Consider the following 57,671-nt stretch of genomic DNA (forward strand, 5'->3'; position numbering starts at 1 on the left):
CAACTGCCGCGGAGGCGAACATGGTCCGGGTCACTCGCATCAGAGGTCGTCCTTTCGCCGCCGCCGCGAAGGCCGGCACCGCACCGGCACAGCGGAATCGCAGCAGCAACGTGATTACCCTCAACCCGACCCCGCCCCGCACCGCTGAAGGACACGGCAAGGGAACGAGCCCGTACTCCCTCCGAGTGCCTCCAGGACGAAAAGTAACCCGGTCGGCCGTACCCCTCATCAGCCAGACCGCCGTATGCGGGCATATGAGCGCGCCCGCCATCAGGGACATGCCGTAGACACACGTTCGATGACAGAGTTTCAGACTGTCTGTGGCCGACCCCGGCGTCCCTGTGTACGGTTTCAGTCGGGCCGAGCGGCATGGTGCGGGCCATGACGCATCCCGCCTCGCCGGTTTCATCGAGAACTCCGGAAAAGTGCGGAGAAAGGACAAAGGTGAAGGCGAACCGCCCACGCAGCATGCGTAATTGATGCATAAGGAAATGCTGTGTGCGTTCGTAGCCATACGAGGGCAGCGGCACATGCCTTGGTGCTCCAGTCGGACATCGAGTCCTGAGCTGGTCTCCCTCATGTTCGGGTCGTGGCAAGGATTGCTGAAGTCGGCGGCTGGGTACAGGAGTTGAAGTCGGTATCCGCGCGAATTGCGAGCCGTCTCGGCGCGCTGCCCGCGGAGCGCATCGATGAGGTCGTCAGGACTCAGGCGAGGGCGTCGAACCCCGCGTAGGCACGGCGGTAGTACACGAGCGGCTGTCCCGAGGGGTCGGAATCCCCGGCGACGATCAGCCCGATGACGATCTCGTGGTCGCCGGCAGGGACGACCTGGTACAGCTCGCAGACCGCGTGCGCCGTCGTGCCCGCGGCCAGGACTGGCAGCCCGCCCGGCCCGGGCCGCCAGTCGACGCCGGTGAACTTGTCACCGCCGGAGGTCGCGAACCGGTTGGAGATCGCGTCCGCGCCGGACGCCAGTACGTTGACGCAGAAGCTCCGCCGCTCCTTGATCTCCGCCAGCGTCTGCGAACCCTTCCCGATGCAGGTGAGTACGAGTGGCGGCTCGCACGACAGGCTGCACACGGCACCCGAGGTCATGCCGACCGGTGCTCCGTCCGCCGTCAGTGTGGTGACGACGGTAACGCCCGTCGGAAGTGCTGCGGCCAGCGAACGGAATTGGTCGGCTTCAATTCCGTAGCCCGCCAGATTGACCATGGGTGACATTGACATGCAGTCGGTGAACGCCGTGCTCATGCGGACTCCTCGAATGTCATGGCAGGGACGTATCGCCAGTTCAGCGAAGCAGGGAGCAGACGTCCGGCGCAATCGTCTGTGCAGAATCAGACACGGTTCAGGTTCGTGGTCGTTGTCCCCGAACAGCGCCGACGCCATCACCAGGTACACCACGGCATGCGGCGGGAGCTTCCCGTCCGGCCGCTCCGCCTGCCGGTGATGTGCCCGCATCGAGTCGTCGGCCTCATCGCGGTGGACCGCCCCGGCCGACGGCCCGATCGAGATCCACTCCGGCAATCACCTGACTTCGCCCGCAATCTGACTACTGGTCAGTAAAAGCGAACCACCCTGGCCGAGGCGCAGGCCCATCGATCGATTCCCGCTACGCGGCATCGGGGCCGAGACGCCTTTCGGTCGCCGCGAAGTGCAGGATTTCACAGGGAGATTCATTGACCCGTGCGGTCGCCATCGGATTGTATTCGGCGTCATTAGAGGCTCAGTCCCGTGCGGTGACGAGAAATCACTCCGCCGGGTATTCACCAGCGCAACTGTCAGTGCGGACCGTTGCGATCGGGGGCTGTCGAGGCCGCACCCGTCACTACCGCAACAGTGAAGGGAAGGTGCATCGTCAATGACAAGCCGAGCACAAACTGGTCGGCTGAGCCGACGGGCTCGATGTGTCTACGTCCTTGTGGCCGCCATCTCAGCGTCGGCCCTGGCGTCCTGCTCCGGTTCTCCCGGGGCGACGTCGGCCGCGCCCGGCGGCGGAACCCAGGCCGCGGCAGGTGGAGCCGCGTCGAAGATCACGATCGACGCGCCGCCGAACGCCTCCAGCGCCGCCGCGGCGTACGGCGCGGCGTCGGGGACGTTCGAACAGGCGGGCATCAAGGTCGCCATGCACACCCACCAGGGATCCCAGTCCACGATCGTCGGGCTGATGTCCGGCGCTTACCCGGTCGTGTGGGCGACCGTGCCCGACATTCTCGCCGCCCAGGCGAAGGGTGTGCCGATCTCGATCGTCGCCCTCGGTGACCAGGGGGCGCCGGGCCAGATCCGGGTACTCAGCCTGGCCGACTCGGGGATCACCAAGCCGGCCGACCTGGTCGGCAAGAAGGTCGCCATCCCGTCGCCGACCTCCGCCTGCGCCCTCGCCATCCCGAACCTGCTCAAGGCGGCCGGTGTCGACGCCAAGCAGGTCAAGCTCGTGACGGTGCCCCAGGTCGACCACGAGAGCACCCTGAAGAACAAGGTCACCGACGCGGTGTGCACGCCCGAGCCGTTCCAGAGCGAGATCAAGCAGCACCTCAAGACCAACGTGGTGCTGGACCTCTTCACCGGCGGCAACAAGAGCATGCTGATCGGGGCGTACGTCGCCACCAATACGTACACGCAGCACAACCCGAAGGCGGTCACCGCCTTCCGCGACGGTCTCACCGCCGCCAACCGGAAGGCGGACTCGGACCAGAGCGTCATCCGGGCACTGATCCCCCAATACAGTGGCGTCAGCGATGAACTGGCGAAGAGCATCACGCTGCCGACGTACATCCAGAACGTGACGGACACGGCTGCGCTGCAGTCCCTGGCCGATGCCATGACGGCCAACGGCCTGCTCACCGCCAAGATCGACGCCGGTAAGTCGTTCGCCGCGCCGGCCCCGTCCGGAAGCTGACCGGGTCATGTTCACCAAGAACCCGACCAGCCCGGGAACGGTAGGCCCGCCGGCCCGTACGGAAGTCGGCGAGGGCGGAACCGGTACGGCCCGGAGCACGGCCACGACTGCGGCGCCGCGGCGCCCCGGCCGGTTCGTCCGATCCGCACGGGCGGCGGCGCGCAGCGCCTTCGCCCGCGGGCTGGTCGGCCTTCTCACGATCTGTCTGGCCGACCAGTTGGTGAGCTGGAGCGGCCTCGTCGAACCGCGCTATCTGCCACCGGCCACCACGATCGTGGCCCAACTCGGCACGCTGCTCACCGCGTCGCAGTTCCTGTCCGACATCGGGCACACGCTCGCCTCGGCCGGGCTCGCGATGCTGGTGGCCACACCGATCGCGGTGATCTGCGGGTTGCTGCTGGGGCTGTTCCCCACGGCCATGCGGGCCACCCGGGTGGTGATCGACGTGCTGCGACCGCTGCCGGCGGTGGCGATCATCCCGCTGCTGACCCTCACGGTCGGGCTCGGGCAGACGAGTGTGGTCCTCGCGGTCGCCATCGCGGTCTTCTGGCCAATCCTGCTCAACACGGTGCACGGCGTACAGGACGTGGACGGGGTCGCTCTGCAGACAGCCGGACTGTTCGGGGCGAAGTGGCCGCGCCGGGTGTTCACCGTCGTCGTCCCGTCGGCGGCACCCGCCATCGGCGCCGGTGTGCGCATCGCGGTCAGCCTGGCCCTGGTGGTCACCGTCGCCGCCGAACTGATCATCGGTACGACCCAGGGGATCGGCGCGTTCATCCTCGACTCCAGCCGCGGTGGCTTCCACGCCGATCTCGTGTACGCCTCGGTGGCGGTCGCCGGACTGCTCGGCCTGGCCGTGAACTCCGCGGCCACCGCGCTCGAGCGGCGGGCGTTCCCGTGGCACGGACGAGAGGGGACGTCATGACCCTGACGACAGCGGGCCTGATCCGCCGGCCGGCCCGCCCGGTCCGTCTGCTGGCCAAACTGGGCAAGGGCGTCGTGGCGCGGTTCGGGGTGCTCGTCCTGCTGCTGCTCGTCTGGCAGTGGGCGACGAGCGGCGCCGGCAACCTGTTCTTCCCGCCGCCGACCGAGATCTTCCACCGGATCCTCGTCGACTGGTTCTCCGGCCCGGCCACGCACCTGTTCGTGACCGCGTCCTTCATGGCCGACGTCGCGCCGAGCATGGGCCGGATGCTGGCGGGCTGGCTGCTCGGGTCACTGATCGGCGTAGTGGTCGGGGTCCTCGCGGGCGCCGTACGGACTGCGCGGCAGATCCTCGACCCGCCGGCGCAGTTCCTGCGGGCGCTGCCCACCCCGGCGGTCGTACCGGTCTTCCTGCTGCTGTTCGGAGCGTCCACAGGTATGCGGGTGGCGCTGATCGCGTTCGGCTGCGTCTGGCCGGTCCTGCTCAACACGATGGCCGCGGCGGCCTCCGTCGATCCCCGGCTGCGGCTCAGCGCACGGGCCCTGCACCTGAGCCGATGGCGCCAGTTGGTGCAGGTGGTGCTGCCGTCGAGCGCGCCGGCCATCGCGGCCGGGATGCGCATCGGGCTCGCCCTCGCGCTGATCCTCATGGTGCTCTCCGAGTGGGTGGTGGCCACCAGCGGCCTCGGCTTCAGCCTCATCACCGCCCAGCAGCACTTCGACATGACGGGGATGTGGGCCGCCATGGTGCTGCTCGCCATCGCCGGCTACCTGATCAACACCGTCTTTCTCACCGTCGAGAGCCGGCTGCTGCGCTGGCACAAGGGGGTTCGAGGCAAGTGACCGACACGCAAACGACCCAGACGGCGGTGATCGACGTAAGCGGGCTGTCGCACACCTACGTCGCCAAGGGCATGACGCACCACGCGATCGCCGACGTGTCCTTCACGGTCTCCCCCGGGGAACTCGTGTCGATCGTCGGGCCGTCCGGCACCGGCAAGTCGACTCTCCTGCTCTGCGTCGCCGGCCTGCTCAAGCCCACCTCGGGCGAGATGAGCGTGCTGGGGGAGCCCGTGCGGGGAGTCCCCAATGATCTGGCGATCGTGTTCCAGGACTACAGCCGCTCGCTGTTCCCGTGGCTGCGAGTGGGCGCCAACATCGAGTTTCCGCTGAAGGCGACGCATGTGCCGCGCGCCGAACGCAGGGCGCGGGTCCAGGAGTCCCTGGAGGCGGTGGGCCTGGCCGACGCCTTCAACCGCTACCCCTGGCAGCTGTCCGGCGGCATGCAACAGCGGGTCGCCATCGCCCGCGCCCTGGCGTGCCGCCCCAAGGTCCTGCTCATGGACGAGCCGTTCGCCAGCGTCGACGCGCAGACCCGGGTCGACCTGGAGGACCTCACCCTGGCGGTGCGCGACCTGTTCGGTGTCACGGTCCTGTTCGTCACCCACGACATCGACGAGAGTGTCTACATCTCCGACCGGGTGATCGCGCTGACCCGCCCGCCCGCGACCGTCGCGGCCGACATCACGGTGGCGCTGCCGACGCCTCGCGACCAGATCGCCACCAGGGCCACGGCCGACTTCGTCAAGCTCCGCACGGAGGTGGCGAACCATCTGCGCCACCCCGATTCCCAAGATCCACTGCAACAAGGCCCCGCACCGTTCGATCCCGCATCCATCGGATCCAAGGAGTAGACCGTCATGCGCTTCTCGGTATACCTGAACGCCCAGTCCCCGGGGCCCGACCACGACCTCGACGTGATCGACGCGGTGACGGCGCAGGCGATCCTCGCCGACCGCAGCGGGTTCGCCGGAGTGTGTCTCACCGAGCACCACTTCACCGGCTACAACACCTACGGCAACCCGTTCACGTTCGGGGCGTACCTGGCGCCGCAGCTGACGAACGCGCACGTGGTGCTGTCGGTCGCGGTCCCGGCGCTGTGGAACCCGATGAACTTCGCCGAGGCGTGCAACACCCTCGACATCCTCACCCGGGGCCGGTGCATCATCGGCGTCGGTACGGGCGGGTCCCCGCAGGAGTACAAGGGTCTCGGCCGGGACCCGATGCAGCGCGGCGCGCTCATGGACGAGGTCATCCGGATCGCGGAGCAGGCCACGCGCAAGACTCTGGACGACCCGGACCTGGAGTACACCACGCCGCACTCCAAGGGCGTGCTGACCCGCCGGATCATGCCGACCTCGTACACCAAGCCGGGGCCGCGGTTCGGCCGCGCCGCGCTGTCCGACGAGGGCATCGTCTACACCGCCGAGCGCGGGTGGGCGCTGATGACCGCCCGCGAGGCCGTGCCCGAGACCGCCCGCAAGTGGCGGCTCTACCACGACACGCTGAACGCGTCCGGCCACGACGAGGAGACGCTCGCCTTCGCCCGGGAATGGTCGATGGTGCAGAAGATGGTCTACGTCGGCGAGACCGACGAGTCCGCGCTGGCCGACGTCGCCGGGCCGCTCGACTACCTCGCCGAGCAGTCGAAGAAGTCGTTCGGCGGCACCGCGAAGGCGGCCGGGTTCAAGAACAGCGTCGTCGGCGTCTCGGCCGTGGACCGGGACGGCTTCCTGGAGAAGGCCATGATCGTCGGCAGCCCCGAGACCGTGGCCCGCAAGATCAGCGAGTACGAGGACGCCGGCGTCGGCCACATGACGCTGGTCTTCCTCTACGGGCAGATGAGCCCGGCTCTCGGCGCCCGCTCGATGCGCCGCTTCATCGACGAGGTGATGCCCCGCTTCACCGACCCGGTGCAGACCGCCGAGCACGTCGCGTACTCCGCCACCACCAGCTGACCGACCCCACACCGCTCACGAAACCCGAGAAAGGGAACCTTGTGACCACCCTGCACAGCGTTACCGAGACCCCGCTCCAGCCCGGCGCCTGGACCATCGACGCGGCCCACTCGCTCGTCGAGTTCTCCGTACGGCACATGACCGTGGCCCGGGTGACCGGCCGGTTCGGTGCCGTCAACGGCGCCGTCGACGTCCCGGCCGACAACCCGCTCGGCGCGACCGTGCGCGCGGACATCGACGTCGCCTCGGTGAGCGCCGGTCACCCCAAGCGCGACGAGCTGATCCGCTCCGCGGACTTCCTCGACGTGGAGACCCACCCCGTCATCACCTTCACCGGCGGCCCGGCGGTGCCGACCGCCGACGGGCACTGGAACGTCCCGGGCGACCTCACCATCAAGGGCGTCACCCGGCCGGTGGTGCTCGACACCGTCTTCGGCGGGGTGATCTCGCACCGCGGCGCGATCCGGGCCGGCTTCTCGGCCGTCACCGAGATCAACCGCAAGGACTTCGGCGTCACCTGGAACGCCGCGCTCGACTCCGGCGGCGCGATCGTGTCGGACCTCGTCCGGATCACGCTGGAGATCGAACTCGTCCTCACCCAGTCCTGACCGACCGAGCGGAGACACGCATGGATCTCGGAATCGCCGGCTCCACGGCCGTCATCTCCGGCGGGAGCACCGGTATCGGCAAGGCCGCGGCCGCAGCGCTGCTCGCCGAGGGCGCGGGCGTCGTCCTGCTCGCCCGTACCAAGACCACCCTCGACAAGACAGTGGCCGAGCTGCGGGCGCTGGGGCACCCCGGACCGGTCGTCGGCATCCAGGCCGACGTCACCGACCGGGCGTCGGTCGAGGCGGCCGCCCGCCAGCTCGAGCTGGAGTTCGGCCGCGTGCAGATCCTCGTGATCGCCGCCGGGCACCGGATGCGCAGGCTCGACCGGCAGCTGTTCTGGGACGACGACGACTGGGCCGGCGACCTGGACGTGAAGACCGTCGGCATGCTCCGGATCATCCGGGCGCTGCATCCGCTGCTGGACAAGACCGGCGCGGGCCGGATCGTCAACATCGGGGGCGTCGCCGGCGAGACGGTCTGGGAAGGCGCCCTCACCCACGGCCTCAACAACGCGGCCATGCACCACGCCACCCGCTACCTGGCCCGCGACCTCGCGTCCGAGGGGATCACCGTGAACGCCGTGGTCCCCGGCCTGGTCGCCACCGAGTGGCGGGTCGGCTGGGCCGCCGCGGCGGCGGAGAAGGCGGGCAAGATGACCGAGGAGTTCCTCGACGCCTACCTCGCCAAGCTCGGGGTGCTGCTCGGCCGGTGGGCCGAGTCGGCCGAGGTCGCCGACGCGGTGGCCTTCCTGGCGTCCCGGCGGGCCGGCTACATCACGGGCACGTCGCTCATCGTGGACGGCGGGATCACCGTCAACGCGCTGTAGACCAGAAGGAAGCCACCATGATCGAACACATCGTTGTCGTGAAGGCGCGACCTGGCGCGGAGGAGGCGGTGACCGAGGCGCTCGTCGAGTTCGCCGAGGACATCGCCGTCCTGCCGGGCCTGATCGAACTGACCGTCGGCCCGAACTTCCACACGCGGTCCCTCGACGCCGGGGTCACGCACGGCATGCTGGTACGCCTGGCGGACGAGGACGCGCTGGACCGCTACCAGAAGCACCCCGTCCACGCCGCGTTGTTGCCCAAGCTGGACGAGACCTGCGTCGGCCGGACCGTCCTGGACTGGGTGGTCGAACGGGACCCGGCGGGGGCGGCGGCATGAGCGCGGTCCGCAGCCTGGTCGCCGCGGCGCTGCCGACGGACGTCGACGGGCGCAGCTACACCCCGCAGGAACAGGCCAACATCGACCTGATCCTGCGGCTGCGGTCGGTGCCGTTCGCCGAGCGCAGGACATTCATGCGCCCCGGCATGCGCCATCACCGCTGGGGATTCGCGTCCTTGGCGGACATCTCCGGCATGAAGGACGGCCGGGGATACGACGCCCACTCCATCTCCGACCGCGTCGACACGATCGAGGACGTCATCGCCAAGGACGACCGCGTATGGGCGGTGTGGACCCTGCGCGGCACCCACACCGGCCAGCTCTTCGGCATCCCGGCCACCCACCGGCGCCTGGAGGTCCTGGAGTGCGGCGTGTGGCGCATCGAGGACGGCCTGGTCGCCGAGGCCTGGTTCTTCGGTGACGAGCTGGCCTTGCTCCGCCAGCTCGGCGCTCCCATCACCGCGGAGCTGCTCGACATCCAGATCAACGGTCCGACCCCGTAGCGGCGCACTCCCTCGTGCCGGTCCCGCTGCCGAGGCCTGCCGAAAGTCCGCCTCCCACACACCCTCTCCCCCGCGGAGCGGTTCAAACGGCCGCACGGCTCCCCGTCAACGGGAGCCGTGCGGCCGTGGTTTGGGCGCTGATCCCGGAGCGGTTCGGTTCGCGTTCCCGATGACGGGGACCCCGCCGCCGTCGCCCCGGCGTGGTCTCCCGCAACCCTCAGTGTTCACACGGGTGTGACCTGCTCGAAGCGGCCCGGTTCGACCGGGCGCGGTCATGTGTTTGCCTTGTGGGTCAGTTTGTCGATGTCGAGGATGACCAGGCCGCGGAGCTCGAGGCGGACAATGCCTCGACTGGCGAGTTCGGACAGGGACTTGTTGACGCTCTCACGTGATGCCCCCACGTAGTGGGCGAGTTGCTCCTGGGTAAGGCCGTGGTCGACCCGGATGCCCTCGACGGTCGGGGTGCCGAACTTCGCGGCCAGATCGAGGAGCATGCGGGCGACGCGGTGCGGGATGTGGCCGTGCAGCAGGTTTTCCAGGGCGTCGTTGATACGCCGAACCCGGCGAGCGAGCAGTTGCAGGAAGTGCCATGCCGCGTCGGGCTCCTCCTTCAGCCAGCGGCGTACGGCCGACGCCGTGAGCTCGGCCAGTTCGAGCTCGGTCAGGGCGGTCGCCGTGGCTTTGCGCGGCGCCGGATCGAAGAGGGTGAGCTCGCCGAGAAGGTCGCCAGGACCCAGTACCGCGAGGAGATTGTCACGGTCCGCGCCGGCGGGGCGGGTCATCCCTATCTTGCCGCGGATGATCACATACATCGACGTGCCGGGATCGCCGACCCGGAATACGACCCCGCCGCGTTCGAGATGCCGCCGCTGCGCCACCTTCTCCAAGCTGAGGGCCGCATCCGGACGCAGCCCGGCGAAGAGCACCGTATTGGCCAGGATCTCGTCCACGCCTCCATGGTATGGATCGTCCACGATGCATACCAGAGTTGGACATGCGCTCTTGTGAGAGACAACAGACGGGCGTGCCCGCGCGAGAGCGGGCACGCCCGTCTCCGGCAATGATCCCGGCGGCAACGCGTGGCAGGCGGGTGGTGGGGAGACCCACGCCGACGTGTGCCGGTTCGCCCGTGAGCCGGGTCGATCAACCGTGCAGATCCGCACAAGCGGCCACGCCGGGATTGACACCCGGAACGAGGCCGCGGCGAGACAGCACCGGGGAAGGCCGAACCGGCCACCTGGGTCCTGGACAGCTCAGCTCCGTGTCACGTGCGTTGGCAGGAACGTACCCATGCGCCTCGGGGCCAACCGATCGCACCTCGCGCTTTTGACGTTCCGCCGTCGGGCGCACACGACTTGAGGGAGTCACGGCTGCGCGAGACAACCGAACAAGGGACATGCATGCAGGCCAGACCGCGCACGCTCGGCGTGGAACTCACTTTGTTCGCCTTAACCGTGACGGCGCTGTCCTCGGCGTGGGCGATCAGCGGCACGGCATCGTCGTGCGGCGGATCGCGGACACCACCATGTTCACCCCCAGGCCCGACGTGGTACTGGTGAGCGACTCGGGCGGCGAGGCAACGGTGAAGTACCGCGCCGGTCATGAGGTGCCCGTAGGGGGCCTCTCCGGATTTGACCGGACGAGCGTCGCGTCCGACGCGGACGCCGCCCGCCTGCGTTCGTGGATCGTCTCGTCCCCTCGTTCCTGACCGGCATCCGCAGCCCTCCCACGGCCGGTATCCGCAACACATCGCAGACGGCGGTGGGTTGCGGAACCCCGTGGCCGACGCGCACCCCGGCGGCGCCCGCGCTCGCCGAAGGAAAAGCCGTCGGTCTCCGAGAACTTTTCCGGCCCCGCTCTCCACTCATCAGTCGGGGTGGTGCTCCGCCGCCCGCAGGATCCCCACAGGAGTTGCGAGTTGTCCATACTGCACAGACTCATGCCCCGTCGAGGAAGACGGTCGCTGCTCGGCGCGGGGCTGGTGAGCACGGCCCTGCTCGCCGCGCTCGGCGCCCCGGCACCGGTCCAGGCGGCCGCCGCGCAGTCCGCTCCATCGTCGACGTCGTCTGCCCACCCGCTGCCGGGCAACGTCAAGCCGCTCTGCGGTCCGCCCAGGCCGCACGAGTTCACCTGCTTCGGTCTGCGACGCACCGACGTCGCGCGGAGCAAGGCGCTCAGGACCGCCGGAGAGAGCCCCGAAGGGTTCGCCCCGGCCGACCTCCGCAGCGCCTACGGGCTCCCCGCGGACGGCGGGGCCGGGCGCACCATCGCGGTCGTCGACGCCTTCGACAACCCGAACGCCGAAGCGGACCTGGCTGTCTACCGCACGCAGTACGGACTGCCCCGCTGCACCACCGCCAACGGCTGCTTCACCAAGGTCGACCAGCGTGGCGGCACCGACTACCCGAACCCCGACCCGGGCTGGGCCGGTGAGATCTCCCTTGACCTGGACATGATTTCCGCCGTCGCCCCGAAGGCCCGCATCCTGCTGGTCGAGGCCGACAGCGCGGGCATGGACGACCTCGGCTCCGCCGTGGACCAGGCCGTGGCCCTCGGCGCGGGATACGTCTCCAACTCCTACGGATCGAACTACGTGTTCTTCCCGGAGGACCCGGCCGAGACCGCTTCCGACGTCCACTACGACCACCCGGGTGTCGCGATCGTCGCCTCGTCGGGTGACTCCCGCTACGGCGTGGCCTTTCCCGCGGCCTCCCCGCACGTCACCGCGGTCGGCGGCACCACCCTCACCAAGACCCCCGACGTGCCGCGTGGCTGGTCGGAATCGGTGTGGAGCCACGACGGCGCCGGAACCGGCTCGGGATGCTCCCAGTACGAGCCCAAGCCCGCCTTCCAGCGGGACACCGGATGCCCCGGCCGTACCGTCGCCGACGTCTCCGCCGTGGCCGACCCGGCCACCGGCGTTGCCGTGTACGACAGTTACGGAGACACAGGCGGCTGGGGCGTGATCGGCGGAACCAGCGCGTCGGCCCCCATCATCACCGGGGTCTACGCGGACGCGGGCGCCCCGATCGCCGGAACCCACCCCAACGTCTACCCGTACGCCTCCGGCGGCGCGGGCCTGAACGACGTCACCGAGGGCAGCAACGGCAAGTGCGCACCGGCCTATCTGTGCACGGCCGGCCCCGGCTATGACGGACCCACGGGCCTCGGCACCCCCGACGGCCTCGGCGCGTTCCGGATGGGCCCCCATGGAACCCTCTTCGGAACCGTCACCGACAAGGCCTCCGGAGCACCCGTCGCCGCGGCGTCCGTGACGGCGGGCCTCTACACCGCGACCACCGACAGCGCGGGCCGCTACACCCTGCCGCTGCCCGCCGGCACCCACGAAGTCCGGGTCAGCGCCTACGGGTTCGCCTCAGGCAGCGCCGCGGACATCGAGGTCGCCGACGGCTCCACCGCGACGTGGAACGTCGCGCTGCGCAGACTCCCCACCCATCGGGTGTCGGGCACGGTCGCCGACGCCTCGGGGCACGGCTGGCCGCTCCACGCCCGGATCACCGTCGACGGCGTTCCGGGCGCCCCGGTGTGGTCCGACGCCTACACCGGCGCGTACCGCCTCGACCTGCCCGAGAACCACACCTACACCCTCCGCGTCACCGGCGACGACCCCCACTACCGTTCCCTCGTACGCCGGGTGACCGTGCGGAGCACGGACCAGACCGTCCGGCTCGGGCTGCCCGCCGACACCTGGGCCGTGGCGGACGATCCCGCGTACAAGCTGCGGGTGGACACCCTGAACACCCAGCCCTTCGACGCGACGGACAGCGCGCCGCCGGGCTGGAACGTCGTGGACCTCGCCGGCACCGGGCACGTCTGGTCGTTCGACGACCCGGGCCACCGGGGCAACAACACCGGGGGCTCCGGAGGGTTCGCCATCGCCGACAGCGACCACGCCGGTAACGACGTGGCCATGGACACCCTGCTGGTCAGCCCGGTCTACGACTTCGCCCGATCCGGCGACCCGGAACTGGCGTTCAGCACCGACTACGAGGGATCCGGCGACCAGACCGGCGACGTCGACGTCACGGCCGACGGCGGCAAGACCTGGAAGACCGTCTGGCACCAGGACCAGGTGTGGGCCAGCGGCCGGGTGGAGATCCCGCTCACCGACTACGCCGGCAAGAGCGCGGTCCAGGTGCGCTTCCACTTCACCGGACCGGGCCTGCTCTGGGAAGTCGACGATGTGACGGTGGCCGAGCGTGTCCTCACGCCCGTCCGGGGCGGGATGCTGAGCGGCGTCGTCACCGACGCCAACACCCGACGCGGGCTCGTCGGCGCCCAGGTCCGGTCCGGCTCCACACGGGGAACGGCGGCGATGAGCCTCGCAGGCGCCGGGGACCCCCGGGTCGGCGACGGCCTCTACCGCCTGTTCGTCCCCGGCGGCGGCAGCCACACCGTGACCGCCGGCAAGCCCTCGTACCGTACCGCGACCCGCACCCTGGCGGTCCCCACCGACCGGTTGACCCGGGCCCCGTTCACCCTGAAGGCGGGGCGGCCGGCGTTCGGCACCACACGGATCGACGCGACCACGAGGCCGGGAGGCGAGGTCACGCGCAAGGTCACCGTACGCAACACCGGGACCGCGCCCGCCACGCTCCGCTTCGGCGAGCGCACCGGCACCGGAGCGGCCCCCGCTCCCGGCACCGCCTGGCGCTCCCTGCCCGACCTTCCGGCCCCGGTCATGGACAACGCGCTGGACAGCCACGGGGGGAGGATCTACTCGGCCCTCGGCTCGCACGACGGCAACACCCCGACCGCCGACCTGTATGTCTACGACCCCGCGGCGGGCACCTGGAGCAAGGGGGTGAGCGCCCCCCAGCCCCGGCAGGCCACGGCGCACGGCTTCATCGGCGACCGTCTCTACACCGCGGGCGGATGGGCACCGGGTGAGAAGGTCAGCCGGACGACGCAGGTCTACAACACCGTGACGAAGACCTGGGCCAAGGGACCCGACATGCCCGCGGCACGCTTCGGAGCGGCGAGCGCCGTGGTCGACGGACGACTCTATGTCGTCGGCGGATGCACCAACACCAGCTGCGCGAGCACCGTGTACGTGTTCGACCCGGGCACCGGCAGGTGGTCCCGGGCGGCCGACTACCCGCAGACGATCGGCTGGGCGTCCTGCGGCGCCATCGAGGGCAAGGTGTACTGCGCCGGCGGCACCGACGACTACGTCGAAACAGACGCCGCCTACGTCTACGACCCCGCGTCCGACAGCTGGCAGCCGACCGCCTCCATGCCGGTGGGGCTGGCGACCGCGGCCTCCACCGCCGCCAACGGACGGCTCCTCGTCTCCGGCGGCTTCAAGCGGGTCGGCGTGAACCGGGTCCTCACCCCCGAGGGCTACGCCTACGACCCGGGCACCGACAGCTGGACCCGGCTGCCCGACGCCCCGACCGCGGTCTACCGCGGCGGCGCCACCCCGGGCATGTACCAGGTGGGCGGCAGCAACGAGGCCCGCTTCCCCGTCCCCGTGGCCACCGCACGGCAACTGCCGGGCTGGGACGAGACGGAGACGGACGTGGGCTGGCTGTCGGAGAACCCCGGGCACCTGACCCTGCGCCCGGGCGCGAGCGCGACGTTCACGGTGACCCTGGACGCCCTTGGCATCACACGGCCGGGCCTCCGTACGGCGTCGGTGATCCCACTCGGCGACACGCCGTACTGGGTGCCGCCGATCCCGGTCTCCCTGCGCATCGTGAAGCCACCGGCCCACTGACCGGGTGTAGTCTCCGGGCGCGAGAGGCGCCCGGAGACGCCCCCACGACGGGCTGAACATCCTACGGAAGGGGTGGCCCTCCCCGAGAGACGCCCCTTCCGGCCATGACCCAACGGGTGCGTCCGCCGCTCCTCCCGGCGAGCGGGCAGGCGGCGCACCGGGTCCGACAACAGGAAAGGCATCATGTTCAAGGCCCTGATCATCGGCGGATCCGTCGGAGGACTCGCAGCCGCCCACGAGATGCGGGCTGTCGGTGCCGAAGCCGCTGTGTACGAGCGCTCCGCGGGCAGGATGGAGGCCCGCGGCGCCGGTATCGTCATGCAGCCCGAGGTGGAGGCCCTGCTCGTCCGCCTCGGGATGTCCGCGCAGTCGGTGAGTGTGGGGTTGCACGAGCGCCAGCAGCTCCACATCCACGGCCGAGCCACACGCTATGCGGCGCCCCAGCTCATGACCTCCTGGGACACCCTCTACCGGGCGCTGCGGGACCCCCTGGCCGAGGTCTGCTACCGCCTCGACAGCGCCCTGAGCCGGGTCCGGGTGGAAGACGGCGAGGTCACGGCCGAGTTCGCCGACGGGTACACCGCACGGGGCGACTTCCTCGTGGGCGCCGACGGCATCGGCTCGGCGACCCGTCGACTGCTCGACCCCGCCGTCCGAACCGCATACGCCGGATACGTGGCCTGGCGGGGCCTGGAGCCGGAATCGGCCGTGCCCGAGCACCTGCTGGACCTGCTGGCGGAGCGGTTCACCTTCTTCGGTTCGGACGGCCAGCAGATGCTGTGCTACCTGGTCCCCGGTCCCAACGGCGAGACGGTGGAGGGCAGCAGGCGCGTGAACTGGGTGTGGTACACGAACGTGCCCGAGCGTGAACTGCCGAGGCTGCTCGCCGGCCGGTCCGGGAAGACGTTCACCACCTTCCTGCCGCCCGGTGAGCTGCTGCCGGAGACCGCCGCGGAGCTGGCAGCCACGGCGGACGCGTCCCTCCCGCCGCAGTTCGCGGAACTGGTACACCGCTCCGAGGTCTTCATGCAGCCCGTCTTCGACGTTCCGCCGCGCCGGATGATCGGCGACCACGCGGCCTTGATCGGCGACGCCGCGGGAACGGTCCGCCCCCACACCGCCTCCGGGACCTCCAAGGCCCTCGGCGACGCGGCCGGCCTCGCGTCCGCTCTACGAGGATGGGCATCCGGCCAGGCCCTGCCCGCCGCACGGCTGGCGGACTGGGAAGCGCAACGGCTCTCGCACCTGGTCACCCTGTCGCACGTCGGGATCGATCTGGCCCGCCGGTCATCACTCGGGACACCCACCGGCCCCGCCTTCTTCGTCTCGCCATGACCAAGCGCCGCCTCGCACGGTCGCAGTCAGACCACCGCCTGCCCTGACATCGACATCGTCGCGGGCCGCCGACTCAGTGATCACCGCGTCCATGAGGGCCTGGAAGGCTTCGCCACGCGCCCACATCCGGGACCTACCACGATCGTCGGTTCAGGAGTTGACGCGGCCCTTGCTGCGCATGGCGGCACGGACGCGTACCTCGGCGAGGCTGCGGCCGGCGATGTGCGGGGTGGTGGCGCGGCGCTGGGCTTCTTCGAGCACGATGACGGCGTTGGTGCGCAGTCGCTGGGAGATCGTCTCGAAGATGGTGGAGGTCTCGGGCCGGAATCCGGAGTAGCGGGCGTCCATGGCGAAGGCAGCGGCGACGACGCCGCCGGCGTTGGCGACGAAGTCGGGCAGGAGCCAGATGCCGCGTTCGGCGAGGATGGCCTGTGCTCGCGGTGAGGTGGGCAGGTTGGCGCCCTCCACCACCAGTTTGGCCTTGATCTGGTGGGCAGTTGTGTCGTCGATGACGTCCTGGAGGGCCGCCGGGACCAGGATGTCGCAGTCGATGGTGAGTTCCTGGCCGGGGCGTATGACAACGCCCTGGTGGTGACGGGTGACGAAGTCGTCGCCGTGTTCTTGACGTGCGGTCCGTAGGGCGGCCACGTCCAGTCCGGTGGGGCTGTGGAGAGCACCCTTGGCGGTGGATACGGCGACGACGGTGGCGCCGAGTTCGGCGAACCGCGTGGCGGCGGCGTGACCGACGGCTCCGAATCCCTGGATGGCTACCCTGGCGCCGCTGAGCGGCACCTGGAGATGCTGAGCGGCGGCGTCGGTGGCTTCGGCGACTCCGTACCCGGTGACGCCGAGCTTGTCGTAGGCGACTCCGCCGAGGTGGGCAGGGGTGCCGACGGCCGCGCCGCGGTCACCGAGTTCGTCCTGAATGATCGCCGCGTCGTCCTCGGTCAGCCCCATGTCGAGCCCCATGACGTATTCGCGGGGCACCTCGTTGGACAGGGCGCGGGCGAAGGCGCGCAGGATCGCTTCCTTGTCGGGGGAGGCCGGGTCCGCGACGATGCCGGCCTTCGCGCCGCCGTAGAAGAGATCGACGCCGGCCCACTTCCATGTCATGACACGGGCCAGACGGGCGATTTCCTCGACGGAGACGGTGGCACTCATGCGGGTGCCGCCCTTGCCGACGCCGCGGGCGGTGTTGTCGATGACCAGGACGCCCTTCATACCGGTGCGCCGGTGGGAGACAACGACGATCTTCTCGGGTCCCCAGTCGTCGACGAGAGACAATGCGTCAGTCACAGGATGGCTTCCTTGTCTGCTGATGATGTGAAAGGGCGGCTGGCGGGTGAGGACTGCGGGGGCAGGGCACGGGCTATGAGCTCGGCGAGGTGCGTGCCGCTGCGGTCGGTCTGCTGGGCGATCTGGGTGCGGCAGCTGAAGCCGTCCGCGAGAATGACGGTGTCCGACGCTGCTGCCCGCACCGCGGGCAGGAGGACCTGTTCGCCGGCCGCGACGGACACGTCGTAGTGGCCACGTTCGAAGCCGAAGTTTCCCGCCAGGCCGCAACAGCCGGAGTCGAGAATGCTGTTGTCGACGCCCATGGCTTCCAGGAGTGTGCTGTCGGCGGTGAAGCCACTGGTGGCGTGCTGGTGGCAATGGGTCTGGCTGATGGAGCGGGCGTCGATGCGCGGAGGCTGCCAGCCCCGAGTGCGATGGAGGAGGAGTTCGGCGAGGGTGAATAGGGACTGAGCGAGCGCACGTGCATCGGTGTCACCGTCCAGGAGCTCGGGCAGATCGCTTTTCAACGCCGCGGTGCAGCTCGGCTCCAGTCCGACCACCGGCATGCCTGCGCGTATGGCCGGTGCGAGCGCGGTGACGGTGCGGCGGGCGATGCGGCGGGCGATGCCCAGCTGGCCGGTGGTGATCCACGTGAGGCCGCAGCACTGGGTGCCGTCCGGGACCTGAACTCGGTATCCGGCATGTTCCAGAACGGCCACGCCGGCTTTGAGGACATCGGGTGTGAAGTGGTTGTGGAACGAATCCACCCACAGCATGACCGGACCGCGGTGCCCGTCGCCTTCACGAGTACGCGCCCGGAACCAGACCAGGAAGGTCTGGTCGGCGAAGCGGGGAACCTCACGCTCGGCGGCCATGCCTCCCAGCTTCTTGAGCATCGGCGCGAGGCGGGACGACGTGAGCGCGTTGACCAGCCCGGGCATGCGAGCAGCGATACGAGACACCAGGGGCAGCCAGCCCATGGAGTAGTGGGAGGCGGGCCGGAGCCGCCCTTTGTAATGGTGGTGCAGGAACTCCGACTTGTACGTCGCAACGTCCACACCGACCGGACAGTCCGCACTGCATCCCTTGCACGACAGACACAGATCGAGCGCGTCCCGCACTTCGGTGGACCGCCAGCCGTCGGTGATCACCTCGCCCTGGGTCATTTCGTACAGCAGGCGGGTTCGCCCCCGGGTGGAGTCCTTCTCGTCGAGGGTGACGCGGTAGCTGGGGCACATGACATCGCTGCGAGGCTTGGCCGTACGGCACTTGCCGACACCGACACACCGCCGGGTGGCCTTGGCGAAGTCGCCGTCGTCGGCGTGGAAAGGGAAGACGGTGGCCATGGGCAGAGAAGTACGTCGCGGGCTGACCCGCAAGTTGTCGTCAAGGGGCAGCGGATTGACGATCACGCCGGGATTCAGGCCGTTGTCGGGATCCCAGACGCGCTTGAACTGCTCGAACAGGGCGATGACGTCCGGGCCGTACATCAGCGGCAGCAACTCGGAGCGCGCCTGGCCGTCGCCGTGCTCTCCCGAGAGGGAACCGCCGTGTGCGGCGACGAGTGCAGCGGCGTCGGTGACGAAGGCGCGGAAGACGGCGGTGCCGTGTGCGGTGGTGAAGTCGAAGTTGATGCGCACGTGCAGGCAGCCCTCACCGAAGTGCCCGTAGACGGCCCCCTGCAGCTGATGACGATCGAGCAGATCGTTGAACCGACGCACGTAGGAGCCGAGCTGGTCGGGCGGTACGGCTGCGTCCTCCCAGCCCGGCCATGCCTCGGACCCGTCGGGCAGACGCGTGGCCAGACCCGCCCCGTCTTCCCTGATTCGCCACAGCTGCCGGGCCCGTACAGGATCGGTGACGATCTCATATCCGGTGAACCCTGCGGTTGTGCCTGCGGCTGCGGTGAAGTCCGCTGTGAGCTGGGGGAGTTCGCCCTCCGGTCCGCCGAACTCGGCGAACAACCACGCCTGGGCGCGGGGCAACGTGGCGACCGCCTGACGGGTCTCCGGTCGGGTGACGATGTCGGTCAGGGCCCGGTCGAGGCCTTCCAGCGCCAGGAGCTGATGCTCGAGGAGGAGGGAGACGGCGTCTGCCGCAGCGCAGGCGTCCCGGTAGCCGAGCACGACCAGGGCTCGGGCAGGAGGAGGGGCCACGAGGCGGACGGTGGCTGAGAGGACGACGGCCAGTGTGCCTTCGCTGCCGACCAGGGCCCGGGCGAGGTTGAAGCGCCGCTCCGGCAGGAGGTGTTCGAGCGCGTAGCCGGAGACCTGCCGGGGAAACTGGCCCAGCCGCGTGCGCAGGGTTGCGAGGTTCTGCTCAGCCAGACGGTGCAGAGAGGCGATGAGTTGGGCGCGGTCGTCGCCGACGGCGACGGCTTCGTCGATCTCTGCCCGGGTCATTTCGCCGAGGCGTAGTACGGTGCCGCGGTAGGTGACCACTTCGAGTTCCAGCACGTTCTCCGCGGTGCGCCCCCAGATGAGAGAGTGCGAGCCGCACGCGTTGTTGCCGATCATGCCGCCGAGCGTGCAGCGGCTGTGGGTGGAGGGGTCCGCGCCGAAGAGCAGGCCGTGTTCACCGGCAGCCCGTTGCAGGTCGTCCAGGACGATGCCGGGCTGCACCGTCGCCGTGCGGGCGACAGGGTCCAGCGCGAGCAGGCGGTTGAAGTAGCGGGAGAAGTCCATGACCACGCCGGAGCCGATGGCCTGGCCTGAGGTACTGGTGCCCGCGCCGCGCGAGGTGATCGGCACGCGCATGCGCCGGCACACCGCGATTGTGTTGAGCACGTGCCGACGCTCGCGGGGGAAGACCACGGCCAGCGGGATGTGCCGGTAATTGGAGGCGTCGGCCGCGTACTGCGCCCGGCGTCCGGGATCACCGTGCACGTCGCCGCAGTCGCCTTGCGTGAGCGCCTCCGTCACGGCTGCGGCGTTGAGGTGTTGCGGGCCCTGCGCTGTCGGTGTCACTGCGGTTGCCCCTTCGCTCATCAGTCATCCCCAACCTCGTCACAGCCACAATCTGCGGCCCCAGCCCGTCCCACAAGACACAGCAGCACAAAAGTATTCACTCTTGAGGCTTAGCAATGCTTATTCTTGGGCCGCTATTGGAGCCCGACAGGAGGAATACGTTGCTCAAGCCGCAGCATCTGCTCACGCTGAGGGCCGTCGTGCGCACCGGCTCGTTCGTCGTCGCAGCCCGCGAACTCGGTTACACCGCCTCCGCGATCTCACAGCAGATCTCGGCCCTGGAGAAGGAGACGGGGCTGGAGCTGTTCGAGCGGGAGGCGCACGGGGTCCGAGTGACTGCGGCAGCCCACCGACTGGTCGATCTCAGTGTCCCTGTGCTGGCCGCCATGGACGACCTCGGCCAGCAGGTACACCAGCTGGCCACCGGTGCCACGGCTCGGCTGAGGCTGGGCAGCTTCCCCACTGCCAGTGTCAGGCTCGTGCCGCCGGCGCTGTCGGCCCTGAGATCGACCCACCCGCGGGCGCAGGTCCAACTCGAGGAGGGCGAGCCGGAGGAACTCATCGCTGCGCTGAACGACGGCGATCTGGACGTGGCACTGGTGTACGAGTACGGGCTCAGCCCCCGTCAGTGGCCGGACGGCCTGACCTGCCATGAGCTGGTGCGCGAGGACCTCGTGCTGCTCAGGGCCCGCGGGAGCGGTCTGAGCGCGCGCCTGGCCGGGCTCTCCCAGGCCCGCTGGATCACCAGCAGGGAAGGAACGTCCGGCGCGCTCTCCCTCACGCGGCTGTGCGCGGCGGCCGGTTTCGAGGCCGCTGTCGCCTTTCGCAGCAACAACTACGACGTCGTACGGGGGCTGGTGTCCGCAGGTCTTGGCGTGGCCATCGTGCCGGGGCTTGGCCACTCGCCCGGCGACTCGGTGGAGGCGACCCGGCTGGCGCAGCGCTCCGCCTTCCGCCGCGTGATGGCCCTGCATCGAAAGGAGAACAGCAACCCGCTGCTCGGCACGATGATCCATTCCCTGCGCAGTGCGGTGCCGGCAGGAGAGCCGTACGTGCACCCGACGCGGGACGGAGAGGCAAAATAGCGCCCGCGCACGGGAATGGATACGCCGATGGCCGCTGCTACGGCAGCCCGGCCCGGTGCCCCTGACCGGACCGAGCTACCGTCCCTGTGCGGCCGCCTGCCGCACAGGCACCTGCGTGATGTGCGGCTCGGGCTCCTCGGTGTCGGGCCGCCGGCGGGGTGTGGGTCATCACCGGCCTGAGCCCATTACTTTGCTGCTCGCGCCTGGACGAGTCTGGGAGGGGCGCTGTCCCGCGGAGGTTCGCAGGACATCGACCAGGGCGGCCACGGTCGGCCGGTGTTCGGCAAAAGAGCGGAACACCACCACGATGTGGCGCTCCATCGTCTCGTGCAGTTCCAGGACATCGAGGGAGGACGGACGCAGCCGGAGCATCAGATCTGTCACCACGCTGACTCCGACACCGGCCTCGACCAGGGCCAGGGTGGCGGCCGTGTCCGTCACTTCGTGGAGAACCTGCGGTTCGAAACCGGCTCGACGGCAGGCGGTGAGCACGGCGCGCCCGTAGTAGCTGCCGACTGAGGGCAGGATCCATCCCGATTCCCTGGTGTCGGCCAGCGAGACCCTCTGCCGACCGGACATGGCTCCGGCGGGAACAGCCAGCGAGAAGCGCTCCCTGGACAGCTCCATCACACGCAGGGACGGATCTCGTGGGATGGGCACGTCCGGGTAGTCCAGGCCCAGCGCCAAGTCCACGATTCCGCCGGCGACTGCGTCGTACACCTCGTCCACATCCATGTCCCGGCTGCGCACGGTCACGCCTGGATGCATCTCGCGAACCTGCGACAGGGCCGGCGGCAGGATCTCCGCGGCGGCCGTGGCGAAGAGCCCGACCCGTAGCGTTCCGGAGATCTCGTTTCGGGTGCGCTTCAGCGCTTCGACGGCCTCGGCTTCTGTGGTGAGGATGCGCTCGGCGTGAAGGGCCAGTGTCGCCCCGGCGTCGGTGAGTTCCACACGGCGCCCCACCCGCAGCAGCAGTTGCATGCCGGTGGCCTTCTCCAGTGCGGTGATCTGCTGCGAAACCCCGCCGGGGGTGTATCCCAGGGCTTCCGCGACCGCGGTGATGGTGCCGCGTCTGGTCAGTTCCACCAGTGAGCGCAGCTGTGCACTCGTCCAATTCATATAGAGATCCTAAAAGACCAGAAGCATGAACCCTTGATAGACGTCAACGGTTGGGTTGCTGCACCATGACGCAGAGATAGCTGATCGGCATCGCTCTGTCCTGACAGCCCGCCGTCCCCGGAAACGGGCCCGTCTTCGTCCGACGGGGTGGCCTCTGGAAGGAAGTGGCCTGTGGTCCCCCTCCACCTTCCGCACCGTTCCGACCTCTGCGGATGCTGCAGTCATCGGTGGCGGTGCCCGCACCGTCGCCCACCACCGCCCCCCGGCCCTGGCCGACACAAAGCCCCTCAGCGGATGGGCGGGCCTGTACGAAATCACACCGGACCACAACGCGCTGAACGGCCGCTCCCGGGAACTGCCCAACTACGCCCTGCTCAGCGCCGACCAGTTCCACCTCGGCGCCGACATCCGTCCCGAAGCCCACGTGGTGTGAACCCCGATCGAAAGGCCGAACCATGTCAACGATCAGTCAGTGGCGACTGCGGGCCGCATTCGCAGCGCGACTGTCGCAGATGTACGGGCAGGAGGTTCCCGTCTACACCACGCTCGTGGACGTCTCGCGCGCGGCCAACGAGGATGTCCTGCGCGTGCAGGGAGCCAGCGCCGAACGCCTCGGGTCCATCAGCAGGGTGACCGCCGAACGGCACGGAGCCATCCGCGTCGGCACCCCGCAAGAACTACAGCAAGCTGCCCGCATCTTCGCCGGCCTCGGCATGTACCCGGTCGGCTTCTACGACCTGCGCGAGGCCGCGGCCAGCGCCGTCCCCGTCATCTCCACCGCCTTCCGGCCGGTCGACAGCGAGGAACTCGCACGCAACCCCTTCCGGGTGTTCACCTCCATGCTCACCCCGGCCGACCCCCGCTTCTTCGACGCCGACCTGCGCGAGCGCCTGGAAACCTTCCTCGCGGGCCGCGAACTCTTTCCTCCCGAGCTGCTCGCGCTGGCCGACCGTGCCGCCACCGAGCAGGAACTCCCCCAGCAGGAGGCCGAGCGGTTCCTCCAGCTCGCCGTGCAGGCATTCGAACTGTCGACCGAGCCGGTCGACAAGACCTGGTACGAGACCCTGGAGCGGATCTCCGCCGTCGCCGCAGATATCGGCGGCGTGCGCAGCACGCACATCAACCACCTCACCCCGCGCGTCCTCGACATCGACGAACTGTACCGGCGCATGGCCCAGCGCGGCATCGAGATGATCGACACCATCCAGGGCCCGCCAGCCTGGAAGGGCCCCGACGTCCTGCTGCGCCAGACCTCCTTCCGGGCCCTGGCCGAACCTCGCGCAATGCGTACCCTGGACGGCACCGTCGTCAGCGGCACCCTACGAGTCCGCTTCGGCGAGGTCGAAGCCCGCGGCATCGCCCTCACCCGCCAGGGCCGCGCCCTCTACGACGAACTCCTCGGCCACATCGACGAGCAGACGTCCCAGAACCCCGCCGAAGCCCGCAGCGACATCGCGCGCGCTGTGTGGGAGCGGCACATGCCCGGCAGCGAACACCAACTCGCCGCCGAGGGACTGGCCTACTTCACCTACCAGCTCATCCCCAACCGGCCGCGCGACGGCCGCCGGCCGCCCACCAGCATCAGCGAACTGCTGCAGCAGAACTGGGTGCGCGCCGAGCCCATCGTCTACGAGGACTTCCTGCCCCGCTCCGCCGCCGGCATCTTCCAGTCCAACCTCAACGGCGAGGGCACCCGCGACAACGACCAGCAGGGCACCGCCTACGACGCCGCCTGGCTCTCCGGCGCGCTCGGCCGCGACGTTCTGGACCCCTTCGCCCTCTACGAGCAGCAGCAGAACCGCTCGATCGCGCACATAGCCCATGAGTTGGACCTCACCGGCGTCCTCGGCTGACCCTCACACCCTCAAAGGAGCACCATGACCAGCACCGCACTGCCCACCACAGACGACCTGCGCGCCCGCGCCCTTGCCGGCCTCAAGAACATCGGCGTCGACGTGGCCGGTGGCAACGACTTCCATGCCCGCACGCCGCTTTCCGGCGAGAACCTCTTCGGGCTGACGGCCGCAACCGACGCCGACACCGAAGAGGCCATCGCCGCCACCCGTGCGGCTTTCCTCACCTGGCGCACCACGCCCGCGCCACGCCGCGGTGAACTCGTGCGCCGCCTCGGTGAGCTGCTGCGCGAGCACAAGAGCGACCTGGCCGACCTCGTCACCGTCGAGGCAGGCAAGATCCGTTCCGAGGCGCTCGGCGAGATCCAGGAGATGATCGACATCTGCGACTTCGCGGTCGGGCTGTCCCGACAGCTCTACGGCCGCACGATCGCCTCCGAACGCCCCGGCCACCGCCTGGCCGAGACCTGGCATCCCCTCGGTGTGGTCGCGGTGATCTCCGCTTTCAACTTCCCCGCCGCCGTGTGGTCGTGGAACACCGCCGTCGCCCTCGTCTGCGGCGACACCGTGATCTGGAAGCCCTCGGAGCTCACGCCGTTGATCTCCCTGGCCTGCGACCACCTGCTCGTTCGCGCCGCGGACGAGGTCGGCGCCCCCCGCGACGTGCACCGCCTCCTGCTCGGTGACCGCGCGGTTGGTGAGAAGCTCGTCGACGACCCGCGTGTCGCCCTCGTCAGTGCCACCGGCTCCACCCGCATGGGCCGCGAGGTCGGCCCACGAGTCGCTGCCCGCTTCGGCCGCAGCCTGCTGGAACTCGGTGGCAACAACGCCGCGATCGTCGCACCCTCCGCCGACCTCGACCTCGCCGTCCAGGGCATCGTATTCGCCGCGGTCGGCACCGCCGGCCAGCGCTGTACGACGCTGCGCCGCCTCATCGTCCACCACGACATCGCCGACACCCTCATCGAGAGGCTGACCGCGGCCTACAACAAGCTCCCCATCGGCAACCCATTCGACGACACCACGCTCGTCGGCCCGCTCATCTCCACCACGGCGCTCGACACCATGCACAACGCCCTTACCCGCGTCCAGGCCCAGGGCGGCAAGATCCTGGCCGGCGGAAACCGGCGTCTGGCTGAGGCTGCACCCGCGGCGGCCTACACCGAGCCGGTCCTCGTCCGCGTCGACGAACAGACCAGCGTCGTAAGGGAGGAGACCTTCGCACCGATCCTTTACGTACTCACCTACGACAGTCTCGACGAGGCGATCGCGCTGCACAACGACGTCCCCCAGGGCCTGTCATCCAGCATCTTCACCCGCGACCAGCAAGAAGCCGAGATCTTCCTGTCCGCCGCCGGCTCCGACTGCGGTATCGCCAACGTCAACATCGGCACCTCCGGAGCCGAGATCGGCGGCGCCTTCGGCGGCGAGAAGGACACCGGCGGCGGCCGGGAATCCGGCTCCGACGCCTGGAAGTCATACATGCGCTCGGCCACCAACACCATCAACTACTCAAGTCATCTGGCCCTCTCACAGGGCGTCAGTTTCCTCTGATCAGGCGCTCCGCAACCGGTGAACCCTCCGCTGGGGTGGGATGCCGATACCCCACCCCAGCCGCCCCGTTCGTTCGGCCCCGCGAAGTACACGACGTGAGGGAGCCGATCCGGTCGCGGACGGCCGCGACCCATGCGAGTGCCCTGCTCGTGCAGCGGCTGGGGAAGGTCCTCCGGGATACCGGGATCAAGCTGACGCCGGTGGCCTCGCAGGGTACTGGAGGTCGGCGCGGGCGATCCTGGACACGCTGGTGGCCGGCGAAGGCGACCCGCGGGTCCTGTCCTTCCTGGGCAAAGGGCGTCTGCGCTCGAAGCAGGAGCAACCGCACGAGGCCCTCGGGTAGCGCTTCCGCGTCGAATCCCACGGCGTCCTCGCCGCCAACTGTCGGCCAGTCTCGATGTCCTCGATGCGGCGATCGCCGCACTCGACACCGGGACGAGGATCCGACTGGTGGTCCCGGACACGAGGAGTGTCCATGCGGTTGCCGGGGTCCCTGCCACCACGACCGGCCGGGATCCGGCGAAGAGGGTGCCAGGCCGCGAGCGGGGACCGGCCGTGGACGTGCTCGGGCCGACGAACGCTCCTGGCGCGACGCACGGGTGGTGACCGCGTGAACATCCAGCCCCTGCTCGACGCGCTTGACGTCCTGGAGGGCGCGGCCCGGTCTGAGCTGCTCCGAGTTTCGTAGAGTCCGATGATCTTGTTTCAGGCGGACTGCGGGGTTTGCTCCTGGCTCCGCCACTGGTACCGCCGCGAGGCTGGCTGCTACACGTCCAGGACGAACGCCACGTACGCCCACCCGGACCAGGTGGGCACATACGTCACGTCCGCCACCCACAGCTGATCCGGCCGCGAGGCGGTGAAGTCGCGGTCTACCAGGTCCGGCGGGCGGGGCGCCGACGGCGCCGGCAGGTGGTCCGCCCGCCGCTGTCCGCGGATGACGCCCTCCAGGCCCGGCTCGGCCATCAGCCGCTCGACCGTGCAGCGAGCCACCTCGACGCTCTTACGGCGCGGGGCCCAGGTGATCCGGCGGGCGTCGTAGGTGCCGCCCGATTCAGCCGGAACCTCCTCGATCAGCGGCATGAGCTGCTCGTCGCGGAGCCGGCGTCCGACTTCGTCCGCTTCTTGCGGGGTGAAGTACGTCGACGGCGACGGCTCGCGAACCCGTTCTGCCGGGGAGCTCAGGCGAAGGGCGCGAGGCCGCGATTGTAATAGACCAGGGGGACCTCCTCGGTGAGAAAGCTTTCGACGGCCACGACGGATCCGTAGGCGACGAGGTGGGTCCCGATCTCCTCGGTCTTGATGACTGTGCAGTCCAGCCAACACAAGGCGTCCGTGAGAAGGGGGCTTCCGGTCCGCGCTCGGACGGTGGGCAGTCCGTCGAAGCGTTTGGCGTGGTTGAGGCCAGGGGTGGCGAACCGTTGGGCGACCACCCGCTGGGATCCCCCCAGGAGGTTGACGCCGTACCGGCCGGTGCGTCGAACCACACCTGTCGTGTGGGACTTGTTGTTGAGACAGACCAGGACGGTCGGCGGGGTGTCAGACACGGAGGTGAAGGCGCTGACCGTCATGCCGACAGGGTTGCCGTCTTCTTCGCTGGTGACGACGACGACGCCTGTAGGGAGCTTGGCCATGGCGCTTCGAAGTTGCGCGCCGGTGATGGTGGTGGCTAGATCCATGACGTGTCTCCGGTGTTCAGGTGAGGGCGTCGATGGGCGGGTTTGTGTGGCGGATGACCCACCGCCCGAGGTGGCGCTTCTTGACGTCCTGCGGGTCGTGCGTCGAGAGGGTGCGGGCGTTGCGCCAGTACATGTCGAGGCCGCTGAGTCGTGTCGTCGAACGTCCCCCACCCATGCGGTGGATGTCCGCGCAGAGGGCCAAGCTGGCCTCGGTGGCCGACACCTTGGCACAGATCATGTCGATGGATATGGCCGCCCGCTCTGCCTCGTCGGCGGGGGTGACTTGGGCAATGGCGGTGACCGCCTGGTCGATGAGCGCCTGCGCAGCCCGAAGGGCCAGGTAGTGCTGCCCGATCTGCCATTCGGCTATGTCGGACACGTCGAAGGGGTTGTCGGCACCGGTTGGTGAGGGGGGTGCGCTGCTCAGGTAGGGCGTGATGGCTTCCAAGGCGCCCTTGCCGATGCCGAGGAGGATGGCGGCGAACTGAACCTGGAAGACGGGGCCGCTTACATCGTGGTGAGCCGGGATATCCACTGGGGGCGCCCAGTGGTACCCATCGGGGACGAAGACGTCAGTGAATTCGACGCTGCAACTGCCGGTTGCCCGTTGTCCCATGTTGTCCCAGTCGTCGATGACGCGGACCCCGGGGGAGTCGAGGCGCACCAAGGCCCAATGGAGGCCACCTGCCTCGATGCTGTCGAAGTCGCTGTGCAGCACGGGCGTGATCGCGTAGGTCGCACCTTTCACACCGGTGGCGAAGCGCTTGGTCCCGGAAATGGTGACACCTCCCGAGGCCGGGGTGGCGGTGGTGCGGTAGCTGAAGCGCGGCTTGACGCGCTCAGAGGCGGCAGAGCAGAAGCGTGCGCCTTCGAGGACCTCACGGGCCAGGGCGTGTCGGCGGTCTTCGCTCAGCGGTGACCACGGCCCGAGCAGGTTGGCCGCGACGCTGTGGGAGACCATCCAGATTTGGGCTGTGGAGCTTTCCGCACCGGCGATGTTCGTGAGGATCCGGGTGAGGACCGGCAGGTCCTGGTATCGTCCCGGTGAGGCGATACCGCCGAGTTCGCGCGGGACGGACAACCTGCTGAATCCCGCTTCATGCAGGTCCTTGAGGTTGTCGCTGGGGTACTCGCCCGCGGCGTCGACAGCAGCCGCGGACTTGGCGAACCTGGCCGCAAGCTGAGCGCTGGCCGGCACGAGATCAGTCGCGCTCTGGAGGCTGGTCATCGGATGCTCCCATCTGTGAGTGACGCTTGCTCGGAGTGGCGGAGTGTGCCGTAACGCGGCAGGGTGGCCAGGACAACGACCGTGATGATCAGGAATGCGACGGAAGTCGTCACGGCGGGGACGAAGCCCGTCGTGTGGTCGACGATGAGCCCCAGAATGTAAGGGCTGGCCGCCAGGCCGAGGATGTTGGCGCCGTAAGCGAAGCCGTACACCTGCGCGAACCTGTCCAGTGCGAAGTAGCGGGAGACAAGAAGGGCGATCACGTCGACCTCGGCTCCGATGCAGAGTCCGAGAGTCAGGGCTCCCACGATGGCGAACTGTGGGCCTGCCAGCGCGAGGGCACCCAGTCCCGCAGCGCCCAGCGCCATGGTGGCGGCGGCGACGTAGGGCGCGAAGAGCCGGTCGTACAGGTATCCGCTGATGAGTCGTCCGGCGACGACGCTGAAGCCGAGGGAGCTCTGCACCCACAGCGCTCGGCTCTCTGAGACTCCCGCCTGACGCATCATGGCGTACAGGTAGATGACCATGCCGCCGGTGGCCAAGGCCATGCAGACGAAGGCGAGCGAGAGCCGGCGGAACACGGAATCCGCCAGGATCGTGCGGGTCGGAAGCCACCCTGCCTGCGATCCGGCGTCCGGGGAAGAGGTCGCGCGTGCCCTGCTGCCGGCGTCGGAGGGAATCAGCGCGAAGACCGTGAGCGTCGCGACGAGCACCACGAGGGCAAGCGCCCGAAATCCCGTGCGCCAGCCGGAGTTCTCAATGACAGGACCCAGGAGCTGCGGAGCGATGACAGCCGTCAGGCCGCTTCCGGCCAGGGTGATACCCAAGGCCAGGCCGCGCATCTGGTCGAACGCCTGGTTGATGGCCCGAGAGTACGAGATCGGCCCGGTTGCCAGCGCCAGAACCATCGTCACCACGACGACCAGCAGGTAGACAGCGTAGTTGTTGCCCAGCAGCGACAGGACCAGGTACCCGCCGGCCAGGCAAACCCCCGAGAACAGGGCCGGCCTTCGCGCGCCGAAACGGTCGACGATCCGGCCCGCGTAGGGCAAGAGCACCCCCCACGCCAGGTTGTAGACCAGGACGACGAACGACAGTGAGGCGGAACTCCAGCCGAAGTCTTCCTTCAGGCTGGGGAAGAACAACGCGTTGGTATAGAAGGGGATGGCGATCATCCCTGAGGCAATGCCGATCGTGGACGCCGCGAGGAGGCGCCAGCCCGAGAGCAGTTCTGATGTCTTCGTCCGTGCGGCAGCGGTGACAGCCATGGTGTAAACGCTCCGATTCGGGAGGAACAGCCCGACCCGCATGCAACCGGCGGGTGAAGGTGACCAGGTCGTCAACCCGGTGTGGCAGGAAGTTATACCTGCCGTTACGGCTCACCAGAATGTCGGCTCATCCATAATGACCAGGCCCATGATGTGGTGCGGAACATTGAGGGGCAGGATCGGCTGCTCGTACGCTGCCGCACGGTGGACATCGAAGGAGGCGGAAGACATGGCCGCAGCCACAGCCAGAGGCGTCCTGAGACCTACGGCGGGAACCAACCACGCTGAGGTATCCGAGCTGGAACGGCTGCTTCTGCTGGCGGAGATCGCCAACGACGTCGACGGCTTCCAGTCGCTGTCCGAGGCGACATCCAGGCTCAGCCGGACCGTGCTCGCAGTGATGGACTGCAAATACGCCTGCGTGCGCTTGCCGGACGAGCAGGAGACCCGGCTCACCGTGGTCGGTACGAGCGACGCGGACTCCTTCCCCGCTGATGAGGTGCTGGACCTGCGGTCGTCCGAGGTCACGGGGCCGCTACGAGGACATCGCCCGCCGAGCATCGAGGCGTTTCTGACGGGGCAGGCCCAGGTGGTCCCATCCCTGGACAATGAGGCGGGCAACGAACCGTGGCAGGAGCGGACGCGCATCATGGGGGTCAAGGCCATGCTGTCCCTGCCCCTCATCCGTCAAGGCGTCGTCCTTGGCGTGCTCAACTGCTACTGGAGCAAAGAGTTCGTGCCCAGTGACGCACAGATGCTCACCCTCCGAGTAGTGGGCCGCCTCGCCGCGCTCGCCGTCGAGTCGGCACGACGAATCCAGGCGAGGCATCACAAGGAAGCCGACCTCACCGTCGCTCGCGACAACTCGATACTGCTCGTCCAGGAAGAGGAACGCCTGCTGAGCGCGCAGACGGAGCTGGCTGCCGCCTGCGCGCGTCCGGTGAGCGCCGCGCTCGCTGCCGCAGCGCAGACTCTGTCGGAACGGCTGCACACCGCCGTCGGGATCACCAATGAGGCTGGAGATCTCATTGCGTTGGAAGGCCCACCCGATCAGGTCCAGCATCTTGCGACGACGCCCGGCCGGGCCGCGACTCACCATGCGCGTGGTTCAGCAGCGACTGCCGGATATCAGCCCGTCCGCAGCGTGCAGGGCCACCTCGGAATGATCGTCTGCTGCCCACCACCGCCGGACGACTCTTTCAGCCACCGGCTGCTGGCGTTCGCCGCCGACCTGCTGACCACGGTCCTGCAGCGTCGTGCCGAGTACACCAGCGCTGCACGTCTTGCCCGCCCGTTCGCACTTCTGGCTCTTAGCAGCGGTGTCCTTGTCGGGCCTCAGATTGTCGCGGCAGCGGACGTCTTGGGGATCGGCATGAACTCGCCGATCGAGGTTGCCCTTGCAAAGTTCGACACAGACTGGGCGGCGACGCGCTTCGCCGCTCAAAGTCTGAGCCTGCCCGACTGGCACGACGTCATCGCTCGCGCACCGGCCGGCCGGGAGGTCGTGATGCTCCTGGAAGGTGCCCCTCGGACCAAGTCTCGCCAGGCCCCGGATTCTGCTGACGCCATGGGGTTGAACGCCATCGGCGTCAGCAGGCGCTTCTCCGGGCTGGACAACCTGCCGAGCCACCTGAAAGAGGCGCGCATCGCGGCTTCCGCCGCATCGCCGGGTGCAGTTGCCCGGTACGGGGATCTGGGACCCGGCGCGGACCTGGCGATGCACGTGCCGACCTCCCAACTGCATGCGCTCGTAGAACACCAATTGGGACCGCTCAAGGCGTACGACCAGAAGAACGGGACTGAACTACTCCCTACGCTCGAGGCCTTCCTCCATGCTGACGGCTGTGTCGACGACGTGGCGGCGGCGCTCACGATCCACCGCAACACGGTCCACCAACGACTGCGACGCATATGTGACCTGTGCCATGTCGACTTCGGATCCTTCAACGACCTCGGCCGGATGTTGACGGTCGTTCAGTGGAACCGCTACCTCGAAGCAGGGAACCGGTGAACAATTCCGGGCCCTCCGCCACGCTCGGCGCCGCGACCATACGGTCTGGCATTCGGCGTTCGTGACTACCGTCGTCAAGCCCGGAGTCGCACTCGCGACGACCATGTAGATCGCTGCACGGCTTGCGCCGTCACCCTGGGCCAGGGCGGCAAGTCGGAGGCTCCGTGCCTTCGCACGAGCCCCACCCGACGCCGCACCTCGACGTACTCCCAGGTGGAGGAGGAGATGAGCTGCTGCAGCTGCTGGTGGTCCACGCCCCGGCGCTCGGCCATCGGCTGCATCGACTTTCGCTTGCCATCCAGCATCAGCCCGCGCACATACAGCGAGCTCCGAGCAGAATGGGAGTCGCGAGCCGGGCGCCCATTCTGCTCGGAGCTCTTACTCTCTCTCGCGGTCCCGCCGGCCGTCGCTGGGGTCGTGCCGGCCGCCGGGACTCGGCACCGGCGGATGGTGGTCGGCGCCGTCGCGGGCAGGGGCCGTGACGCGTCCGCGTCCGGCGCCGACGGCCGCGGCCGGGTGTGGCGGTGCCTCCGCCGGAGCGTCCAGGGCGCGGGACGCGGGCTTCGGCAGGGTGGCCTTCCGGGCGGAGCGGCGCCTGCGGAGCAGGACCCGTCGCGCGGGACGTTCCACCCCCTCGTACAGGACCCAGGACAGTCCGAGGGACAGGGCGAACGCCACGGCGGTGACAGCGAGGGCCGTGGGCAGCCCGAAGCGCGGAGAGTTGCCGAGCAGGCTGGTGCCGGCCCGCAGCACCAAGAGGTGGACCATATAGAAGGCGAACGAGAGTTCCCCCAGGCGCACCAGCCGCCGGTGCCGCCAGAGCGAGGGCAGGCCCCGCATATCCGCGACGGCCGCGGCAGGGATGAGCAGAGCGAAGCCGACGAGGGTGCAGGGGGTGGCCGGGTACCCGGCGGTGACCTGCGGGACGAAGAAGTAGCCGATGATCGCCAGGGCGAGTGAGGCTTCCAGGCCCGGTCCGCGCCACCGGTCGAGGATCACCAGGCGTGCGACGGCGGCGCCGAGGACGAACTCGGGCAGGCGGGCGGCGGGGAGGGAATTGACCGGCTGGCCCAGCCAGTGGTGGGCGTCCGCCCGGCTCAGGACCACCACGGTCAGCACCGATGCCCCGGCCAGCGCCGCCGACCCCCGGGCGCCGAGACGGCGTAGGAGCAGCGCCAGCAGCGGGAAGGCGGCGTAGAAGAAGGCTTCGCAGGCCAGCGACCAGCTGACCGGGTCCAGTGTCTGCCACCAGGGTCGCCACCAGGAGTGCACCAGCAGGGCGTTCGCCAGTCCCTGCGACGGTGTCGGTCTCGCCGCGTGGTCCAGGGTGCAGGCCATGAGCAGCGCGATGGCCATGGTGACGAGATGGACCGGATAGACGCGGGCGAGGCGTCGCCGCCAGAAGGCGAGCGCGCGGTCGCCCGGCCGCGCGGACCACGTCAGGACGAAGCCCGACAGGATGAAGAAGAATGACACTCCGGTGGCGCCGGACCCGAATCCCCACGTCATGACGCGGCTGCCGGTGCCGCCGAAGTAGCCGAAGTTGCGCACGTGCAGTCCGAAGACCAGGAGCGCGGCGATCCACCGCAGCCCGGTGAGGGACGGAAGCGGGGGAACCGGAGTGCGTGGGGGAGTCCTGGTGGCGGGCGCGGTGGCGGGCGGCGTCCGGGTCGCCCTGGTCGCCGTCGTCATCGGCTCACCTGCCGGGGGTTTGGGTAGGGGACATGAAAGGGAGCGTTGCCGGTTCAGGCCGTTTCATTCGGGTGTCGTAGCGCACGTCACCCCCGTTCCGCACGACGCCCCACGGGCGGTCCCGGGTCAGCGGGGCTTGCGCCACCACCGCTTCGGCCGCTTCGAAGGACCCCTTCGGCCTCGTCGCGGCGTCCTTCCGGCTGTCTTCGGCGATCCTACCGTCCCGATTGTGTCGTGCATCACATCGCCTTCATGTCACAGACGGGCGGGCTGCCTCCATCTGCTGGTCGTCAGCGGTGGTTGGAGGAAGGCAGACGCATGAGCACACAGCACACGGCCGGCAGGGCGACCGCGCACCGCGTGGTGATCCTGGGCGCGGGATACGCGGGCATGTCCACGGCCATCCAGCTCGCGGCCCGGGTCGCAGGACACGAGGACGTGCGGGTGACCGTGGTGAACGCGCAGGAGCGCTTCACCGAACGGATCCGGCTGCACATGGCGGCGACGGGGCAACGACTCGCCGAGCTGAGCATCCCGGAGCTGCTCGAAGGTACCGGGGCGCGGTTCGTGCGCGGCTGGGTGACGGCGGTCGACGCGGACGCGAGGACCGTACGCATCGACGACGACCGCATCCTGCCCTACGACACACTCGTGTACGCGCTCGGCAGTGTGGCCGACACGGCGGCGCTGCCAGGCGCCGAGGAGCATGCGTACACCCTGGACACGGCCCAGGACGCGGAGGCCCTGGCCGACCGACTGGCGCGGCTCGGCAGCGGCACGGTCGTGGTCGGGGGCAGCGGACTGACCGGCGTCGAGGCGGCTGCCGAGATCGCCGAGCAGCACCCCGAGCTGAACGTCGTGCTGCTGGGCCGGCACGACCCCGGCACGGCCATGAACCCGAAGGCCGGCGCGTATCTGCGGTCCGCGCTGGAGCGCCTGGGGGTGCGACTGCGCGTCGGCGTCGAGGCGGTCAAGGTCCTGCCCGGTGGGGTCGAGTTGGCGAGCGGCGAGAACGTGGCCGCCGATGTGGTCCTCTGGACGAGCGGTACGCGGGTGTCGCCGCTCGCGGCCGCCGCCGGCCTGACCGTCGACGAGCGCGGCCGTATCGTCACTGACACGACGCTGTGGTCGGTGTCGCACCCCGAGGTGTATGCCGTGGGTGACGCGGCCGCGATCCGCCAGCGCTACGGTGTCATGCACGGCACCTGTCAGGGCGGGATGCCCAGCGGAGTGCACGCCGCGCTGTCGATCGTCCGCGCGCTGAAGGGCAGGCGGCCCAAGCCGTTCCGCTTCGGCTACTACCACACGCCGGTGAGCCTTGGCCGGCACGACGCGGTCGTGCAGTTCACCCGGCCCGACGGCACCCCGCGGAAAATCCGCCTGACCGGTCGTGTCGCCGTGCGCTACAAGGAGACGGTGACTGCTTCCCCTTGGCCCACCTGGGGCCGAATGAAGAAGATGCCCTCCTCGGGCGCGTTCTGGCCCCGCGGCGGACGTTTCACCAGGATCCGGGAGGCGCGGTGACCCACCCGTCCCCCAGCCTCGACCAGCAGGTGTTCACCCGTCATCGCAACCTGCTGTTCTCGGTCGCCTATCGCCTCCTCGGCACCGCTGCGGACGCCGAGGACGCGGTCCAGGACGCCTGGATCAAGTGGTCCGCCGCCGGCCGCTCGCAAGTGGCCGAGCCCAAGGCCTATCTGACGCGGATCGTGTCCAACCTGGCGCTGGAACAGCTGCGTTCCACCCGGCACCAGCGCGAGACCTGTGTGGGCAAGTGGCTTCCGGAGCCCATCCTCACCGGCGGGGACGCCGCCGACTCCGCCGCCCGGTCGGAGTCGGTGTCGATGGCGATGCTGGTGGTGCTGGAAACGCTGAGCCCGCTCGAGCGCGCCGTGTTCGTGCTGAAGGAGGTCTTCGACTTCAGCCATGCCGAGATCGCGGAGGTGGTGGAACGTTCCGAAGCCGCGGTGCGGCAGGCCGCACACCGGGCCCGTGGTCATGTGCAGGCCCGGCGGCCTCGACGCGAGGTGACCGAGCGATTCTTCGCCGCCGCGACCGGGGGAGACGTCAACGCCCTGATGGAGCTGTTGTCCCCGGACGTCACCCTGTGGACCGACGGCGGCGGGAAGGTCCGCCAGGCGCTGCGCCCGGTGGTGGGCGCCTCCACGGTGGCGGCCTGGTTCGCCGCCATCGGCACCGTCACCTACCAAGGTGTCGCGCCCGCCGACATGAAGGCCGAACTCACCGAGATCAACGGGGGGCCGGGCCTCGTGTTCAGCGGACCGGACCGTGTGATCGCCACGGTCACCTTCGACTTCGACGCCGACGGCCGTATCACCGCGATCCACAGTGTGGCCAACCCGGACAAGCTCCAGGCCGTGGCCGAGGGCACCGTCCACGACATCGCGGGGGAGCGGAGGCGGTGAGCGCACGGGCGGCGCGGAGACGGATGCCCGCCCGCGCCGCCGTGTGTCCCCGGACGGACCGGTGGGGGTCAGCCGGTCCAGTCCGCGAGGAAGTCGAGGAGTTCCGCGTTGACGACGTCGGGGCGTTCCTCCTGGCAGAGGTGTCCGCACTGGGGAATGGGCACGCCGCGGACGTTCCGCCCCAGCCCCTTCCAGACGTCGAGGACGTCGTAGGCCTGTCCGACGGCGCTGAAGTCCTCTCCCCAGATGGTCAGCACCGGACAGTCGATGAGCTGGTCGACGTCCTCGCGGTCCTGGGCGACGTCCTGGGCGGACGCACGGTAGTCCATGCAGGACCCCCGCACCGCCCCCGGCTGCTGGTAGGCGCGCACATAGACCGCGATCTCCTCCGGAGTCAGCATGTCGGGGTTGTACGACCAACTGCGGTAGAAGTGGGTGAGCCAGATCTCCTCACGGCCGGCGATCAGCGCCTCGGGAAGGTCGGGCACGCCGAGGAAGGTGAAGAACCAGTACCCCTGCCGGGCGAGGGTCACATCGTAGGTCTCGGCGATGACCCGGGTCGGGATGTTGTCCATGGCGACGAACCGGTCGATCCGGTCACGGTGGTCCTTGGCGAACCGCGTGCCGACGCGTGCGCCGCGGTCGTGGCCGACCAGGGCGATGCGCTCATGGCCGAGATGGTCCATCAGAGCGATGACGTCGTTGGCCATGGTCCGCTTGTCGTAACCGGAGGCGGGCTTCTCCGTGTCGCCGTAGCCGCGCAGGTCCGGTGCGATCACGGTGAACCGCTCGGCCAGGACCGGTATCTGCTTCCGCCAGCCGTACCAGGTCTCCGGGAAGCCGTGCAGCAGGTACACCGGCGGGCCCTGCCCGGCGCTGACCCAGTGCTGCTTGATGCCGTTGAGTTCGGCAGTGTGGTGCGTGATGCCTGTCAGTTCTGCCATGAGTACTCACTCGTGGAGTCGATGGGAGTGGACGGGCGCTGGTGCCGGCGCCCGGTGGCCGTGCCCGAACCCGGCGGGTTCCGGTGGCCGAGTGTCCGCCCCGGCGGAGCGGACACACTGTGCGCGTGGTGGTGACACGGGAGCGAGACCCGCTCACGCCCGGGGAAGGCATCACCTGGGGTGATCACCGAGGAGGCGGTCGCCCGCTGGGGCTGGACGGCATCACGCCACTCCTTGTCCTGGGGGCGTCCCGAACGCCCGCTTTACGCGTCGCGCAGGTACGCCTGACTATTTCCGGGATATCCACGTTCCCGGACAGAGTTCGCCGCCTGTCCGCATCAATCGTCCGTGCGGACGCCACACTACCTTCCTTCCCTTCCAGACTGTACATACCACCAAACGCCCTTCGGCAAGTAATATCCAGTTGTCCGGCAGGGCTTCCTGTCCATGAGTGACAGGATCCGTCCGTCCGGACACCAACAGGAACCAGGGACAAACAGTGGGCCACGGAAACCGGAAAATCGGATCCCCCGAGGCTCTCTCGCTTCATCCGGCCGGCCGTGCTCGGTGGTCCGATGTGTCGCCAAGGCCCGTCGGCCCGGACTCGATATGGCTCTTCGGCCGACCCGGGTCCGGTCCGTCGAACCGAATCGGCGTGGAACGGATGGACGTGAGCGGGCCGTCGGCCGAGAATTATGCAATGGAACGGAGAGTTACATGGCAGTACTCGAGCCCGAACCGGGGAAGCTGCGCCCGCTGACGACCAAGGGGCCGGCCGGTGACCGGGTGACGGACGAGCGGGCGTCCGGTTCGCCTGAGGAGCTGCGCGAGGACCTGGTCCGTCTGCTGGGGCCCCGTAAGGTCCTCCACACCGTTACCGACCTGGTGAAGTACGCCTCGGACGCCAGCCCATACCGCTTCGTGCCCCAGGCCGTCGTGGTCGCCGAAGACGTCGAGGACGTGGCCGCGGTACTGCGGTACGCCCACGAGCACCGGCGGGAGATCGTCTTCCGGGCGGCCGGGACCTCGCTCAACGGACAGGCCCAGGGCAAGGACATCCTGGTCGACGTGCGCCGCCACTGGACCGGCGTCGAGGTGCTCAACGGCGGGAGCGAGGCAAGGATCGGACCCGGCACGACCGTGGGACGCGTCAATGTCACCCTGGCCCGGCACGGCCGGCTGATGGGCCCCGATCCGGCCAGTTCCAGCGCGTGCACGGTCGGCGGAGTGGTCGCCAACAACGCCTCGGGCATGACCGCCGGAGTCACCCGCAACTCCTATCGGCTGCTCTCCTCCCTCACGCTCGTCCTCCCGTCGGGCACCGTCGTGGACACCGCCGCCGAGGACGCCGACGAGCTGCTCCTGAAGGCAGAGCCCGAACTGTGCGCGGGGCTGCTGGCGCTGAAGGAGGAGATCGAGGGCGACAGCGCGCTCGTCGCCCGGATCCGCGCGAAGTACGAGCTGAAGAACACCAACGGCTACCGCCTCGACGCCTTCCTGGACGGTTCCACCCCCGTGGAGATCCTGCGAGGGCTGATGGTCGCCTCCCAGGGCACCCTGGGCTTCATCGCCGAGACGGTGTTCAAGACCGTCTCCCTGGACCGCCTCACCCACACGGCGCTGCTGTTCTTCCCCGACCTCAGGGCGGCCGCCGCGGCGGTCCCGCTGTTCAACGAGGCGGGGGCCCGCGCCGTCGAGTTGATGGACGGCAACACCCTCCGCGCCTGTGCGAGCGTCCACGGCGTTCCCGAGGACTGGGCCGACCTGCCCCAGGAGACCGCCGCGCTGCTCGTGGAGTTCCGGGCCCCGGACGAAGCGACGCGCCAGGCCCATCGGCAGGCCGCCGCGGAGGTCCAGGCGCAGCTGACGCTGGTGGCCCCGGTGCCGTCCGTCATCAATCGCTTCATCGAGGACCCGGCCACGATCCGAACGTACTGGCACGCCCGCGAGGCGTTCATGACGGCGGTGGGCAAGGCACGACCGGCCGGGTCGACGCTGATCACCGAGGATTTCGCGGTACCGCCCTCCCGGCTGGCGGAGGCGTGTGAGGCGCTGGCCGAACTGCAGCTCCGGCATGGCTTCGACGCCGCGGTCGCGGGTCACGCCGCGCACGGCAATCTGCACTTCCTGCTCGCCTTCGACGCCGCCAGGCCGGAGGAGGTCCAGCGCTACGCGGCCTTCATGGACGACTTCTGCTCCGTGGTGGTGGACCGTTTCGACGGCTCGCTCAAGGCGGAGCACGCCACGGGCCGCAACATGACACCGTTCCTCGACATCGAGTGGGGCGCCCGCGCGACCGAGCTGATGTGGCAGGTCAAGAAGCTCCTCGACCCCGAGGGGGTGCTCGCCCCCGGGGTGGTGCTCAACCGCGATCCCCGCGCCCATCTGCACGGCCTCAAGACCATTCCCACCATCGAGGCGATCGCCGACTCCTGCATCGAGTGCGGTTTCTGCGAGCCCGTCTGCCCGAGCCGTGACCTGACGACCACGCCACGTCAGCGGATCGTGCTCAGGCGTGAGATGCTGCGTCAGCCTGCGGATTCGCCCGTCCTCGACAGCCTGCTGGAGGAGTACGGCTACGACGCGGTCGACACCTGTGCCGGCGACTCGAGCTGCAAGATTGCCTGCCCGGTCGGCATCGACACCGGCGCCATGATGAAGAGGTTCCGCCATCAGCGGCACTCCGAGCGGGAGGAGCGGAACGCGGCACGCGTGGCGGAGCGGTTCGCCGTCGTCGAGTCCTCGGTGCGGACCGCCCTCGGTGTCGCGGACCATGTCAGCGACCGGATCCTGAAGGGTGTCACCTCGGCGGCCCGCAAGGCGGTTTCGCCCGAGTTGGTGCCCGAATGGGTCTCCGCCATCCCGTCCGCGGCGAGCCGGCGGCTGCCCGGCACGGACCGGCAGACAGCCGTCGCCGTCTACTACGTGGCCTGCGTCAACCGGATCTTCGCGGGACCGGACGGCGCCGACGGGCCGTCGCTGCCCGAGGCGATCGTCGAGGTGTCCCGCCGGGCCGGCCGGCCGGTCTGGATCCCGACGGACATGGCCGGGTCCTGCTGCGCGACCATCTGGCATTCCAAGGGCTACGACACCGGCAACGCCGTCATGGCGAACCGCATCGTCGAACGGGCCTGGGAATGGACCGACGGCGGACGCCTGCCCCTCATCGTCGACGCGTCGTCCTGCACCCTCGGCATCGAGCAGGAGGTCGTCCCCTATCTGACACCCGAGAACGAACGGAAGCACCAGGCCCTCACCATCGTGGACTCGATCGCCTGGGCCGCCGACGACCTGCTGCCGCACCTGGAGGCAACCCACCGGATCGACAGTGCGGTGATCCACCCCACCTGCTCGATGCGGCACCTGGGCGATGTCGAGCAGCTCCAGGCCGTCGCGCAGTTCGTCGCGCACGACGTCCAGGTGCCCGTCTACGCGGAGTGCTGCGGCTTCGCCGGCGACCGGGGAATGCTGCACAAGGAGCTGACCGAGTCGGCGACGACGCACGAGGCGGCGGAGGTCACGTCGGGCGCGTTCGACGCCTATCTGTCGGCCAACCGCACATGCGAGATCGGCATGGAGCACGCCACCGGCCGCCCGTACGAGTCCGTGCTGCTGGCCCTCGAACGCGCGACCCGTCCCACCGTATGAGCGCCGACGCGGCGCGCGCCGTGCCGCCTCGGCGCACGCGGGCCGCGTCACTCCGTCACGCCCGGTCGCCTGCGGGCGTTCCCGCAGGACACCGACGGGCGGTCCGCCCCCAAAGAAACTCTCACCAGGAGCACACCTTGCGCATTGCCAATCTCGCCGGTCGTCTGGTGGTCGTCACCGCCGACCGGGCGGTCGACGTCCAGACCGCCAGCGGCGGTCTCTTCTCCTCGGACCCGCAGGCGGTCTACGAGCGCTGGGACGAGTTCCGCGCCTGGGCCGGTGAGGCCGATCTCAGCGGCGGGACCTCGTTCGACGCGGTGGACCTCGGGGCACCGGCACCGGCGCCCCGCCAACTGCTCGCCATCGGCCTGAACTACCGTGAGCATGTCTCGGAGGCGGGATTCACCACGCCCGAGGGCATGCCCCCGGTGTTCACCAAGTTCGCGACCAGCATCACCGGCCCTGTGACCGAGGTGGCGCTGCCTCAGGGCGGCCACACCGACTGGGAGGTGGAGCTGGTGGTGGTCGTCGGCCGCAGGGCGGAGAAGGTGTCCGAGGCCGATGCCTGGAGCCACATCGCGGGCCTGACGGTCGGCCAGGACATCTCCGAGCGCATCATCCAGATGTCCGGTCCCGCCCCCCAGTTCAGCCTCGGCAAGTCCTATCCGGGCTTCGCGCCGATGGGCCCCTGGCTGGTGACTCCGGACGACTTCGACGACCCCGACGACCTGGAGCTGACCTGCTCCATCAACGGTGAGGAGATGCAGCACGGCCGCACCCGGCAGCTCATCTTCTCCGTCCCGTCCCTCATCGCCAAGCTGTCCGGGGTGCTCCCGCTGCTGCCGGGAGACGTCATCTTCACCGGCACACCGGCCGGTGTCGGCCTCGGCCGTTCGCCGCAGCGGTGGCTGGCGCCGGGCGACGAACTCGTCAGCACCATCGAGGGCATCGGCGAGCTGCGTCAACGGTTCGTCGGCTGATCCGCACGGGACGAGACAGCCGGCGCCGGCTGCCCCGTCCCCACCGCCCCGTCCGGTCGGCACCGTGCCGTTTCGGGCGGGGCGGTGGCGTTCCGGGCGGGCCGCCCGGAGCCGTCCGGGGTGCGGCGGGCGCTGAATGCACTTATCTGTTCCCACAGTGCACCGAACATGTCCGGGCGCGCCGTCTCTGTCTATAGTGACTGACGAGGAATCCAGGCCGATGCATTCGGGCAACGGCCCGAGGGGCGGATATCACGCAAGGGAACGAAAGTGGCATGCTGATGTGATGCGGCGTTCTGTGTCTTTTCCGTCCGGCATCGCAATCTCCATGTAAATGCACTTAATGGCGCGTTCATCGTCCACGGCAATTCGGCAACGGTGAGCGAGAATTCCATCTCTCTCGGATCGGTATTATGCATCCGTGCCGTCCGGTGCGGAATAAGCGTACGGTCCTGACGCCGTGCGCGGCATTCCCCGGCCGAGTTCTGATGTTGCTGCCGCACGGTGGCGCAGCCATGCCTTCTTCCTTTTGCCGCCGGTCGGCCTGAAACGGCGAATGAATCGCATGTTCCCTCGAGCACGAACCAGCAGAGACAGAAAGGACAGTCATGCGTAAGACCATGACGGGGGCGCGGACCGGCCTCCTGACCGCGGCGGTGGCAGCGGCCCTCTCCGTGGCGACCGCAGGCCAGGCGATCGCGGCCACTGCCCCGGTGTCGCACGTGCACATCGTGTCGCATCTGAACATGGCCGAGGGGCAGCGGCCGGAGAACGTCACTCTGGAGCCGGGCGGCGGCGCGGACGTCACCTTCGCCTACAGCCGTCAGATCGCCCGGATCGACCGCGACGGCGCGGTGCACGTCCTCGCGACCCTGCCGGCGCCCCCGGCCGGTGCCCACACCCCGGCCCTGTCCTCGCCGTTCCTCGGCGGTATCGTCCGCACGCACGACGGGACGCTGTACTTCCTGTACGCCACCGGCACCAGCGACCTGACCGGACTGTGGCGCCTGCGCCCGGGCGGCACCCCGGAGCGCATCGCTGCGCTGCCGGCCGAGAGCCTCCCCAACGGCCTGGCCCTCGACGGCAAGGGCGGACAGCTGTACATCGCCGACTCCGTCCTCGGCACGGTCTGGCGCGTACCCGTCACCGGTGGCACGCCCACCCGGTGGGCCTCCGCGCCCGAGCTGGCGGCCGCCGGGTTCCTGGGAGCCAACGGCATCAAGATCCACAACGGTGCGGCCTGGGTGTCCAACCTGGACAAGGGGACCGTGCTGCGCATACCCATCACCTGCGACGGCGACGCCGGTCGAGTGGAGACCCGGGCGACCGGCCTCGTCAACATCGACGACATCGCCTTCACCGGCGCCGGTGACACGCTGCTGGCCGCGATCAACGCGAACAACGAGGTCGCTCTCGTCAGGCCGAACGGCAGCCACACCATCGTGCTGACCGCCAAGGACGGGCTGGAGAACCCGACCTCCCTCGCCGTGCACGGCTCCACCGCCTACGTCGCCAGCGGTGCCTACTTCACCAACCAGGACCCCAACCTGCTCGCCGCCCGGATCACCCCCGGCAAGTAGGAACGGCCATAGGGGTCGGGCCCGTTCGGGCTCCAGCACACCAAGAGAGCGGAAATGGTGCATCGTAGAGCTGTTCCCACCGCACTCGCGTGCTGCGCCGTACTGGTGTTCGTCCTGACCGGTTGCGCGAACTCGGACGGCAGCCCGGCCCCGGACGACTCCGTCAGCGCGTCCTCGGGCACGGGTTCCGGGTCCGGTGCCACCACGGGTTCCGGGTCCGGTGCCACCGGCGGCGGCAACGCCGGCACGGGCGCTGACGGTTCGTCACCGTCAACGCGTGGCGGGGCGGCGGGTTCGTCCACCGCCTCACCGGCGACGGACACCCGGTGTCACACCGACGAGTTGCGGGCTTCCATCGGTCCGAACCACCCGGGAGCCGGCCAGGAGAACTTCTCCGTCATCCTGACCAATGGCTCCCAGCGCACCTGCACGGTCCACGGATTCCCGGGGGTGGCGTTCGTCAACGGCGCCGGCCAGGCGGTGACCCCGGACCCCGAGCGGGTGACCGGGCAGGAGGAGCAGGCCGTGACACTCGCCCCGGGTGCACGTGCGTGGTCGGGACTGTCCTTCACCAATCCGGCGGTCACCGGGGTCACCACGGTGACGCCGACGGCTGTGCTCGTCACCCCGCCCGACGAGACGGCGTCGCTCAAAGTCGCCTGGACCGGTGGGAAGGTCTCCAACACGGGGAAGGCGTCGGTTCCCCAACTGACCCCTTTCAGGCCTGGCGACGGCGGCTGACCCGGCCCGGACCGCCCTGGCGCTTGCTGCGGCGGGCCGGGCCGGCGCGCGGGCTCGCGGGTCGGCTTCCGCTGCGCTGGTGAGCTGGCCGTCAGAGCCCGTAACAGCCTCTGCGGCAGGCCTCGTCGAGCGTCGAGTCGGCGACGGCCGCGCGGCTGAAGGGGGCGCGGCGCAGGGACAGCCGGCCGTCAGTCTCCTCGACATCACGCCTTGACGGTCCGTAGCCGCGGGGTCCGGTCTGCGCATGCGTAGACCGGACCCCGTCGTTTCGGCGTCTACGGTGTGGCCCGCAGGCCGGCCAGCAGTACCTGCAGCGCGAGATCGGTGGCCTCGTCCAAAGGTGTGTCGTCGAGCAGCCCGCCGACGGCGAGGGCGGCCAGACCGTGCACGGTGGAGAACGCGACCTGGGCCAGTCGGACGGGGCCGAGCTGGAGAAGAGTCATGGGGTCACCGCCACACCCATCGCGGCGGACCTTGCCCGGCCGGGAGCCGCGGCGGCTCTGCGGGCGGAACTCGACGCGCGTGGCATCACCGTGCAGACACTGATCAACAATGCCGGTTTCGGGAGCCACGGGGCGTTCCTGGAGCAGGAACCGGAGCGGATCTCCCGCATGATCCAGCTCAACATCGGGGCGGTCGCCGAGTTGTCCCGGGCCTTCCTGCCGGAGCTGGTGGCCGATGGCCGGGGCGTCCTGGTGACGGTGGCGAGCGTCGCCGCCTACCAGCCCACCCCGGCCATGGCGGTCTACGGTGCCACCAAGGCGTTCGTACTGAACCTGATGGAGGCCCTCGCCTACGAGACCCGCAGGTCCTCACTGCGCGTCCTCGCGGTGTCACCCGGGCCGGTCAGCACCGAGTTCTTCGACGGGGTCGGCAGCCGCGACGCGATGGTGGGGCGCGTCGCCACGCCTGTCGAGGTGGTGACGGCGGCCCGCCGCGCCCTGGAGCGCGGCAGCACTCCACCGAGTGTGGTCGTGGGGCTGGGCAATCGCCTGTCGGTCCTGTCGTCCAGGTTCGCGCCGCGCCGCGTCGTCCTGGCCATCGCGGGACGTGCGCTCAAGGCCTGACGGCCACGGCACCCGCCGTCGCGCCACCGGGCGAACAGGGCCCCGGTGGTCGTACGACACCTCGTCGCCCGCCGAGTGGACCAGTGGGTGCTCGGGGCGCTGGTCGCCCCGGCGCGTGCCGTGAGCGGCAGGCGGTACCTCAAGCGACCAAAACCACAAAGAAATCTTCGCGAAGAACCCTTTGCGAAGAACTCTTTGCGGTCTAGCCTGTGCGGTGTGACCGACGCGGTGAAGCGGCCGGATGGCCCGAACGTTGAAGAAGACTCGGTTGTCCTGGATGCCAAGGGGCTGCGTGCCCTGGCGCATCCAGTGCGCGTGCAGTTGGTCGGCTTGTTGCGGAAGTACGGCCCGTCGACGGCTACCCGCCTCGCGGAGCGACTGGGTGTGAATTCCGGGACGGCCAGCTACCACCTGCGCCAGCTCGGCGCGGCCGGTTTCGTCGAAGAGGACACGGAACGCGGCAACGCGCGCGAGCGCTGGTGGCGTTCGGTACACCGGACGACCTGGTTCAACGACCCAGACCTGGCCGAGCGAGAGCCCGAAGCCGCACTGGCCTACCTGCAATCCGTCGCCGCCATCTACACCCTGCGCACTCAGCAGACGCTGAATGAGCTGCAGACGATGCCGCGCGCGTGGCGGGACTCCTTCGACATGAGCGACTGGGCCCTTCGGCTCACGCCCGAGGAGACCGCCGCTCTGCACGGGGAGTTGCGGGACGTCATCGCCCGCTACCGGCGGGATGCGCCGGAGGCGGCGGCGAGGGCCCCCGAGGGAGCCGAACGGGTCGCCGTCATCACCTACCTCCTGCCCGAGCTGGACGCGCCCGCAGCGGCGACAGTCCAAGCCGGTCCTGAGAATGCGTCAGGAGCGGAGAGGTCATGAGGGAGGGTGTTTCGGGGGCTGACTGCATATCCCGCAAGCGGTCCTCACGGCCGCTGGGCGCGGTGCTGGCGGCCATGGCCGTGTCATTGACCGGTACTCGGGTGTCGGCCGTGGCACTGCCCTGGTTCGTGCTCGTCACGACGGGCAGCGCCACCCAGACCGGACTGGTCGCCTTCTTCGAGATGACTCCTTACGTGGCGGTCAAGGCCTTCACCGGGCCACTGGTGGACCGGATCGGGCCGCGGGCCGTTTCCTGGACCACGGACCTGGCCAGCGCAACCGCCGCCGCGGCAGTTCCCCTGCTCCATGCCTTGCACCTGCTGTCTTTTCCCCTCCTGCTGGCCTTGGTCGCGGTGATCGGTGCGGTCCGCGGCCCCGGTGATCTGGCCAAGGAGGTCATGGTCCCGGAAGCGGCTGAGCGGGGAGGGGTTCCGCTGGAGCGGGCCACCGGTCTGTCCGGCGTGACCGAGCGGCTCGCTTCCACCGTCGGCCCGGCGGTCGGCGGCTCCCTGGTGGCGCTGCTCGGCCCCTTGGCGGGGCTTGCCGTGAACGCGGGCTGCTTTGCTCTCGGATCGGTGATCATCGGCCTGGCGCTGCCTCGCGGTATAGGGCATGCGGCCGAGGAAGCCTCATCGCAGGTGGGGCAGACGGGACCGGGCTACTGGCGACGGTTCGGCGAGGGCTTCACCTTCCTCCGTGGTGAGCCGTTGCTGCTCACCGTCATCGTCATGGTGGGGATCACCAACCTGCTGGACGCGGCCTTCACCACGGTGCTCATGCCCGTGTGGGCCAAAGAGTCCGGCAACGGACCGACTGCGATCGGTCTGATGGGCAGCGTGTTGGGAGCCGCGGCGGTCGCGGGGAGCCTGATCGCTGCGGTGGCCGCGCACCGGCTGCGGCGCAGGGCAGTGTTCTTCATCGGGTTCCTGTTGGCCGGGGCACCGAGATTCCTCATCCTCGCCTCCGACGCTCCGTTGGGGGCGGTGCTGGCCGTCTTCGCTGTCAGCGGATTCGGTGCGGGCTTCCTCAACCCGGTGTTGGGGGCCGTCTTCTTCGAACGGGTGCCGCGCCGGATGCTGGGCCGGGTCCGCGCGCTCGGTGACTCGCTGGCCTGGGCTGGTATCCCTCTCGGCGGACTGATCGCTGGGGCGGCGGTGGCCTCCGCCGCACTCGTGCCGGTGCTGCTCGCCTGCGGGGCCGCGTACTTCCTCACCACGACCCTGACCGGGCTGCGGCCGGAATGGCGCGAGATGGACCGTCCGGGTGGGAGGGGCGTCCTGAAGGGGCAGCCAGGGGAAATCGCCGCGCCGGGGCCAGTTCGGACCGGCGGAAACTCAGGTGTTCTCAGCACGCCGGCCGAGTAGAGTCGGGCGGTGCCCGAACTGCAGCGGCTGCATGCCGACCATGGCCCGGCGGTCCTCGCCTTCGAGTTGGCGAACCGCGCCTACTTCGCGGCCTCGATCTCCGACCGCGGAGACGACTTCTTCGACCAGTTCGCCGACCGGCACAATGCCTTGCTGGGTGAGCAGGAGTCAGGCATCTGCGCCTTCCACGTGCTCGTCGCCGAGGACGGCTCGGTACTCGGCAGGTTCAACCTGGTCGACATCGAGGACCGCACCGCGGTACTCGGCTACCGGGTCGCGCAGCACGTCGCCGGCCGCGGCGTGGCGACGGCAACCGTCCGGGAGCTGTGCCGGCTGGCGTCGGCGCGGTACGGACTGCGCACCCTCAGGGCGGCCGCCGCACACGGCAACGTCGCCTCCCAGAGGGTGCTGACCAAAGCCGGGTTCGTCCCGATCGGCCCGGCCGACCTCGGGGGTAAGCCAGGCACCTGGTATCAGCGCGACCTCATCGGCTCTGTCCCTCCCGGCGGTCCACGGCAGAACACTGCGAAGTGGGAAGATGTAGGAACCTAGAACCAGTCCAGCCACTGGCCGTGCGGACCGGTGAAAGCCACCGGCCGTTCATCCAGGGCCAGGGCGAACACCGCCTGGAGTGGCGGCGCAGAGCGCGGAAGCTGCGCCTCCACGGACGACAGGACGTGTGGCGCCTCATTCGAGATCCAGTGTCCGGGCATGCTTCGCATGGTCTCGGTGAAGGCATCCCGGGCCTCGCTCGGCAGATAGGCCAGGACCGCGCTGTGGAAGACCACCGGCGTGGCCCCCTGCGGAACCTGGGAGACCAGCTCCTGAACCGCCTGGTTGAGGTCACCGCGGACAAGGTGCGGGGGCTCGGCTCGCGCGACACGTACGGCGTTTCGCAACCGAGCCAGCCGATCGCTCTGCTCCGGCCAGACCAGGCACTCCAACCAGTGCACGTCGTCGGCATCGCGGACATCGAGTGGGTTGAGGTCGATGCCGGCGCGCCACACAACGGCAGGCAGCCGTTCAGGAAGCGGCACGGGACCGGCCGTGCGGCAGGTCAGGGAGACCGGGCTGTCGGCCGGGCCGAAGGGGGGACGGTCGTCGTACCGGTACCGATAGCGGTCCGGGTACAGGCACAGGCCGGCCGAGGCGCCGACCTCGATCAGGGCAAGTGGCTGGGGCAGAGACGCCAGGAGCGGGAGCAGTGTGGCGCAGCGGCCGGATTCGTTCGTCTGCGTACGGCGTTGCAGCATGGTCGCACGCACCCGGTCCCAGTGGGTGATGACCCAGGTGCGGAATGCCCGATGGTCCTTCGTCGGCCCGTCAAGGAATCGCACGGCGGCCAAGAGCAGGTTCGGCTGCCGCTTCGGCTCGGACAGTTGATCAATCAGGGTGATCAGCTCCCCGTCGTCTGCGACCTGGCCGGCCAACTCCTCGTAGACAGCGGAGTACCCGTGAGCTTCCCTCGCCGCGAAGCTCCTGTACAGCTCTGCAGTGTCCATCATTCATCCCTTCCCTCACGTTGATCTTGGTGGCAAAGGAACCACGCGAACCCGAGCCCTGCGCAGCCAAGGACGACCTCTGCGGTGGGCTGCTTGCGGTGGGCGGGCGCGTTGCCGGCGGCTGCTGCCCTGCTGACCTCGCTCGGGCTACGGCCCCGGCCGGCCGAGTTCCGTCAGGCGTCCGTCAGCCGGGCCTCCTCCAGGTCCAGAGCGCGCTGGAGCCGTCGGCGGGTGGTGTCGCTGATGCGGTGTGCGTCGTAGAGGTGTTGCAGTTCCGCCGTCTCCACCGCTATCAGGTCGCGGCGCAGTTGGCGGTAGACCAGGTCGGCGGACTCGGTGGCCACACCGTCGGCGCCCTCGTTCTCCGTGAGGCGGTCGCGGGCGTCCTCCAGACGGGCGATCAGGCTGCGGCGGAGCCGGTCGAGGACGACATCCGCTGCGACCTCCAGCTCCGCGAGCTCCTCCAGGCGGGCAAGGCCGGCCTGGGCCAGGCGGGAGCGGGCCTGGGCCTCCTCGCGCGCGGTGTGGGCGGGCTCCAGGGCGATGCCGGAGGCGCGGACGACCGGGGCGAGGGTGAAGCCCTGGACGACGAGGGTGACGACCACGACCGCTGTGGTCAGGACCAGCACCAGCGGCCGGTCGGCGAGCGGCGTGCCGTTCCCGGCGACCTCCGGGACGGACAGGGCGGCGGCCAGCGGCATCACTCCGCGGGTGCCCGCCCAGGTCAGCACGACCGGAACGCGCCAGTTGAGCCGGCTGATCCCGCCCTTGCGCTGCACCACCGCCGACAAGGGCGCCAGCCACAGCAGGCGTACGGCGACAAGCGTGGCGGCGACGGCGAGCGCGTACAGCGGCCAGGACCGGTCACCGTCCGCCAGCGCCCGCACCTGGGAGGGCAGGGCCAGCCCTATGAGGCTGAACACCACGCTCTCCAGAAGGAACACGACCGTGCCGTAGACCGCGTGCAACTGGAGCCGTATGCGGGCGTTGGTGAGCCGGTCGCCGTGTCCGCCGAGGACCACACCGGTCACCACGCACGAGGTGACGCCGGAGGTGTGCGCCGCCTCGGCCAGCAGATAGGCGGCATACGGGGTGACCAGCGCGATGACCGTCTCCAGCACCGGGTCCTGCGTACGGCGCCGGATCAGCGTGATCACCCCCGCCACCGCCGCCCCGATGACCGTGCCGCCGCCCGCGAGCACCAGGAACTCCCCGCCCGCCGCGCCCCAGTTCGCGGCGGCCGAGGCCACGGCGATGCCCGCCGCCACCCGGACCAGCACCAGCGAGGTCGCGTCGTTGAAGAGGCTCTCCGCCTGGACCAGGACCTGCACCCTGGGCGGGAGGGCCAGCCTGCGGCCGAGTGCGGTGACCGCCACCGGGTCGGTGCTGGCGAGCACCGCGCCCAGTACGAACGCCATCTGCCAGGACAGGGGAGTCACGAGCGCCGCCACCGCTCCCACGGCCGCGGCGGAGGCGAGGACCAGGCCGATGGCGAGGATCCCGACCGGTTTCCACACCGCGCGCAGCTCCCGCCAGGGCATGTCCTCGGCGCTCGCGTACAGCAGCGGCGGCAGTACGACGAGGCCGATGATCTCGGGGCTGATCCGGATCTCGGGAGTGCCGGGGAGCAGGGCCACGGCGAGACCGGCGACCACGAGGAGGGAGGGGGCGGGGATGCGCCATCGGCGCGCGAAGGTGGCGACCACCGTGGCGAGGACCACGAGGGCGAGAACCGTACCGACGCTGCGCATGCCGTCCCCCTGGGATTGCGGAAGCCACCCCGGCCCCGGCCGACCAGACTTCCCGGCACACCGGCCCTCACACTATCGGGTCAGGTCACATCAAAACAGTGTCAAGTTCCCCGGGACCGGCGCCAAGGAACCGCTAAAAACCGCACCGACCGCCCTGCGAAACGGCTTCCTTGAGAGAAGGGACCCTACCGCGAAGGGGAGTTGGATCAGTGAGCGGAACGCGTCGGCGGCGATGAGTGACGTACGGCCCGGACGACTGAAGGTCTACCTCGGGGCGGCCCCGGGAGTCGGCAAGACCTACCGGATGCTCGACGAGGGGCGGCGCCGGGCCGCCCGCGGTGCGGACGTGGTGGTCGGTTTCGCGGAGTGTCACGGACGCCCGCACACGGAGGCGATGCTCGACGGCCTGGAGACCGTCTCCCGGGCGCCCTGCTCCTACCGGGGCGGGCGGTTCCAGGAGATGGACCTGGCCGCGCTGCTCGCCCGGCGCCCGCAGCTCGCGATCGTGGACGAGTTCGCCCACAGCAACGTCCCCGGCGACGGCCGCAATCCCAAGCGCTGGCAGGACATCGAGGAACTCCTCGCGGCGGGCGTCGACGTGATCACCGCGGTGAACATCCAGCATCTGGAGTCCCTCAACGACGTGGTCGAGAAGATCACCGGGGTGCCCCAGCACGAGACCGTGCCGGACGAGGTCGTACGACGGGCCTGGCAGATCGAACTGGTGGACATGCCGCCCGAGGCGCTGCGCCGCCGTATGGCGCACGGCAACGTCTACGCCCCCGAGAAGATCGACGCGGCACTCGCCAACTACTTCCGGCCCGGCAATCTCACCGCCCTGCGTCAGCTGGCGCTGCTGTGGGTGGCCGACCGGGTCGACGAGGCGCTCCAGGAGTACCGGTCGCAGCACGGCATCGGCCGGGTGTGGGAGACCCGCGAGCGGGTGGTCGTCGCCCTGACGGGCGGTCCGGAGGGCGACACCCTGGTGCGGCGGGCCGCGCGGATCGCGGACCGGTCGGCCGGCGGGGACCTGCTCGCCGTGCACGTGGCGCGCAGCGACGGGCTCGCGGCCGGAGTCTCGCACGCCTCGCTGGCCCGCCAGCGCAGACTCGTGGAGGATCTCGGCGGCAGCTACCACTCGATCGTCGGCGACGACGTCGCCACGGCCCTGGTGGAGTTCGCCCGCGCCGAGAACGGCACCCAGCTCGTGCTGGGCACCAGCCGCCGCAGCCGGCTGGCCCGTTTCCTCACCGGGCCCGGCACCGGGGAGACGGTCACCGAGCTGTCCGGAGACATCGACATCCATCGGGTCACCCATGAGCGGGCCGGACGCGGCACGCTCCTGCCGTCCAGACGGCGCACGCTGTCGACCGCCCGGCTGATCGCCGGCCCGGTGGCCGGCCTGGTGCTGCCTGTGCTCCTCACCGCTGCCCTCGCCCGACTGGGCGGGACGCTGAACCTGACCAGCGAGGCCCTGCTGTTCCTGCTCGCCGTGGTGGGCGTGGCCTGCATAGGCGGCGTCGTCTCGGCGGTGATCGCCTCGGTGACGGCGTCCCTGCTCCTCAACTACTGGTTCATCCTGCCCGCCGGACAGTTCACTCTGGGCGATCCGAACGCGCTGGTGGGCCTGGGGGGTGTTCGCGGTCGTGGCGGCCACCGTGGCCGCGGTCGTCGACCGGTCCCTGCGGCTGTCGCGCCGTTCGGCCCGGGCGACGGCCGAGGCGGAGACCATGTCGTCCCTGGCCGGCAGCATCGTGCGCGGAGAAGCCACCATCCCGGCCCTGCTGGAGCGGACGCGCGAGACCTTCGGCATGGAGTCGGCGGAGCTGGTGGAAGAGCCGCCCGACACGGCCGGGGCGACGGCCGTTCCCGCAGGCCCCGGTGCCTACCTCGCGCTGCGCGGCCGCACCCTGTCCGCCTCCGAGCGGCGGGTGCTGGCCGCGTTCGCCGCACACGTCGGCTCCGCGGTGGAGCGGGCCCGGCTGGCCGAGGCGGCGGCCGAGGTCGAGCCCGTGAAGGCCGCCGACCGGCTGCGCACGGCCCTGCTGCGGGCCGTCGGCCACGACCTGCGCACCCCGCTCGCCGCCGGCTGGGCCGCCGTCGCCTCCCTGCGCAGCCGCGACGTCGCCTTCTCCGAACAGGACCGCGACGAACTCCTCGCCACCGCCGACGAGTCCATGGCCAAGCTCAGCCGCCTGGTGGAGAACCTCCTCGACCTCAGCCGCCTGGAGGCCGGCGTCCTCCCCCTGAATCTGCGAGCGACCTCCCTGGAGGAGGTGCTGCCCGCGGCCCTGGCGGACGTGCCGGAGGTCGAGGTGGCGGACGTGGAGGACATTCCGGCGGTTCTGACCGACCCGCCGCTGCTGGAGCGGGTGATCGCCAACCTGGTCGGCAACGCCGCTCGCCACACACCGCCCGGGAAGAAGGTGCTGGTCACCGTGAGCGCCCTGGCGGGCAGGGTGGAACTGCGGGTCGTGGACCGGGGACCAGGTCTGCCCGCCGACGGCCGGGAGCGGCTCTTCGAGCCGTTCCAGCGGCTGGGCGACACCGACAACACCACCGGCCTCGGCCTCGGCCTCGCCCTCGCGCGGGGGCTGACCGAGGCGATGAACGGCACCCTCACCCCGGAGGACACCCCTGGTGGCGGCCTCACGATGGTGGTGTCGCTGCCGTTCGCGACACCGACCGGCGGTACCGAACCGGCCGAGCAGCGCGTAGAACGCGTGTGACGAGCACTGTGCCCGGCTGCGGGAACCAGCACCGTACGGGAGGCACCCCGCCACGCCCCTGACCCGGCCGCACAGGGACCGCTTCGCTCTCACGGCCGGCCTGGCCGCCCCGTTCCTGGTGGCCCCCGCGCTCGTCCCGTTCCGTTGCGCTCCGGACGCGCCTGTCGCACCCGCACGCCTTCCTCGTACGGATGGCCCGAGCACGAGTGCGAACCGCGCGCCTACGACGACGGCCGCTCCCTCGGGAAGCGGGACGCCTTGAACACGGCCGTCGCCGCTGCGCCTTCGCCGGTCGTGTGCGCGAGGCCGGTGCCGCTGCGCTTCCACCGGTTGTGAGCCAGGTCACTGACGGTCACGGCGGCCTGCTCACCGGTTGGGCAGGGCCGTAAGAGTCCCGTCAAAGGCGTGGGGGCCGCCGTAAGGGAGACATCAACGGATGACCGGATCCGGCCAGCGAGCTGTTTCCTCGAATCGTTCCGTTTCAACCGAACCTCACTCCAGGAGTTTGCGATGGCCGATGTGGCCTTCGTCGTCACCGTGCTCGCGGGTTTCGCGCTGGTGGCTCTTGTCGCCAAGGGGGTGACGAAGCTGTGACCGTCGAGAACGTCGTCGGCCTGGTCGTGGCCGTCGCCCTGCTGGGTTATCTCGTCCTCGCCCTGATCTACCCGGAGAGGTTCTGAGAACAGACATGGGTCCCGAACTCGCCGGCGTGCTCCAGCTCCTCGCCCTCATAGGCGCACTGGCGCTCGTCTACGTCCCCGTCGGCAATTACATGGCCCGGGTCTACTCCTCCGACAAGCACTGGCGGGTCGAGAAGTGGATCTACAAGGGCATCGGTGCCAATCCTGATGCGGAGATGCGTTGGCCCGCGTACCTGCGCGGTGTGCTGGCCTTCTCCGTGGCCAGTGTCCTCTTCCTGTATCTGCTGCAGCGTCTGCAGGGTGTGCTGCCCGGCTCGCTCGGTTTCTCCGCGGTGAACCCGGCGCAGTCGTTCAACACGGCTGTGTCGTTCGTGACGAACACGAACTGGCAGTCGTACTACGGCGAGCAGACCATGGGCCACGTCGTGCAGACCGCCGGTCTGGCCGTGCAGAACTTCGTGTCCGCCGCGGTCGGTATCGCTGTCGCGGTGGCGCTGGTGCGTGGCTTTGCGCGCTCGCGCACGGGTGAGCTGGGCAACTTCTGGGCCGACCTGGTGCGCGGCACGATTCGGATCCTGGTGCCGGGTGCGGCGGTCGCCGCGGTGATCCTGGTCGCGTGCGGTGCGATCCAGAACTTCTCCGGCATTCACGAGGTCGGGCAGTTCATGGGCGGGTCGCAACAGTGGAACGGCGGCGCGGTCGCCTCTCAGGAGGCCATCAAGGAGCTGGGCACGAACGGCGGCGGTTACTTCAACGCCAACTCCGCTCACCCCTTTGAGAACCCCACCCCGTTCACGAACCTGTTCGAGATCTTCCTCATCCTGGTCATCCCGTTCGCGCTGACCCGCACGTTCGGTGTGATGGTCGGTTCGGTGAAGCAGGGGTACGCGATCCTCGCCACGATGGGCACGATCTGGCTCGGTTTCACCGCGCTGATGATGTGGACCGAGTTCGCCCACCACGGCCCGGCGCTCGAGGCCGCGGGCGGGGCGATGGAGGGCAAGGAGGTCCGCTTCGGGATCGGCGGCTCGTCGATCTTCGCGGTGGCGACCACGCTGACCTCGACCGGGGCGGTGGATTCCTTCCACTCCTCCTTCACCGGGCTGGGCGGCGGTATCACGATGCTGAGCATCATGCTGGGTGAGATCGCGCCGGGCGGTACCGGGTCCGGTCTCTACGGCATCCTGATCATGGCGGTCATCGCGGTGTTCATCGCGGGCCTGATGGTCGGCCGCACGCCCGAGTATCTGGGCAAGAAGATCGGCGCGCGGGAGATGAAACTCGCCGCCTGCTACATCCTGATCACCCCGGCGCTGGTGCTGGTGTTCACGGCGGTCTCGTTGGCGCTGCCGACTCCGCCGCACTCCATGCTGAACTCCGGCGCGCACGGCTTCTCCGAGGTCCTGTACGCGTTCACCTCGGCGGCGAACAACAACGGCTCGGCCTTCGCGGGTCTGAACGCGAACACCGACTGGTACAACACGATGACCGGACTGGCGATGCTGCTGGGCCGCTTCCTGCCCATGGTGTTCGTCCTCGCGCTGGCCGGCTCGCTGGGCGAGCAGAAGCCGGTGCCGGTCACCGCGGGCACCCTGCGCACAGAGAAGCCCCTGTTCACGGGCCTTCTCGTGGGCGCGATCCTGATCATCACCGGTCTGACCTACTTCCCGGCTCTGGCGCTGGGTCCGCTGGCCGAGGGGCTGGCGTCATGAGTACCGACACCGACAAGCACGAGGACGCGATGTCCACAGCCACACCGACCCGGGCGCCGCACAGCGATGTGCCCACCGGTCACAAGGACGAGGGCCGCGTAGGCGCGGGCCTCTTCGATCCCCAGCAGTTGGTCAAGTCGCTGCCGGACGCTTTCCGCAAGCTCGATCCGCGGGTGATGGTCAAGTCTCCGGTGATGTTCGTGGTGTGGATCGGCTCGGTCCTGACCACCGTCTTCTCCTTCAAGGACCCGGGGGATTGGTTCGGCTGGGCGATCAGTGCCTGGCTGTGGCTGACCGTGATCTTCGCGAACCTGGCGGAGGCGGTCGCCGAGGGCCGGGGCAAGGCGCAGGCCGACACCCTGCGCAAGGCCAAGACCGACACCGTCGCGCGGCGTCTGGTCAACGGCACCGAGGAGCGGGTCCCGGGCACCGAGCTGAAGATCGGTGACCTGGTGGTCTGCGAGGCGGGTGACATCATCCCCGGTGACGGTGACGTCATCGAGGGCGTGGCTTCCGTCGACGAGTCCGCGATCACCGGCGAGTCCGCTCCCGTGATCCGTGAGTCCGGTGGTGACCGGTCCGCGGTCACCGGCGGCACGAAGGTCCTCTCGGACCGGATCGTCATCAAGATCACGACGAAGCCCGGTGAGACGTTCATCGACCGCATGATCAGCCTGGTCGAGGGCGCGGCGCGGCAGAAGACGCCGAACGAGATCGCGCTGAACATCCTGCTGGCCTCGCTGACGATCGTCTTCCTCCTCGCCTGTGCGACGCTGCCGCCGTTCGCCGACTACGCGGGCACGCATCTGACGCTGGTGGTGCTGGTGGCGCTGCTGGTGTGTCTGATCCCGACCACGATCGGCGCGTTGCTGTCGGCGATCGGTATCGCGGGCATGGACCGGCTGGTCCAGCGCAACGTGCTGGCGATGTCGGGCCGTGCGGTCGAGGCCGCCGGTGATGTCTCCACCCTGCTGCTGGACAAGACCGGCACCATCACCCTCGGCAACCGGCAGGCCGCCGAGTTCCTCCCGGTCCACGGCACCACCGAGGCCGAGGTCGCCGACGCCGCCCAGCTGTCGTCGCTGGCCGACGAGACTCCCGAGGGCCGTTCGATTGTGGTCCTGGCGAAGGAGAAGTACGGACTGCGCGAGCGTCACCAGGGCGAGCTGGCGCACGCCGAGTGGATCGCCTTCACCGCCCAGACCCGTATGTCGGGTGTGGACGTCGACGGGCGCAAGGTCCGCAAGGGCGCGACCGGTTCGGTGATCGCCTGGGTGCGGGAGCAGGGCGGCACGGTCCCCGAGGACGCGGACGGCATAGCCGGCCGTATCTCCGAGGCGGGCGGTACTCCGCTGCTGGTCGCCGTGCAGGACGAGGGCGGTGCCCGCGTCCTGGGCGTCATCCACCTGAAGGACGTCGTCAAGGAGGGCATGCGGGAGCGGTTCGAGGAACTGCGCCGCATGGGGATCAAGACGGTCATGATCACGGGCGACAACCCGCTGACCGCGAAGGCGATCGCCGAGGAGGCGGGCGTCGACGACTTCCTCGCGGAGGCGACCCCCGAGGACAAGATGGCGCTGATCAAGCGGGAGCAGGCGGGCGGCAAGCTCGTCGCGATGACCGGTGACGGCACCAACGACGCCCCGGCGCTCGCGCAGGCGGATGTCGGGGTGGCGATGAACACGGGGACGTCGGCCGCCAAGGAGGCCGGCAACATGGTCGACCTCGACTCCAACCCGACCAAGCTCATCGAGATCGTGGAGATCGGCAAGCAACTGCTGATCACCCGTGGCGCGTTGACGACGTTCTCGATCGCCAACGACGTCGCGAAGTACTTCGCGATCATCCCGGCGCTGTTCGCGGTGGTCTACCCGGGCCTGGACAAGCTGAACATCATGCGTCTGTCCTCGCCGGACTCCGCGATCCTGTCCGCGGTGATCTTCAACGCACTGATCATCATCGCGCTGGTGCCACTGTCCCTGAGGGGCGTGCAGTACCGGCC

45 protein-coding genes and 2 pseudogenes (1 of these 47 running past the window's edge) are annotated in these 57,671 nt (G+C 69.6%); 31 read left to right on the plus strand and 16 right to left on the minus strand.

Annotated elements, in window-relative coordinates; all coding sequences use genetic code 11:
* Positions 1 to 705: 705 nt before the first annotated feature.
* The gene (locus ACWD5Q_RS10310) at positions 706 to 1,251 is read right to left on the minus strand and encodes a flavin reductase family protein (RefSeq protein WP_451426593.1); all 546 of its coding nucleotides are present in this window, start codon (positions 1,249 to 1,251) and stop codon (positions 706 to 708) included.
* Between the two features lie 670 nt (positions 1,252 to 1,921).
* Here ACWD5Q_RS10310 and ACWD5Q_RS10315 point away from each other — a divergent pair.
* From ACWD5Q_RS10315 to ACWD5Q_RS10355, 9 genes are read left to right on the plus strand one after another with little or no spacing between them, the layout of a single operon-like run.
* Positions 1,922 to 2,899, plus strand: a complete 978-nt coding sequence (locus ACWD5Q_RS10315; RefSeq protein WP_451426594.1) for an ABC transporter substrate-binding protein — start codon at positions 1,922 to 1,924, stop codon at positions 2,897 to 2,899.
* Between the two features lie 7 nt (positions 2,900 to 2,906).
* Entirely contained in the window at positions 2,907 to 3,824 is a 918-nt protein-coding gene (locus tag ACWD5Q_RS10320; RefSeq protein ID WP_451426595.1) for an ABC transporter permease, read from the plus strand.
* Positions 3,821 to 4,666, plus strand: a complete 846-nt coding sequence (locus tag ACWD5Q_RS10325; RefSeq protein ID WP_451426596.1) for an ABC transporter permease — start codon at positions 3,821 to 3,823, stop codon at positions 4,664 to 4,666. The genes ACWD5Q_RS10320 and ACWD5Q_RS10325 overlap by 4 nt, the downstream gene beginning before the upstream one ends.
* Entirely contained in the window at positions 4,663 to 5,517 is an 855-nt protein-coding gene (locus ACWD5Q_RS10330) for an ABC transporter ATP-binding protein (protein WP_451426597.1), read from the plus strand. Before ACWD5Q_RS10325 ends, ACWD5Q_RS10330 begins: the two co-directional genes overlap by 4 nt.
* Positions 5,518 to 5,523: 6 nt before the next feature.
* Positions 5,524 to 6,621 (plus strand): LLM class flavin-dependent oxidoreductase, encoded by a 1,098-nt coding sequence (locus ACWD5Q_RS10335; RefSeq protein ID WP_451426598.1) that lies wholly within the window; start codon positions 5,524 to 5,526, stop codon positions 6,619 to 6,621.
* Between the two features lie 41 nt (positions 6,622 to 6,662).
* A complete protein-coding gene (locus ACWD5Q_RS10340) occupies positions 6,663 to 7,229 on the plus strand; it encodes a YceI family protein (protein WP_451426599.1) in 567 nt (188 codons plus the stop codon).
* A 20-nt stretch (positions 7,230 to 7,249) separates the two neighbouring features.
* Positions 7,250 to 8,056, plus strand: a complete 807-nt coding sequence (locus tag ACWD5Q_RS10345; RefSeq protein ID WP_451426600.1) for an SDR family NAD(P)-dependent oxidoreductase — start codon at positions 7,250 to 7,252, stop codon at positions 8,054 to 8,056.
* Between the two features lie 17 nt (positions 8,057 to 8,073).
* The gene (locus ACWD5Q_RS10350) at positions 8,074 to 8,394 is read left to right on the plus strand and encodes a Dabb family protein (RefSeq protein WP_451426601.1); all 321 of its coding nucleotides are present in this window, start codon (positions 8,074 to 8,076) and stop codon (positions 8,392 to 8,394) included.
* Positions 8,391 to 8,897 (plus strand): ester cyclase, encoded by a 507-nt coding sequence (locus tag ACWD5Q_RS10355; RefSeq protein WP_451426602.1) that lies wholly within the window; start codon positions 8,391 to 8,393, stop codon positions 8,895 to 8,897. The genes ACWD5Q_RS10350 and ACWD5Q_RS10355 overlap by 4 nt, the downstream gene beginning before the upstream one ends.
* A 272-nt stretch (positions 8,898 to 9,169) precedes the next feature.
* Here ACWD5Q_RS10355 and ACWD5Q_RS10360 read toward each other — a convergent pair whose 3' ends face one another.
* Complete coding sequence (locus ACWD5Q_RS10360; RefSeq protein WP_451426603.1) at positions 9,170 to 9,847, minus strand: Crp/Fnr family transcriptional regulator; 678 nt, start codon at positions 9,845 to 9,847, stop codon at positions 9,170 to 9,172.
* Positions 9,848 to 10,371: 524 nt separating this feature from the next.
* Here ACWD5Q_RS10360 and ACWD5Q_RS10365 point away from each other — a divergent pair.
* From ACWD5Q_RS10365 to ACWD5Q_RS10375, 3 genes are all read left to right on the plus strand, one after another.
* A complete protein-coding gene (locus ACWD5Q_RS10365) occupies positions 10,372 to 10,605 on the plus strand; it encodes a hypothetical protein (protein WP_451426604.1) in 234 nt (77 codons plus the stop codon).
* Between the two features lie 231 nt (positions 10,606 to 10,836).
* Positions 10,837 to 14,637 (plus strand): Kelch repeat-containing protein, encoded by a 3,801-nt coding sequence (locus tag ACWD5Q_RS10370; RefSeq protein ID WP_451426605.1) that lies wholly within the window; start codon positions 10,837 to 10,839, stop codon positions 14,635 to 14,637.
* A gap of 183 nt (positions 14,638 to 14,820) precedes the next feature.
* On the plus strand, positions 14,821 to 15,972 hold the full coding sequence (locus ACWD5Q_RS10375) for an FAD binding domain-containing protein (RefSeq protein WP_451426606.1): 1,152 nt from the start codon (positions 14,821 to 14,823) through the stop codon (positions 15,970 to 15,972).
* A 150-nt stretch (positions 15,973 to 16,122) separates the two neighbouring features.
* Here the strand turns inward: ACWD5Q_RS10375 and ACWD5Q_RS10380 are convergent, their stop codons facing one another.
* Together ACWD5Q_RS10380 and ACWD5Q_RS10385 are read right to left on the minus strand one after the other, a co-directional pair.
* Positions 16,123 to 17,268, minus strand: a complete 1,146-nt coding sequence (locus tag ACWD5Q_RS10380; RefSeq protein ID WP_451426607.1) for a Glu/Leu/Phe/Val family dehydrogenase — start codon at positions 17,266 to 17,268, stop codon at positions 16,123 to 16,125.
* Positions 17,265 to 20,213: an FAD-binding and (Fe-S)-binding domain-containing protein gene (locus ACWD5Q_RS10385; protein WP_451426608.1), complete on the minus strand. Its 2,949-nt coding sequence runs from the start codon at positions 20,211 to 20,213 to the stop codon at positions 17,265 to 17,267. Before ACWD5Q_RS10385 ends, ACWD5Q_RS10380 begins: the two co-directional genes overlap by 4 nt.
* A gap of 161 nt (positions 20,214 to 20,374) precedes the next feature.
* Between ACWD5Q_RS10385 and ACWD5Q_RS10390 the strand changes: the two genes are divergently transcribed.
* Positions 20,375 to 21,298 carry a LysR family transcriptional regulator gene (locus tag ACWD5Q_RS10390; RefSeq protein WP_451426609.1) on the plus strand — a complete coding sequence of 308 codons (924 nt, stop codon included), beginning with the start codon at positions 20,375 to 20,377 and terminating at the stop codon, positions 21,296 to 21,298.
* A 168-nt stretch (positions 21,299 to 21,466) separates the two neighbouring features.
* Here the strand turns inward: ACWD5Q_RS10390 and ACWD5Q_RS10395 are convergent, their stop codons facing one another.
* Positions 21,467 to 22,417 (minus strand): LysR family transcriptional regulator, encoded by a 951-nt coding sequence (locus ACWD5Q_RS10395; RefSeq protein ID WP_451426610.1) that lies wholly within the window; start codon positions 22,415 to 22,417, stop codon positions 21,467 to 21,469.
* A 455-nt stretch (positions 22,418 to 22,872) separates the two neighbouring features.
* Between ACWD5Q_RS10395 and hglS the strand changes: the two genes are divergently transcribed.
* Positions 22,873 to 24,270, plus strand: coding sequence for a 2-oxoadipate dioxygenase/decarboxylase (gene hglS, locus ACWD5Q_RS10400; RefSeq protein ID WP_451426611.1), 1,398 nt, complete (start codon positions 22,873 to 22,875; stop codon positions 24,268 to 24,270).
* Between the two features lie 24 nt (positions 24,271 to 24,294).
* The gene (gene amaB, locus ACWD5Q_RS10405) at positions 24,295 to 25,824 is read left to right on the plus strand and encodes an L-piperidine-6-carboxylate dehydrogenase (protein ID WP_451426612.1); all 1,530 of its coding nucleotides are present in this window, start codon (positions 24,295 to 24,297) and stop codon (positions 25,822 to 25,824) included.
* Positions 25,825 to 26,589: 765 nt separating this feature from the next.
* Here the strand turns inward: amaB and ACWD5Q_RS10410 are convergent.
* From ACWD5Q_RS10410 to ACWD5Q_RS10425, 4 genes are read right to left on the minus strand one after another with little or no spacing between them, the layout of a single operon-like run.
* Positions 26,590 to 27,087 (minus strand): IS3 family transposase, encoded by a 498-nt coding sequence (locus tag ACWD5Q_RS10410; protein ID WP_451426725.1) that lies wholly within the window; start codon positions 27,085 to 27,087, stop codon positions 26,590 to 26,592.
* Positions 27,006 to 27,503, minus strand: a complete 498-nt coding sequence (locus ACWD5Q_RS10415) for a flavin reductase family protein (protein WP_451426613.1) — start codon at positions 27,501 to 27,503, stop codon at positions 27,006 to 27,008. Before ACWD5Q_RS10415 ends, ACWD5Q_RS10410 begins: the two co-directional genes overlap by 82 nt.
* Before the next feature lie 16 nt (positions 27,504 to 27,519).
* Positions 27,520 to 28,731 carry an acyl-CoA dehydrogenase family protein gene (locus ACWD5Q_RS10420; protein ID WP_451426614.1) on the minus strand — a complete coding sequence of 404 codons (1,212 nt, stop codon included), beginning with the start codon at positions 28,729 to 28,731 and terminating at the stop codon, positions 27,520 to 27,522.
* On the minus strand, positions 28,728 to 29,999 hold the full coding sequence (locus tag ACWD5Q_RS10425; protein WP_451426615.1) for an MFS transporter: 1,272 nt from the start codon (positions 29,997 to 29,999) through the stop codon (positions 28,728 to 28,730). The genes ACWD5Q_RS10420 and ACWD5Q_RS10425 overlap by 4 nt, the downstream gene beginning before the upstream one ends.
* 229 nt (positions 30,000 to 30,228) lie before the next feature.
* Here ACWD5Q_RS10425 and ACWD5Q_RS10430 point away from each other — a divergent pair, with 229 nt between their 5' ends.
* Positions 30,229 to 32,010, plus strand: a complete 1,782-nt coding sequence (locus tag ACWD5Q_RS10430) for a helix-turn-helix domain-containing protein (protein ID WP_451426616.1) — start codon at positions 30,229 to 30,231, stop codon at positions 32,008 to 32,010.
* Between the two features lie 182 nt (positions 32,011 to 32,192).
* Here ACWD5Q_RS10430 and ACWD5Q_RS10435 read toward each other — a convergent pair.
* Both ACWD5Q_RS10435 and ACWD5Q_RS10440 read right to left on the minus strand, forming a co-directional pair.
* Positions 32,193 to 32,339 (minus strand): annotated as a pseudogene (locus tag ACWD5Q_RS10435) (transposase); the annotation flags it as partial.
* 49 nt (positions 32,340 to 32,388) lie between these two features.
* Positions 32,389 to 33,702, minus strand: coding sequence for an acyltransferase family protein (locus ACWD5Q_RS10440; protein WP_451426617.1), 1,314 nt, complete (start codon positions 33,700 to 33,702; stop codon positions 32,389 to 32,391).
* A gap of 318 nt (positions 33,703 to 34,020) precedes the next feature.
* On the opposite strand from ACWD5Q_RS10440, the gene ACWD5Q_RS10445 reads away from it, so the two are divergent.
* Positions 34,021 to 35,226, plus strand: a complete 1,206-nt coding sequence (locus tag ACWD5Q_RS10445; RefSeq protein WP_451426618.1) for an NAD(P)/FAD-dependent oxidoreductase — start codon at positions 34,021 to 34,023, stop codon at positions 35,224 to 35,226.
* Positions 35,223 to 36,128, plus strand: coding sequence for an RNA polymerase sigma factor SigJ (gene sigJ, locus ACWD5Q_RS10450; RefSeq protein WP_451426619.1), 906 nt, complete (start codon positions 35,223 to 35,225; stop codon positions 36,126 to 36,128). The genes ACWD5Q_RS10445 and sigJ overlap by 4 nt, the downstream gene beginning before the upstream one ends.
* Before the next feature lie 68 nt (positions 36,129 to 36,196).
* On the opposite strand, the gene ACWD5Q_RS10455 is transcribed toward sigJ, so the two are convergent.
* Positions 36,197 to 37,072, minus strand: a complete 876-nt coding sequence (locus ACWD5Q_RS10455) for an alpha/beta fold hydrolase (protein WP_451426620.1) — start codon at positions 37,070 to 37,072, stop codon at positions 36,197 to 36,199.
* A gap of 717 nt (positions 37,073 to 37,789) precedes the next feature.
* Here ACWD5Q_RS10455 and ACWD5Q_RS10460 point away from each other — a divergent pair.
* The 4 genes from ACWD5Q_RS10460 (at position 37,790) to ACWD5Q_RS10475 (ending at position 44,021) form a co-directional block, all read left to right on the plus strand.
* A complete protein-coding gene (locus ACWD5Q_RS10460; protein ID WP_451426621.1) occupies positions 37,790 to 40,720 on the plus strand; it encodes an FAD-binding and (Fe-S)-binding domain-containing protein in 2,931 nt (976 codons plus the stop codon).
* A 137-nt stretch (positions 40,721 to 40,857) separates the two neighbouring features.
* Positions 40,858 to 41,700 (plus strand): fumarylacetoacetate hydrolase family protein, encoded by an 843-nt coding sequence (locus ACWD5Q_RS10465; RefSeq protein WP_451426622.1) that lies wholly within the window; start codon positions 40,858 to 40,860, stop codon positions 41,698 to 41,700.
* A gap of 608 nt (positions 41,701 to 42,308) precedes the next feature.
* Complete coding sequence (locus ACWD5Q_RS10470; protein WP_451426623.1) at positions 42,309 to 43,280, plus strand: hypothetical protein; 972 nt, start codon at positions 42,309 to 42,311, stop codon at positions 43,278 to 43,280.
* Between the two features lie 54 nt (positions 43,281 to 43,334).
* Positions 43,335 to 44,021 (plus strand): DUF4232 domain-containing protein, encoded by a 687-nt coding sequence (locus tag ACWD5Q_RS10475; RefSeq protein WP_451426624.1) that lies wholly within the window; start codon positions 43,335 to 43,337, stop codon positions 44,019 to 44,021.
* Positions 44,022 to 44,296: 275 nt separating this feature from the next.
* On the opposite strand, the gene ACWD5Q_RS10480 is transcribed toward ACWD5Q_RS10475, so the two are convergent.
* Positions 44,297 to 44,464 carry a hypothetical protein gene (locus ACWD5Q_RS10480; RefSeq protein WP_451426729.1) on the minus strand — a complete coding sequence of 56 codons (168 nt, stop codon included), beginning with the start codon at positions 44,462 to 44,464 and terminating at the stop codon, positions 44,297 to 44,299.
* Here ACWD5Q_RS10480 and ACWD5Q_RS10485 point away from each other — a divergent pair.
* From ACWD5Q_RS10485 to ACWD5Q_RS10500, 4 genes are all read left to right on the plus strand, one after another.
* Positions 44,405 to 45,088 (plus strand): SDR family NAD(P)-dependent oxidoreductase, encoded by a 684-nt coding sequence (locus ACWD5Q_RS10485; RefSeq protein WP_451426625.1) that lies wholly within the window; start codon positions 44,405 to 44,407, stop codon positions 45,086 to 45,088. The two genes, ACWD5Q_RS10480 and ACWD5Q_RS10485, sit on opposite strands and share 60 nt — an antisense overlap.
* A 216-nt stretch (positions 45,089 to 45,304) precedes the next feature.
* The gene (locus ACWD5Q_RS10490) at positions 45,305 to 45,970 is read left to right on the plus strand and encodes an ArsR/SmtB family transcription factor (RefSeq protein WP_451426626.1); all 666 of its coding nucleotides are present in this window, start codon (positions 45,305 to 45,307) and stop codon (positions 45,968 to 45,970) included.
* Positions 45,967 to 47,334: an MFS transporter gene (locus ACWD5Q_RS10495; RefSeq protein WP_451426627.1), complete on the plus strand. Its 1,368-nt coding sequence runs from the start codon at positions 45,967 to 45,969 to the stop codon at positions 47,332 to 47,334. The genes ACWD5Q_RS10490 and ACWD5Q_RS10495 overlap by 4 nt, the downstream gene beginning before the upstream one ends.
* Before the next feature lie 9 nt (positions 47,335 to 47,343).
* Entirely contained in the window at positions 47,344 to 47,886 is a 543-nt protein-coding gene (locus ACWD5Q_RS10500; protein ID WP_451426628.1) for a GNAT family N-acetyltransferase, read from the plus strand.
* On the opposite strand, the gene ACWD5Q_RS10505 is transcribed toward ACWD5Q_RS10500, so the two are convergent.
* On the minus strand, positions 47,883 to 48,839 hold the full coding sequence (locus ACWD5Q_RS10505) for a DUF2332 domain-containing protein (protein ID WP_451426629.1): 957 nt from the start codon (positions 48,837 to 48,839) through the stop codon (positions 47,883 to 47,885). The genes ACWD5Q_RS10500 and ACWD5Q_RS10505 overlap by 4 nt on opposite strands.
* Positions 48,840 to 49,009: 170 nt before the next feature.
* Positions 49,010 to 50,587, minus strand: a complete 1,578-nt coding sequence (locus ACWD5Q_RS10510; RefSeq protein ID WP_451426630.1) for a Na+/H+ antiporter — start codon at positions 50,585 to 50,587, stop codon at positions 49,010 to 49,012.
* 232 nt (positions 50,588 to 50,819) lie between these two features.
* Here ACWD5Q_RS10510 and ACWD5Q_RS10515 point away from each other — a divergent pair.
* Positions 50,820 to 53,316: pseudogene (locus ACWD5Q_RS10515) on the plus strand (ATP-binding protein).
* Between the two features lie 221 nt (positions 53,317 to 53,537).
* On the opposite strand, the gene ACWD5Q_RS10520 reads toward ACWD5Q_RS10515, so the two are convergent.
* Positions 53,538 to 53,672 carry a hypothetical protein gene (locus ACWD5Q_RS10520; protein WP_451426631.1) on the minus strand — a complete coding sequence of 45 codons (135 nt, stop codon included), beginning with the start codon at positions 53,670 to 53,672 and terminating at the stop codon, positions 53,538 to 53,540.
* Positions 53,673 to 53,721: 49 nt separating this feature from the next.
* On the opposite strand from ACWD5Q_RS10520, the gene ACWD5Q_RS10525 reads away from it, so the two are divergent.
* The 4 genes in view from ACWD5Q_RS10525 to kdpB are tightly spaced (at most 8 nt apart) and all read left to right on the plus strand, a layout consistent with a single transcriptional unit that may run on beyond the window.
* On the plus strand, positions 53,722 to 53,910 hold the full coding sequence (locus ACWD5Q_RS10525) for a hypothetical protein (RefSeq protein ID WP_451426632.1): 189 nt from the start codon (positions 53,722 to 53,724) through the stop codon (positions 53,908 to 53,910).
* On the plus strand, positions 53,907 to 53,996 hold the full coding sequence (gene kdpF / locus ACWD5Q_RS10530; protein WP_451426633.1) for a K(+)-transporting ATPase subunit F: 90 nt from the start codon (positions 53,907 to 53,909) through the stop codon (positions 53,994 to 53,996). The genes ACWD5Q_RS10525 and kdpF overlap by 4 nt, the downstream gene beginning before the upstream one ends.
* Positions 53,997 to 54,004: 8 nt before the next feature.
* Entirely contained in the window at positions 54,005 to 55,669 is a 1,665-nt protein-coding gene (gene kdpA / locus ACWD5Q_RS10535) for a potassium-transporting ATPase subunit KdpA (RefSeq protein ID WP_451426634.1), read from the plus strand.
* Positions 55,666 to 57,671 carry the 5' portion of a potassium-transporting ATPase subunit KdpB gene (gene kdpB, locus ACWD5Q_RS10540; protein WP_451426635.1) on the plus strand. Its footprint extends 124 nt past the window's final position, so 2,006 of the gene's 2,130 nt are visible here — the first part of the coding sequence; the start codon lies at positions 55,666 to 55,668; the stop codon falls past the right edge of the window. Before kdpA ends, kdpB begins: the two co-directional genes overlap by 4 nt.

The sequence above is a fragment of the Streptomyces sp. NPDC002513 genome (assembly GCF_053595355.1).

Bases quoted from the DNA above. Each gene is read 5' to 3' on its own strand.
- ACWD5Q_RS10370 (WP_451426605.1), top strand. From the start codon at position 10,837: ATGCCCCGTCGAGGAAGACGGTCGCTGCTCGGCGCGGGGCTGGTGAGC.
- ACWD5Q_RS10420 (WP_451426614.1), bottom strand. From the start codon at position 28,731: ATGACCAGCCTCCAGAGCGCGACTGATCTCGTGCCGGCCAGCGCTCAG.
- ACWD5Q_RS10310 (WP_451426593.1), bottom strand. From the start codon at position 1,251: ATGAGCACGGCGTTCACCGACTGCATGTCAATGTCACCCATGGTCAAT.
- ACWD5Q_RS10455 (WP_451426620.1), bottom strand. From the start codon at position 37,072: ATGGCAGAACTGACAGGCATCACGCACCACACTGCCGAACTCAACGGC.
- amaB (WP_451426612.1), top strand. From the start codon at position 24,295: ATGACCAGCACCGCACTGCCCACCACAGACGACCTGCGCGCCCGCGCC.
- ACWD5Q_RS10375 (WP_451426606.1), top strand. From the start codon at position 14,821: ATGTTCAAGGCCCTGATCATCGGCGGATCCGTCGGAGGACTCGCAGCC.
- ACWD5Q_RS10425 (WP_451426615.1), bottom strand. From the start codon at position 29,999: ATGGCTGTCACCGCTGCCGCACGGACGAAGACATCAGAACTGCTCTCG.
- ACWD5Q_RS10345 (WP_451426600.1), top strand. From the start codon at position 7,250: ATGGATCTCGGAATCGCCGGCTCCACGGCCGTCATCTCCGGCGGGAGC.
- ACWD5Q_RS10460 (WP_451426621.1), top strand. From the start codon at position 37,790: ATGGCAGTACTCGAGCCCGAACCGGGGAAGCTGCGCCCGCTGACGACC.
- ACWD5Q_RS10325 (WP_451426596.1), top strand. From the start codon at position 3,821: ATGACCCTGACGACAGCGGGCCTGATCCGCCGGCCGGCCCGCCCGGTC.
- ACWD5Q_RS10335 (WP_451426598.1), top strand. From the start codon at position 5,524: ATGCGCTTCTCGGTATACCTGAACGCCCAGTCCCCGGGGCCCGACCAC.
- ACWD5Q_RS10320 (WP_451426595.1), top strand. From the start codon at position 2,907: ATGTTCACCAAGAACCCGACCAGCCCGGGAACGGTAGGCCCGCCGGCC.
- kdpA (WP_451426634.1), top strand. From the start codon at position 54,005: ATGGGTCCCGAACTCGCCGGCGTGCTCCAGCTCCTCGCCCTCATAGGC.
- ACWD5Q_RS10480 (WP_451426729.1), bottom strand. From the start codon at position 44,464: ATGACTCTTCTCCAGCTCGGCCCCGTCCGACTGGCCCAGGTCGCGTTC.
- ACWD5Q_RS10470 (WP_451426623.1), top strand. From the start codon at position 42,309: ATGCGTAAGACCATGACGGGGGCGCGGACCGGCCTCCTGACCGCGGCG.
- ACWD5Q_RS10475 (WP_451426624.1), top strand. From the start codon at position 43,335: ATGGTGCATCGTAGAGCTGTTCCCACCGCACTCGCGTGCTGCGCCGTA.
- ACWD5Q_RS10350 (WP_451426601.1), top strand. From the start codon at position 8,074: ATGATCGAACACATCGTTGTCGTGAAGGCGCGACCTGGCGCGGAGGAG.
- ACWD5Q_RS10395 (WP_451426610.1), bottom strand. From the start codon at position 22,417: ATGAATTGGACGAGTGCACAGCTGCGCTCACTGGTGGAACTGACCAGA.
- hglS (WP_451426611.1), top strand. From the start codon at position 22,873: ATGTCAACGATCAGTCAGTGGCGACTGCGGGCCGCATTCGCAGCGCGA.
- ACWD5Q_RS10355 (WP_451426602.1), top strand. From the start codon at position 8,391: ATGAGCGCGGTCCGCAGCCTGGTCGCCGCGGCGCTGCCGACGGACGTC.
- ACWD5Q_RS10505 (WP_451426629.1), bottom strand. From the start codon at position 48,839: ATGATGGACACTGCAGAGCTGTACAGGAGCTTCGCGGCGAGGGAAGCT.
- ACWD5Q_RS10510 (WP_451426630.1), bottom strand. From the start codon at position 50,587: ATGCGCAGCGTCGGTACGGTTCTCGCCCTCGTGGTCCTCGCCACGGTG.
- ACWD5Q_RS10495 (WP_451426627.1), top strand. From the start codon at position 45,967: ATGAGGGAGGGTGTTTCGGGGGCTGACTGCATATCCCGCAAGCGGTCC.
- ACWD5Q_RS10430 (WP_451426616.1), top strand. From the start codon at position 30,229: ATGGCCGCAGCCACAGCCAGAGGCGTCCTGAGACCTACGGCGGGAACC.
- ACWD5Q_RS10440 (WP_451426617.1), bottom strand. From the start codon at position 33,702: ATGACGACGGCGACCAGGGCGACCCGGACGCCGCCCGCCACCGCGCCC.
- ACWD5Q_RS10415 (WP_451426613.1), bottom strand. From the start codon at position 27,503: ATGGATCTAGCCACCACCATCACCGGCGCGCAACTTCGAAGCGCCATG.
- ACWD5Q_RS10445 (WP_451426618.1), top strand. From the start codon at position 34,021: ATGAGCACACAGCACACGGCCGGCAGGGCGACCGCGCACCGCGTGGTG.